This window comes from Arthrobacter sp. 4R501 (assembly GCF_002929755.1).
Lineage (GTDB): Bacteria > Actinomycetota > Actinomycetes > Actinomycetales > Micrococcaceae > Arthrobacter.
The window spans coordinates 1-57,197 of record NZ_PJIW01000012.1 but is presented as its reverse complement, the minus strand read 5'-3'; the positions used below and the strand labels follow the sequence as shown (position 1 = coordinate 57,197).

53 protein-coding genes and 1 pseudogene (1 of these 54 running past the window's edge) are annotated in these 57,197 nt (G+C 66.1%); 19 read left to right on the top strand and 35 right to left on the bottom strand.

Annotation, left to right across the window (positions count from 1 at the left end; translation table 11 throughout):
* The 5 genes from CXR02_RS13300 to CXR02_RS13280 all read right to left on the bottom strand — a co-directional run.
* Positions 1-420 carry the 5' end (the start) of a LacI family DNA-binding transcriptional regulator gene (locus tag CXR02_RS13300; RefSeq protein WP_104062443.1) on the bottom strand. It extends 666 nt beyond the left edge of the window, so only the first 420 of its 1,086 coding nucleotides appear in the window; it begins with the start codon at positions 418-420; the stop codon falls past the left edge of the window.
* A gap of 43 nt (positions 421-463) precedes the next feature.
* Positions 464-3,115: an ABC transporter permease subunit gene (locus CXR02_RS23215; RefSeq protein ID WP_104062442.1), complete on the bottom strand. Its 2,652-nt coding sequence runs from the start codon at positions 3,113-3,115 to the stop codon at positions 464-466.
* Positions 3,112-4,242: an ABC transporter ATP-binding protein gene (locus CXR02_RS13290; RefSeq protein WP_104062441.1), complete on the bottom strand. Its 1,131-nt coding sequence runs from the start codon at positions 4,240-4,242 to the stop codon at positions 3,112-3,114. Before CXR02_RS13290 ends, CXR02_RS23215 begins: the two co-directional genes overlap by 4 nt.
* Before the next feature lie 59 nt (positions 4,243-4,301).
* On the bottom strand, positions 4,302-5,387 hold the full coding sequence (locus tag CXR02_RS13285; protein WP_104062440.1) for an extracellular solute-binding protein: 1,086 nt from the start codon (positions 5,385-5,387) through the stop codon (positions 4,302-4,304).
* 207 nt (positions 5,388-5,594) lie between these two features.
* Complete coding sequence (locus tag CXR02_RS13280; RefSeq protein ID WP_219816429.1) at positions 5,595-6,113, bottom strand: GNAT family N-acetyltransferase; 519 nt, start codon at positions 6,111-6,113, stop codon at positions 5,595-5,597.
* 43 nt (positions 6,114-6,156) lie between these two features.
* Here CXR02_RS13280 and CXR02_RS13275 point away from each other — a divergent pair, with 43 nt between their 5' ends.
* A complete protein-coding gene (locus CXR02_RS13275) occupies positions 6,157-6,951 on the top strand; it encodes an alpha/beta fold hydrolase (RefSeq protein WP_104062438.1) in 795 nt (264 codons plus the stop codon).
* A 64-nt stretch (positions 6,952-7,015) separates the two neighbouring features.
* Here the strand turns inward: CXR02_RS13275 and fdhA are convergent, their stop codons facing one another.
* The 5 genes from fdhA to CXR02_RS13255 all read right to left on the bottom strand — a co-directional run bounded on the left by fdhA (position 7,016) and on the right by CXR02_RS13255 (position 10,677).
* On the bottom strand, positions 7,016-8,227 hold the full coding sequence (gene fdhA / locus CXR02_RS13270) for a formaldehyde dehydrogenase, glutathione-independent (RefSeq protein ID WP_104062437.1): 1,212 nt from the start codon (positions 8,225-8,227) through the stop codon (positions 7,016-7,018).
* A gap of 283 nt (positions 8,228-8,510) precedes the next feature.
* Positions 8,511-9,107 carry a YncE family protein gene (locus tag CXR02_RS22965; RefSeq protein WP_258060955.1) on the bottom strand — a complete coding sequence of 199 codons (597 nt, stop codon included), beginning with the start codon at positions 9,105-9,107 and terminating at the stop codon, positions 8,511-8,513.
* Positions 9,108-9,356: 249 nt separating this feature from the next.
* Positions 9,357-9,623 (bottom strand): hypothetical protein, encoded by a 267-nt coding sequence (locus CXR02_RS22960; protein WP_258060954.1) that lies wholly within the window; start codon positions 9,621-9,623, stop codon positions 9,357-9,359.
* A 142-nt stretch (positions 9,624-9,765) separates the two neighbouring features.
* Positions 9,766-9,948 (bottom strand): hypothetical protein, encoded by a 183-nt coding sequence (locus CXR02_RS13260; protein ID WP_104062436.1) that lies wholly within the window; start codon positions 9,946-9,948, stop codon positions 9,766-9,768.
* A 51-nt stretch (positions 9,949-9,999) separates the two neighbouring features.
* Complete coding sequence (locus CXR02_RS13255) at positions 10,000-10,677, bottom strand: TetR/AcrR family transcriptional regulator (protein WP_104062435.1); 678 nt, start codon at positions 10,675-10,677, stop codon at positions 10,000-10,002.
* Positions 10,678-10,906: 229 nt separating this feature from the next.
* Here CXR02_RS13255 and CXR02_RS13250 point away from each other — a divergent pair, with 229 nt between their 5' ends.
* From CXR02_RS13250 to atzF, 5 genes are all read left to right on the top strand, one after another.
* Positions 10,907-12,424, top strand: a complete 1,518-nt coding sequence (locus CXR02_RS13250) for an amino acid permease (protein WP_104062434.1) — start codon at positions 10,907-10,909, stop codon at positions 12,422-12,424.
* An 82-nt stretch (positions 12,425-12,506) separates the two neighbouring features.
* Positions 12,507-13,382 carry an urea amidolyase associated protein UAAP1 gene (locus CXR02_RS13245; protein WP_104062433.1) on the top strand — a complete coding sequence of 292 codons (876 nt, stop codon included), beginning with the start codon at positions 12,507-12,509 and terminating at the stop codon, positions 13,380-13,382.
* The gene (locus CXR02_RS13240) at positions 13,379-14,062 is read left to right on the top strand and encodes an urea amidolyase associated protein UAAP2 (RefSeq protein ID WP_104062432.1); all 684 of its coding nucleotides are present in this window, start codon (positions 13,379-13,381) and stop codon (positions 14,060-14,062) included. The genes CXR02_RS13245 and CXR02_RS13240 overlap by 4 nt, the downstream gene beginning before the upstream one ends.
* The gene (gene uca, locus CXR02_RS13235) at positions 14,059-17,802 is read left to right on the top strand and encodes an urea carboxylase (RefSeq protein WP_104062431.1); all 3,744 of its coding nucleotides are present in this window, start codon (positions 14,059-14,061) and stop codon (positions 17,800-17,802) included. Before CXR02_RS13240 ends, uca begins: the two co-directional genes overlap by 4 nt.
* The gene (gene atzF, locus CXR02_RS13230; RefSeq protein WP_104062430.1) at positions 17,799-19,664 is read left to right on the top strand and encodes an allophanate hydrolase; all 1,866 of its coding nucleotides are present in this window, start codon (positions 17,799-17,801) and stop codon (positions 19,662-19,664) included. The genes uca and atzF overlap by 4 nt, the downstream gene beginning before the upstream one ends.
* 432 nt (positions 19,665-20,096) lie before the next feature.
* Here the strand turns inward: atzF and CXR02_RS13225 are convergent, their stop codons facing one another.
* The 12 genes from CXR02_RS13225 to CXR02_RS13170 all read right to left on the bottom strand — a co-directional run bounded on the left by CXR02_RS13225 (position 20,097) and on the right by CXR02_RS13170 (position 29,121).
* The gene (locus tag CXR02_RS13225) at positions 20,097-20,321 is read right to left on the bottom strand and encodes a hypothetical protein (RefSeq protein ID WP_104062429.1); all 225 of its coding nucleotides are present in this window, start codon (positions 20,319-20,321) and stop codon (positions 20,097-20,099) included.
* A gap of 144 nt (positions 20,322-20,465) precedes the next feature.
* Positions 20,466-21,233, bottom strand: coding sequence for an amino acid ABC transporter ATP-binding protein (locus tag CXR02_RS13220; RefSeq protein ID WP_104062428.1), 768 nt, complete (start codon positions 21,231-21,233; stop codon positions 20,466-20,468).
* Positions 21,230-22,213, bottom strand: a complete 984-nt coding sequence (locus CXR02_RS13215) for an amino acid ABC transporter permease (RefSeq protein ID WP_104062427.1) — start codon at positions 22,211-22,213, stop codon at positions 21,230-21,232. The genes CXR02_RS13220 and CXR02_RS13215 overlap by 4 nt, the downstream gene beginning before the upstream one ends.
* Before the next feature lie 6 nt (positions 22,214-22,219).
* Entirely contained in the window at positions 22,220-23,059 is an 840-nt protein-coding gene (locus tag CXR02_RS13210) for an ABC transporter substrate-binding protein (RefSeq protein WP_258060953.1), read from the bottom strand.
* A 321-nt stretch (positions 23,060-23,380) separates the two neighbouring features.
* Positions 23,381-24,328, bottom strand: a complete 948-nt coding sequence (locus CXR02_RS13205; RefSeq protein ID WP_104062426.1) for a 2-hydroxyacid dehydrogenase — start codon at positions 24,326-24,328, stop codon at positions 23,381-23,383.
* A gap of 46 nt (positions 24,329-24,374) precedes the next feature.
* Positions 24,375-24,710 carry a cupin domain-containing protein gene (locus CXR02_RS13200; RefSeq protein WP_056346835.1) on the bottom strand — a complete coding sequence of 112 codons (336 nt, stop codon included), beginning with the start codon at positions 24,708-24,710 and terminating at the stop codon, positions 24,375-24,377.
* 86 nt (positions 24,711-24,796) lie between these two features.
* Entirely contained in the window at positions 24,797-25,984 is a 1,188-nt protein-coding gene (locus tag CXR02_RS13195; protein WP_104062425.1) for a serine hydrolase, read from the bottom strand.
* Between the two features lie 127 nt (positions 25,985-26,111).
* The gene (locus tag CXR02_RS13190) at positions 26,112-26,828 is read right to left on the bottom strand and encodes a hypothetical protein (protein ID WP_146072542.1); all 717 of its coding nucleotides are present in this window, start codon (positions 26,826-26,828) and stop codon (positions 26,112-26,114) included.
* Positions 26,825-27,331, bottom strand: coding sequence for a GNAT family N-acetyltransferase (locus CXR02_RS13185; protein WP_104062423.1), 507 nt, complete (start codon positions 27,329-27,331; stop codon positions 26,825-26,827). Before CXR02_RS13185 ends, CXR02_RS13190 begins: the two co-directional genes overlap by 4 nt.
* A 13-nt stretch (positions 27,332-27,344) precedes the next feature.
* Positions 27,345-28,226 (bottom strand): alpha/beta fold hydrolase, encoded by an 882-nt coding sequence (locus tag CXR02_RS13180; protein ID WP_104062422.1) that lies wholly within the window; start codon positions 28,224-28,226, stop codon positions 27,345-27,347.
* Between the two features lie 54 nt (positions 28,227-28,280).
* Complete coding sequence (locus CXR02_RS13175) at positions 28,281-28,625, bottom strand: iron chaperone (RefSeq protein WP_104062534.1); 345 nt, start codon at positions 28,623-28,625, stop codon at positions 28,281-28,283.
* 115 nt (positions 28,626-28,740) lie between these two features.
* On the bottom strand, positions 28,741-29,121 hold the full coding sequence (locus tag CXR02_RS13170; RefSeq protein ID WP_104062421.1) for a VOC family protein: 381 nt from the start codon (positions 29,119-29,121) through the stop codon (positions 28,741-28,743).
* Between the two features lie 315 nt (positions 29,122-29,436).
* Between CXR02_RS13170 and CXR02_RS13165 the strand changes: the two genes are divergently transcribed.
* Positions 29,437-30,594, top strand: coding sequence for a glutamate--cysteine ligase (locus CXR02_RS13165; RefSeq protein WP_104062420.1), 1,158 nt, complete (start codon positions 29,437-29,439; stop codon positions 30,592-30,594).
* A 257-nt stretch (positions 30,595-30,851) separates the two neighbouring features.
* Here the strand turns inward: CXR02_RS13165 and CXR02_RS13155 are convergent, their stop codons facing one another.
* Positions 30,852-31,820, bottom strand: coding sequence for a TIGR03086 family metal-binding protein (locus CXR02_RS13155; RefSeq protein ID WP_104062418.1), 969 nt, complete (start codon positions 31,818-31,820; stop codon positions 30,852-30,854).
* Positions 31,817-32,128, bottom strand: coding sequence for a helix-turn-helix transcriptional regulator (locus tag CXR02_RS13150; protein WP_104062417.1), 312 nt, complete (start codon positions 32,126-32,128; stop codon positions 31,817-31,819). The genes CXR02_RS13155 and CXR02_RS13150 overlap by 4 nt, the downstream gene beginning before the upstream one ends.
* Before the next feature lie 75 nt (positions 32,129-32,203).
* Between CXR02_RS13150 and CXR02_RS13145 the strand changes: the two genes are divergently transcribed.
* The gene (locus CXR02_RS13145) at positions 32,204-32,521 is read left to right on the top strand and encodes a hypothetical protein (RefSeq protein WP_104062416.1); all 318 of its coding nucleotides are present in this window, start codon (positions 32,204-32,206) and stop codon (positions 32,519-32,521) included.
* A 65-nt stretch (positions 32,522-32,586) separates the two neighbouring features.
* On the opposite strand, the gene CXR02_RS13140 is transcribed toward CXR02_RS13145, so the two are convergent.
* Entirely contained in the window at positions 32,587-32,910 is a 324-nt protein-coding gene (locus tag CXR02_RS13140) for a hypothetical protein (RefSeq protein WP_104062533.1), read from the bottom strand.
* A gap of 112 nt (positions 32,911-33,022) precedes the next feature.
* On the opposite strand from CXR02_RS13140, the gene CXR02_RS13135 reads away from it, so the two are divergent.
* Positions 33,023-33,520, top strand: coding sequence for a DinB family protein (locus CXR02_RS13135; protein ID WP_104062415.1), 498 nt, complete (start codon positions 33,023-33,025; stop codon positions 33,518-33,520).
* A 33-nt stretch (positions 33,521-33,553) separates the two neighbouring features.
* Here CXR02_RS13135 and CXR02_RS13130 read toward each other — a convergent pair whose 3' ends face one another.
* Positions 33,554-34,021, bottom strand: coding sequence for an SRPBCC family protein (locus CXR02_RS13130; RefSeq protein ID WP_104062414.1), 468 nt, complete (start codon positions 34,019-34,021; stop codon positions 33,554-33,556).
* Between the two features lie 144 nt (positions 34,022-34,165).
* Between CXR02_RS13130 and CXR02_RS13125 the strand changes: the two genes are divergently transcribed.
* Complete coding sequence (locus CXR02_RS13125) at positions 34,166-35,350, top strand: metallophosphoesterase family protein (RefSeq protein ID WP_104062413.1); 1,185 nt, start codon at positions 34,166-34,168, stop codon at positions 35,348-35,350.
* A gap of 89 nt (positions 35,351-35,439) precedes the next feature.
* On the opposite strand, the gene CXR02_RS13120 is transcribed toward CXR02_RS13125, so the two are convergent.
* The 3 genes from CXR02_RS13120 to CXR02_RS13110 all read right to left on the bottom strand — a co-directional run bounded on the left by CXR02_RS13120 (position 35,440) and on the right by CXR02_RS13110 (position 37,404).
* On the bottom strand, positions 35,440-35,655 hold the full coding sequence (locus CXR02_RS13120) for a hypothetical protein (RefSeq protein WP_104062412.1): 216 nt from the start codon (positions 35,653-35,655) through the stop codon (positions 35,440-35,442).
* 138 nt (positions 35,656-35,793) lie between these two features.
* Entirely contained in the window at positions 35,794-36,147 is a 354-nt protein-coding gene (locus tag CXR02_RS13115) for a GNAT family N-acetyltransferase (RefSeq protein WP_056346808.1), read from the bottom strand.
* Positions 36,148-36,213: 66 nt separating this feature from the next.
* The gene (locus tag CXR02_RS13110; protein ID WP_104062411.1) at positions 36,214-37,404 is read right to left on the bottom strand and encodes a serine hydrolase; all 1,191 of its coding nucleotides are present in this window, start codon (positions 37,402-37,404) and stop codon (positions 36,214-36,216) included.
* Positions 37,405-37,616: 212 nt separating this feature from the next.
* Between CXR02_RS13110 and CXR02_RS13105 the strand changes: the two genes are divergently transcribed.
* Positions 37,617-37,946 (top strand): DUF6457 domain-containing protein, encoded by a 330-nt coding sequence (locus CXR02_RS13105; RefSeq protein WP_104062410.1) that lies wholly within the window; start codon positions 37,617-37,619, stop codon positions 37,944-37,946.
* A gap of 105 nt (positions 37,947-38,051) precedes the next feature.
* Here CXR02_RS13105 and CXR02_RS13100 read toward each other — a convergent pair whose 3' ends face one another.
* A complete protein-coding gene (locus CXR02_RS13100) occupies positions 38,052-40,379 on the bottom strand; it encodes an FdhF/YdeP family oxidoreductase (protein WP_104062409.1) in 2,328 nt (775 codons plus the stop codon).
* A gap of 136 nt (positions 40,380-40,515) precedes the next feature.
* On the opposite strand from CXR02_RS13100, the gene CXR02_RS13095 reads away from it, so the two are divergent.
* The 3 genes from CXR02_RS13095 (at position 40,516) to CXR02_RS13085 (ending at position 46,813) form a co-directional block, all read left to right on the top strand.
* Positions 40,516-41,712 (top strand): TerC family protein, encoded by a 1,197-nt coding sequence (locus CXR02_RS13095; RefSeq protein ID WP_104062408.1) that lies wholly within the window; start codon positions 40,516-40,518, stop codon positions 41,710-41,712.
* 191 nt (positions 41,713-41,903) lie between these two features.
* Complete coding sequence (locus CXR02_RS13090) at positions 41,904-45,548, top strand: TM0106 family RecB-like putative nuclease (RefSeq protein ID WP_258060962.1); 3,645 nt, start codon at positions 41,904-41,906, stop codon at positions 45,546-45,548.
* 32 nt (positions 45,549-45,580) lie between these two features.
* Positions 45,581-46,813 carry an MFS transporter gene (locus CXR02_RS13085; protein ID WP_104062407.1) on the top strand — a complete coding sequence of 411 codons (1,233 nt, stop codon included), beginning with the start codon at positions 45,581-45,583 and terminating at the stop codon, positions 46,811-46,813.
* Between the two features lie 89 nt (positions 46,814-46,902).
* On the opposite strand, the gene CXR02_RS13080 is transcribed toward CXR02_RS13085, so the two are convergent.
* From CXR02_RS13080 to CXR02_RS13065, 4 genes are all read right to left on the bottom strand, one after another.
* A complete protein-coding gene (locus tag CXR02_RS13080; RefSeq protein ID WP_258060961.1) occupies positions 46,903-47,190 on the bottom strand; it encodes an acylphosphatase in 288 nt (95 codons plus the stop codon).
* Between the two features lie 107 nt (positions 47,191-47,297).
* On the bottom strand, positions 47,298-47,843 hold the full coding sequence (locus tag CXR02_RS13075; RefSeq protein ID WP_104062405.1) for a YceI family protein: 546 nt from the start codon (positions 47,841-47,843) through the stop codon (positions 47,298-47,300).
* 157 nt (positions 47,844-48,000) lie between these two features.
* Complete coding sequence (locus CXR02_RS13070) at positions 48,001-48,894, bottom strand: glycosidase (RefSeq protein ID WP_104062404.1); 894 nt, start codon at positions 48,892-48,894, stop codon at positions 48,001-48,003.
* Positions 48,895-49,133: 239 nt separating this feature from the next.
* A complete protein-coding gene (locus CXR02_RS13065; protein ID WP_258060952.1) occupies positions 49,134-50,288 on the bottom strand; it encodes an adenosine deaminase in 1,155 nt (384 codons plus the stop codon).
* Positions 50,289-50,336: 48 nt separating this feature from the next.
* On the opposite strand from CXR02_RS13065, the gene CXR02_RS13060 reads away from it, so the two are divergent.
* Both CXR02_RS13060 and CXR02_RS13055 read left to right on the top strand, forming a co-directional pair.
* Positions 50,337-52,946, top strand: coding sequence for an excinuclease ABC subunit UvrA (locus CXR02_RS13060; RefSeq protein WP_104062403.1), 2,610 nt, complete (start codon positions 50,337-50,339; stop codon positions 52,944-52,946).
* Positions 52,947-53,162: 216 nt separating this feature from the next.
* A complete protein-coding gene (locus CXR02_RS13055; RefSeq protein WP_104062402.1) occupies positions 53,163-53,852 on the top strand; it encodes a transglycosylase family protein in 690 nt (229 codons plus the stop codon).
* A gap of 197 nt (positions 53,853-54,049) precedes the next feature.
* Here CXR02_RS13055 and CXR02_RS13050 read toward each other — a convergent pair whose 3' ends face one another.
* Positions 54,050-54,652, bottom strand: a complete 603-nt coding sequence (locus CXR02_RS13050; protein ID WP_104062401.1) for a hypothetical protein — start codon at positions 54,650-54,652, stop codon at positions 54,050-54,052.
* A gap of 189 nt (positions 54,653-54,841) precedes the next feature.
* On the opposite strand from CXR02_RS13050, the gene CXR02_RS13045 reads away from it, so the two are divergent.
* From CXR02_RS13045 to CXR02_RS13035, 3 genes and pseudogenes are all read left to right on the top strand, one after another.
* Positions 54,842-55,756: an MSMEG_6728 family protein gene (locus CXR02_RS13045; protein ID WP_104062400.1), complete on the top strand. Its 915-nt coding sequence runs from the start codon at positions 54,842-54,844 to the stop codon at positions 55,754-55,756.
* Positions 55,757-55,760: 4 nt separating this feature from the next.
* Positions 55,761-56,621, top strand: coding sequence for an NAD-dependent epimerase/dehydratase family protein (locus CXR02_RS13040; RefSeq protein WP_104062399.1), 861 nt, complete (start codon positions 55,761-55,763; stop codon positions 56,619-56,621).
* Positions 56,622-56,888: 267 nt separating this feature from the next.
* Positions 56,889-57,197: pseudogene (locus CXR02_RS13035) on the top strand (endonuclease); the annotation flags it as partial.

Sequence of the window (57,197 nt, the reverse complement as noted above, 5' to 3'; positions counted from 1 at the left end):
GCGGCGCAGGGCGGCGAGTTCGTCCTCGGCCCCCTCCTTCCAGTGCGGCACGGCCGTGATGAGCTCCAGCCCGTGGCCGCTCACCGCTTCCTGCACCAGGGAGTGCAGCCGGCCGTACGCCGGATTCCGCGGGTCGCGCAGGAGCAGGCCCACCAGGTCGGAGCTGCGCTTGGAGAGCCCCTGCGCCATGGCATTGGGAACGTAACCGAGTTCGCGCACGGCCCTGAAAACTTTCTCCCGAGTCGCGGCGGCGACCGGCGGGTTGCCCACCAGGACACGGGAGACTGTCGCCCGGGACACGTTGGCGGCCCGCGCCACGTCTTCCATCCGGATCTTCAGTCCCTCGCGCGGTACCTCCGCGTCCCCCCGGGGCGCGTCCCCCCGCGACCGGTCCCCCGCCGTCGTCCGTGTCCTCGGCATTTTCGGCTCCCCTTACCCTTGCTCGTTCAATCCGGTCCTCACTCTATTGCTTCCCCGCCCCGGCCAGTGCCAGCGCCGCCTGCTGCCGGTTGCGGTAGGGAACCAGCAGGCCCGGCCAGTCCGTCTGGATGATTCCGGCCCCCAGCGTCATCAGCTTGCCCCAGCCGTCGTCGGGCGATCCCAGCACGGAAGCCTCGTCATCCCAGCCAGCGAAGAGCGGCACCCTGTTGCTGAGGTTGATCGCGTTCAGCAGCGCAAAGAGACCCTGCCCGTGCAGCCAGTCGAGGTAGCCGGCGTCAGCGAACTCGTGGTCCGGCGACGGGGCCAGCAGCTCCATGCCCACGGTGTTGATTCCATCAGCGGCCAGCACCTGCAGCACCTCCTCGTGCGACCTGACGATCGGCGCGTACGGATACTTCACCGGATGCGCGGCGAGCACGTCCAGCAGCTCCGCATCGACCGGCGACTTGAACAGCAGCCGGCCCGGCTCCGGGAACCGGTCCAGGAACGGCAGCAGCCGCGGCCACGAGCCCCAGGAACGGTCCACATTGAACAGCGTCTCCGGGTGGGACCGGAGCACATCCTCCAGCCGCGCCACCCCGTAAGGGGCGCCCCGGTGCGTGCACCACTGGTAGCTCAGGTCCAGGATCTGCGCCGTGGACAGCGTCCCGATGTTCTGGGCGATGCCGAAATGCATCGGCTCGTAGCCGTCGTGGAACAGGAAGAAGTCACCGTCCGTGGATTCGACGACGTCGATCTCCACCATGTCCGCGCCCTGCGCCAACGCGGCGGTAATGGCCGGCTCCGTGTTCTCCGCGATGGTGCCCAGCCCGGTACCGCGGTGCACCGCAATCAGTGGCCGCCGCCTGGCGAAGGCCGCGCTAAGGGGCTCGTTGATCGAGGCGTAAGTGCTCTGTCCAAACATTGTTGTTCCTTTAGATTCGTGTCGTGACGGGTTCGACGGCGGCGCTCGCCGGATGTGCGGACGCCGCCCGATTCCGGCGGCTGGTCGGCCGTAGACCAGCCACATGGTGGTCGCGGTGATCAGCATGAGCAGCACCGTGTAGACGAACGTCAGCGCCGTGCCGTCATTGAGCGTGTCCTCCGCGGTGGCGTTCTTGATGACGATGCCCAGCGGCTGGTAGAGCGGGTGCGAGACGAACACGGCGGTGTCGTAGTCGTCCAACAGGCTGTTGAAGTTCAGCGCCGCGATGGCTGCCGCGGTGGGTAACACTACGGGCAGCAGCACCAGGCGGAAGGTTGTCAGCGGCCCGGCGCCCAGGATGGCCGCGGCCTCTTCGAGCTGGTCCGGCACGCCAGTGAAGGCCGCTTTGAGCATCCGAAGCGTGAACGGGATCTTGAGGATCACATAGGTGATGCCCAACAACGCCACAGTTCCGGTCAGGACGACATTGCCCATGATCCAGCTGGCGTGGTCGTAGGCGATGATCAGCCCCAGGGCGATCAGCGTCGAAGGCAGGATCCACGGGATGTGGAGCACAAATTCGATGCACGCGGTCACGTTGTTCCGGTGCTTCTGCAGCAGGCGCGCCACAAACAGCATGCCTGCCACCACCGTGACCGACGCGAAAGCGCCGTAGCCGAGGGACACCAGGAACGGCCAGAACGCCTTGTAGTCGCTGAACACGAGCGCGTAATTCTTCAGGGTAAAGCTCTCCCACGTCAGGGTTCCGGAGCTGATCGACGAGGCGCTGGTGAAGGAGAAGACGACAATCAGCAGCGGCGGCACCACGTAAACGGCCAGCAGGGCGTAGGCAGCGGCGTGGACGGCCGCGTTGGCCCAGCGGTTTCCGATCTTCTGCTTTTTCATCGCAGTGGGGACCTTGGAGACCGCGAAGTATGTGCCGCCCTTCTCCATCCGGTTCAGGACGGCCAGCAGCACCATGGTGGATACGCCGAGCACGATGGCCAGCGTGGCGGCCAAGTCACGGGACGACGGTGAGTTGGCGAAGGTCAGGATCATGGGTGTGATGGTCTGGAAACCCGTGCCGCCGAGCACCTGCGGCGCTGCCAGCGCACCCAGCCCGCCCAGAAACGTCAGGATGGTGATGGCGTAGAGCATGGGCCGGATGGTGGGCAGCACAATGGTCAGCAGTACCCGCCAGGTGGAGGCGCCCATCATTTTGGCCGCCTCGACGGTCTGGAAGTCCACCCGGGCCAGGGCGTTGGTCATAAACAGCAGGTGGTTGCCGGTGCCGGCAACGGTCATCACGAACACGACGGCGGCCATGCCGGTGAACCAGGCCTGGTCCATGTCCGGGAACGCGCCAGCCAGCAGATTGGTCACGAAGCCGTGCTCGCCATAGATGATCTTGTAGCCGGCCACCTGGACGATCCCGCCGTAGATCAGCGTCGTGGCGTAGCCCAGGTAGAGAATGCGAGCGCCCCTGATGTCGAAGTACCGGGTCGCGAGCACAATGAAGACGCCCACCAGGTTGACCGTCACGGAGAGCACCACCGCCAGAAGGAAGCTGTTGCGCAGCGAGTCCATGGCCCGCCGCGAGGATCCCAGCCGCTCGAAGGCGCGGAAGGACGGCTCGCCGTCGGGCATAAAGACTTCGCCGAACAGCCGCACGTTCGGCCAGACGAGGAAGGCCGCGGAGAACCACAGCAGCACGGCACCGACCACGAGGAACAGCGGTGAGCGCAGCATCTTGCGTACGGACGTGTTCACCGGGACGCCCCTGCGGGTATGGGAGCCTGTAGCGTCTGTTCCTGCAGCGTCTGAACCGGCTCCTGCGCGTTGGCGGCCGGATATTGCAGCACGTCTGCCGGATCGATGCTGACGTCAACCCTGTCGCCGGGGGCGAAGCCGGGGTGCCCGGACTCCTGGATGATCCCCTTGGCCACTCCCCCGTCGCGCACGTCCAGCTCCACCCGGTAGCTGCTGTAGACGCCGTGGTACTGCCGCGAGCGCACGGTGCCGGGCAGCGTGAGCCGGGCGCCGCCGTCGTACGCGTTTCCTGCCGGGGCGTGCAGCCCCACCTTCTCCACCCGGACGTACGACGGCGATGCCGGGTTGAGCGGGGCGGTCCCCCGCGTGCCGTAAGGGTATGCGGAGAGCGCGGCGACCGTTCCCGCGGCGAGCCGGTTAACATCGCCGATGAAGTTGCAGACGAATTCCGTGGCGGAGCGCATGTAGACCTCCTGCGGGGTTCCCACCTGCTCGATCCGGCCCTTGTTCATCACCGCGATCCGGGTGCTCATGGTCAGCGCCTCGTCCTGGTCATGGGTGACGTAAACGGTGGTGATGCCGAACTGCTCCTGCAGTTCTTTGAGCTGGCCGCGCAACTGGTGGCGGAGCTTGGCGTCGAGGTTGGAGAGCGGCTCGTCGAGCAGCAGGATTTTCGGGCGCAGCACCAGGGCGCGGGCGATCGCGACGCGCTGCTGCTGGCCGCCGGAAAGTTCGGTCACGCCCTTTCCCAGCTGGACGCTGTCGAGTTCCACGGCGTTGGCGATCTCGTCCACGCGGCGGGTGGTCTCGGCCTTCGACACGCCTGAGACCTTGAGGCCGAAGGCGATGTTCTCCCGGACCGTCATGGTGGGGAAAAGGGCGTAGTTCTGGAAGACCATGCCGATCTGGCGGCGCTGGCTGGGCAGGTGGGTGACCCGGGCGCCGTCGACGTAAACATCGCCGGCGGTGGGATCGATAAAGCCTGCCAGGGTGCGCAGGGCCGTGGACTTGCCGCAGCCCGAGGGGCCGAGCAGGGTGAAAAACTCACCCGCCTCGATGGTCAGGTTGAACCCGGGGAGCGCGTGGAAGTCGTCAAAAACAACGTCAATGTTCTTATAGGTGATCATGGCGATGGTCCTTGGCCCGGGTGCCCGGATTCCTCCGGGCACCCGAGGGCGGGAACTTCCTACTTCCGGTACTCGAGTTCGATCTTTTCGACCCAGGCGTCGATGTTTTCGGCTACCAGGGCCCAGTCGATGTCCTGCGGCGTGAAGGCTTCGGTCTGCTCGATGGCCTGCTTGTTGGCATCAGCGAGGGCCTGGGTGTTGGTCGGTGCGGTGAAGAACTCGTTGGACCAGGCGGCCTGCACCTTGGCGCTGCCGAACCAGTCGATGAAGTCCTGCGCGGCCTCGGCTTGGTCGGTGCCCTTGACCATGGCCACGTGCTGGACGGCGAACGGCACGCCGACCTCCGGCTGGACGGCCTTGGTGGCGACACCGTACTCGGCTTCGCGGCTGTTCTTGCCGGCGAGCCACATCTGGCCGGCGTCGACAGTACCGGCCTTCATCCGCGCGTACAGGTCTTCACCCTTGACCGCGGTGCTGCCATGCTCGAAGTAGGCGGCCATCTGGTCCCAACCCTCCTGGCTGATGCCCAGCTCGCCGCTCGGATCGGCGTAGCGGGCCAGGATGCCGGAGTAGACCATCTGGGTGGTGGCACCGGTGGAGGCCCCGGGCACCTCGTAGCGACCCTTGAACTCGTCCTTGGTCCAGAGATCGGTCCAGTCCCGCGGGGCCGCATCGGCGGACGGGTACGCACCCTCGTTGTAGACCAGCATGATGGGCTCGCGGACAATCGGCCAGAACGTCTTGTCCTCTTCGTCGCCCATCGCGCTGCCCACCTCGGCGGACCAGGCAGGCGTGTACGGCTCCAGCACGTCCTGGGCCTTGAGCTTCTCGAAGTACACGTTGTTCATGCCGAACGTCACGTCCGCAATCGGGTTGTTCTTCTCGGCCGTCAGGCGGTTCATGACGTCGCCGCCACCGAGGTCCACCAGCTCCAGATCGAAGCCTGCTTGGGCGGCCTGGGCCGTCAGCCATGCGCCGCGCCCGTCGGAGACGGAGTTGCTGTAGACCACCAGGGTGGCGTTGCCGTCCGCGTTGGCGGCGGACTCCCCGGCGCCCGGCGCGCAGGCGGTCAGCAGGAACGATCCTGCGATAAGTGCGGATGCCGCCGTGAGGATGCGGTGTTTGGCGAAGGGTGGGACTTTCATTGCTTGCTCCGGTTTCTGCGCTTGTCGGGTGTATCCAAAGTCTGAATGTACGCGCGATCATCATTGGGCAGGCTCTTCTCCGCACCGTTTTATTTGTGGGATGCACTCGAATGATCGCGCGTTCATATCGAGTGTGTAGGCAGTATTCAACCGCGTGGCCAATCTCCGGTGAACCGCAAGTGAACACCGGCCCCACGTTGCAGCGAGTCAGGACCGGTGTGGCTTCCCGGAGGAGATCCGCACCATGCGGATCTCGCGCACGCCGTCCTCCACATTCACGGTCCCGTCCGCCACGAAACCATGCTTGCGGTAGAACGCCTGCGCCCGAGGATTCGGATCGGCCACCCAGAGCGCTGCCGAATCGTCAGGTCCAACGACGGTATCCAGGAGGTCAGCCCCGGCACCGGTCCCGTGCTCAGCCGCCACGACGTACAGCACGTAGAGGTGTGTGCCCCACTGCGACCCGGGGCTCTGCGAGGGCCCCGCCATCGCGATCCCGATCACTTCGCCGTCGCGCTCGGCCACCGCCACACGGTTCGCACGGTAGCGCTCATCGCTGAGCATGGCGGTCCAGAACCGTTCCCGGGCGGCGGGCAACCCGGGGTCGTCGAGGACGTGGTCGGCCATGACTCCGCGGTACGTCTCAAGCCACGCGCGCACATTCACGCGCGCCATCTCGGCAGCGTCCTCGACACGCGCGTAACGAACCCTCACCGGGGTATCCATAGCGAAACTCTACCGAGAGCCGCCGGCGGCGTAGCCTGAATCTATGGACTCCGAAGTCCGGGATCTCACGCTCCGCACGGGCATCTCGGTGCCGTGCCTCATCCACGGCGACGCCGGCGCAGAACCGGTGCTGCTGCTGCACGCATGGGGCGAATCCCGCGGGAGCTTTGACCGCCTAATACCCCTGCTGACCGGCCTCAGGGTCTACGCCCCGGACCTGCGCGGGCAAGGCGAAGCGGACAAACCGGAGGGCGGCTACTCCCTGGCGGAACAGGCGGAGGACGCAGCAGCGATCCTGGACGCCCTCGACGTGCCGGGTGCGGTCGTCGTCGGCTCCTCGAGCGGCGGTTACGTGGCCCAGCGGCTCGCCGTTGACCATCCCGAAAGGGTCGCGGCACTGGTGCTGGTGGGCGCTCCCCTGAGCCTCCACGGGCGGGCACCCTTCGCCGACGAAGTGGACCGCCTGACGGACCCCCTCGACGAGGACTGGGTCCGGGATTCCCTGTCCTGGTTTCCCCTGCTGCACGAGGTTCCCGCCTGGTTCGTCGAGGACCGAGTGCGCGACGGTCTCAGGATGCCAGCCCACGTGTGGAAAGCCATCCTGAACGGCCTGGGCGAGGCCACCCCGCCCACCGAATCGGGAACCATCCACGCCCCCACGCTGATCCTGTGGGGAGAACAGGACGGCTTGCTGACACGCGGCGGCCAGGAAACCCTGGCAGCCCGGATTCCCGGCTCCGTGCTAAAGGTCTATCCCCGTGTGGCACATCTCGTGCTGTGGGAGTGCCCGGAGCGGGTGGCAGAGGATACGACGGCGTTCCTCGCCTCCCTCGGTTAGACGGGCACCAAGCCAGCGGCCGCCGTCGTAATTCCCGACGGCGCCGCTGGCTAAGGTGAGGGACTTAGCTGAGGTATCCGTTCGGGTTGAGGACGTATTTGGTGGCCGCTCCGGCGTCGAACTCGGCATAGCCCTTGGGCGCGTCGTCCAGGGTGATCGCCTTCGCGTTCACGTTCTTGGCGATACTCACCTTGTCATGCAAAATGGCCATCATCAGCTGCCGGTTGTACTTCATGACCGGGCATTGTCCGGTGGTGAAACTGAGCGACTTCGCCCAGCCGGTGCCCAGGCTCAGGCTCAGCGCACCCTTTTTGGCAGCCTCGTCCACGCCGCCGGGATCCCCGGTGACGTAGAGCCCGGGAATGCCCAGTGCGCCGCCGGCCGCGGTGATTTCCATCAGCGAATTCAGCACTGTGGCCGGTGCTTCCTTGGCGTCATGGCCGTGGCCGCGGGCTTCGAAGCCGACCGCGTCCACGCCGCAGTCCACCTCCGGGACGCCGAGGATCTGCTCGATCTGCTCCGCCGGGCCGCCCTCGCTCAGGTCAATCGTTTCGCACCCGAAACTGTGCGCCTGCGCGAGCCGGTCCTTGTTGAGGTCGCCCACAATCACGACGGCGGCACCCAGCAGGTGCGCGCTGGTGGCCGCTGCGAGGCCAACAGGCCCGGCGCCGGCAACATACACCGTGGAGCCGACGCCCACCCCAGCCGTCACGGCGCCGTGGAAGCCCGTGGGGAATATGTCAGAGAGCATGGTCAGGTCCATGATCTTTTCCAGGGCCTGGTCCTTGTCCGGGAACTTCAGCAGGTTCCAGTCCGCGTACGGGACCAGCACGTAGTTGGCCTGCCCGCCCACCCAGCCGCCCATGTCCACGTAGCCGTAGGCGCTGCCGGGGCGGTCAGGATTAACGTTCAGGCAGATGCCGGTCTTGCGTTCCTTGCAGTTCCGGCAGCGGCCGCAGGCGATATTGAAGGGCACCGAACAGATGTCGCCCACTTTGATGAACTCGACGCCGGGACCCACCTCCACCACTTCGCCGGTAATCTCGTGCCCCAGCACCAGGTTGGGCGGTGCCGTGGTCCGTCCGCGGACCATGTGCTGGTCCGAACCGCAGATGTTGGTGGCCACGGTTTTCAGGATGACCCCGTGGGGTACCGTGCGCCCCACGTTCGCCGGATTGACTCCCGGGCCGTCCTTGAGTTCGAAGCTTGGATAGTCGATGTCGATCAGTTCGACCTTGCCCGGTTCCTTGTAAGCAACGGCTTTGTTTCCAGTCATCAGTGCTCTCCTCTCTCGGCACGGCACGCCTTCGTGGGGTAGCCGTGAGTTGTGAAGTGTTGCGATGGACCCCCAGGTGCAGGGCCTGCCCGTGGCTTGAGCAGCTGGATGTTTTCCTGGCGTTGGGGGTCCGGCCAGTCTAGGCATGCCGGTCCGAAGCGTCCATAGCCCGAACCCCCTATCTACTCCCCTGCGCGCGTCGGGTCGGCGGGGACCTGACGCTAGTTGAAGGTCCAGGCGGGCAGCTCGGTCCTGCCCCGTCGTCGCCTCCGCAGCACCGCGATCACGGCACCGGCGCCGCAAAGCAGCAGGGCCGCCGCCCCGGCGGCAATCGCCGGAAGTCCGGGCCCGGAAGCTCCGTCAGTAGTACCGCCGGCTGAAGAACCTCCGACTGACCCCGCGGACTCAGCCCTGGGCGTGCCGCTGCCGGTGCGCCCGCACCAGGCGCGGGCGCACCGGCAGCACCAGCTGGGGCAATCACCGTCAGGGACCTGCCGCCCCTGTTGACCACCACCACGGTTCCGTCGGCCCGGACAGCCATGCGGCCGGGGTCCTCACCGGTGGGAATCGTCTCCGCCGCGGCCGTGGCCCCCGGCGGGATGACCGAGACCGTGTTGTCCACGCTGTTGGTCACATAGACCGTGCCGTCCGGAGCGGCCACCACCTCCTGCGGTGCCTCTCCTACCGGGATCCGACGCGCCACTGTGGTGCCGCCCGGCTCGATGACCGCCACATCATTCCTCATGATGCTTGCCACATAGACGGTTCCGTCCTTCGCCACGGCCACCTCCACCGGGTAGGGGCCCGCCAGGATGGAGCGCTCCGTCCAGACGCGGCCGGGCGGCACCACCGACACGCTTCCTTCAGCCGGGTTGGTCACGTACAGCGATCCGTCGACTCCCGCCGTCAGCCAGTGCGCGCCCGGGCTCACTCCGATCGCAAAGCCCGCTTCAGCCGCGCCGGGGGTAGCACGCCGATTTGTGCCTGTCCGGAGTCTGTCGTCTGGCGCACGTACAGGGTCCCGTCCGTCGTCACCGCCAGCGACGAGGGAAAACGTCCCACCTTGTTGGTGCGGGAGGCGCGCGTTTCGCCGGGCTGGAAGACGCTGATGCCGCCCGCACAGTGGTAGTCACTCACATACAGGGTGCCCGTCCGGCGCTGCCGCCACGCCCAAAGGCTGGATGCCGGCGTCGATCACCGTTGAGTCAGTGGCCGCCGGGCCAGTCGCGGTAAGGTCCTCAGCGGACGCCGGAACGGCCACGACGCCGGGGCCGAGCAGGAGCCCGGCCGCCGCCAGCAGCGCCACCCCTGCGCGCAGAAAAGTCTTCGCGTTCCCGCTCGTCCCGACCGGTTCGCCCGGATCGCCGGTGGCGCGGCGCATCAGAAAGTTCTTCACAAGTTCCCCCAAAACCTTGACCGCCCTTCGGCGGTGTTCCGATCCTACCCGCCGCCGTCAGCCCTGCGGCCGGTGGGGTGAAACTTGGCTGAGGATGGCGGTTCACGTGTCGCTCAAGCCGAGGGCTGGGATTGCTAGTGCCCTAAGTTCCAGGAACTACGAGCAGGTGCCGGTCAATCGCCCCGTCCTCAAGCCGCTCGGCAATAATCGGCACGTCCTGGGTGGGCGCCACGTTCCAGCTCGGCGCCGGCGGATTCCCCTCCACCTCGTTGGCATAAGTGCGATTGCTAAGTTGTTTGGCGGTGAACGAAAGCGCAGTTCGCATTGGCGGTTTTGCGTTGAAGATCCTGGGTTGCGGTGTTGTTTGCGGCCTTTTCTAGGTTTTGAAATCCGCGATGAGTGTCGCACTCCGTACCCGGATTGGGGCGAGGTGTTCGCCAATGCCGCTGAGGACAATGCCGGCGTCGGCCGCCTGGAGCGCGGATTCCGGGATGGACAGCCCGTCTGCGCGGAGGCTGATTAGGGTCTCCACGAGTCGAAAGGCCAGATCTCCGTTCTGGCCGGTTGCGGTCCAGTCGTTTTCGGGGAGTGCTGCCCCCAGGCGTTGGTACAGTCCCCGGAGTTCCCGTCTGTCTTTAGTGAAGCTGTGGAACCGTTCGCTGCGTGATTCCGGGAGGTTGTATAGCACGCCGACGTTCCAGCGGGCGTTGCACAGTTGGGTTCCGTCAAACAACGCGACGGCGTGGAGCCGGGCACCAGCCGATACGGTATCGCGATCGCCGTTGGCCCCCGCGCAGATGCCGCGGGCAAAACCGAGGCCGCTGGATACTGTGCCCGCGAGCAGCACCTCAAGAATGTCGTCCTTGGTCTTGAAGTGGTGGTAGAGCGAGGACTGGCGGATCCCCACGGCCTCCGCGATGGACCGCGTCGACGTGGTGGCATAGCCCTGGGTGGTAAAGAGTTCGGCGGCGGCGTCGAGGATTTCTTCACGTGCGGTGGCTCCCGGGCGGGAGGGTTGCTGCTTACGGGGGCGTCCGGGGCCGGTTGTTGTCACTGCATTATTCTTGCACTCCGGGCGCACCATCTGCTGCCGCCTCGGTGGCGGTGAGGAGCCCGAAATGCAGTGGAAATGAACCGTCAATCAACTCTTTACAACGGGGAAACGAGTTCGGGATCTCGGCCTGTAAAACTATCAATTGACCGGTATTCCGCAGCGCCGGCACCACAGCGCTGCTTGTGCCGGAAGGCTTTGTCCAAACGCCGTTCCAGCCCCGGAGATCCCGATGACATCCACTGTTCTTCCCAGGTCCGCGCAGGCCGATGATGCAGACCTTACGTCTCTTGGCTATGAGCCGTCCCTGCACCGCAAGCTCGGCCGCTATGCTTCATTCGCGGCAGGCTTCTCCTTCGTGTCCATCCTGACCACCATCTTCCAGCTCTTCGCGTTCGGCTACTCCTTTGCTGGACCGGCCTTTTTCTGGACCTGGCCCGTGGTCCTGCTCGGCCAGCTTCTTGTGGCCCTGAATTTTGCAGAGCTTGCCGCCCGCTACCCGCTCTCCGGCGCCGTGTATCAGTGGGCGCGGCGTGTGGGCGGCGAAACGGTTGGCTGGTTTGCCGGCTGGTTCATGGCGCTGGCTCAGGTTGTCACTGCTGCCGCTGCGGCCATTGCCCTGCAGGTGGTCCTTCCCCAGCTCTGGGGCGGCTTTCAGCTGGTTGGTGGCGACGCCGCACTGAACACTGTCTCGGGTGCCGCGAACGCCGTGGTCCTGGGCGCCATTCTGCTGGTGGTCACCACGGTGATCAACTCCATGGGAGTCAGGCTGATGGCCCGCGTGAACTCCGTCGGCGTGACGTGCGAGATCGTCGGCGTCATAGCGGTGGTCCTCGCCCTCATCACGGCCGCCCAGCGCGGACCGGACGTCGTGCTGGACACCGTCGTCATGCAGGGCTCCGATCTTGGCGCCGTAGGCGCGTTCATGGTTTCGGGCCTGATGGCCGCTTATGTCATGGTGGGCTTCAACTCGGCCGGGGAACTCTCCGAAGAGACAAAGGACCCTCGCCGGACCGCGCCCCGCACCATCCTCTCGGCATTGATCATCTCCGGCATCGGCGGGGCGCTGATGATCATCACCGCGCTGATGGCAGCTCCCAGCCTCGATGACGGCCGGCTCGCCACCGAAGGCCTTCCCTATGTGTTAACTGCCGTCCTCGGGACCTTCTGGGGCAAGGTACTCCTGGTCGACGTGGCCGTGGCTATCTTCGTCTGCACGTTGGCCATTCAGACGGCCGGCTCGCGGCTGGTGTTCTCCATGGCCCGAGACGGCAAGCTTCCCGGCTCGGCACTCCTTTCGGCCGTCCATCCTATGCGCGGCACGCCGATGTGGCCCTCCATTGCCATCGGCGCACTGGCTGTCGGCGTTCTGGCGATCAATGTAGGCAATGCGGCGCTGTTCACCACGCTCAGCAGCGTTTGCATCGTGATGGTCTATCTGGCCTACCTCCTGGTCACCGTGCCGCAGCTCCTCAACCGCCTCCGCGGCGACTGGGACCGGGTCGGCGAGACCATGCCGGAGGGGTTGTTTTCGCTGGGGCGGTGGGGTCTGCCCATCAATATTCTCGCCGTGCTGTACGGGGCAGTGATGGTGGTCAACCTCGCCTGGCCACGACCTGAGGTCTACGACCCCTCCGGAGAAAACGGCATCCTCCTCTACTCGGCTCCGCTGATGGTGGGCGTCGTGCTGCTCCTCGGTGTGTGGGTCCGACGCTCCAGTGCCCGGTCGGCCGCACGCTCGGAAGCCTGACCACACAGCAGGACTGCAACGCGCGCTTGCAACATCGGATTGTTACACCTCCCCCTGCCACGCCAACACCCCCAGGATTGACATGACATTGACCACTGAAGCACCAGCCACCGCCACCACCGCCGGAGCCCGCGCCCACGCGCGGGAGCAGCATGGAAGCGCCGCGGACACCATGCGGCACATCCCGGCCACTTCCGCCCCGGAGCGGCTCACCGCCGACCTGCCGGATAGTGCCAAGGAGCATCTGAGCTGGGCAGAGTCCGTGGCCTTTGGTCGCTACACCGCACTGACGCTGGCCCGGGGGTCCCGGATCCGGCTCACAGACACCGAGGGCGATGCGTGCGTCCATGTCCTGCTCTACCGGACCGGGGCCCTGCACGAGCGGCTTAACGTCGCAGACACCGTCAAGGTTCCGTGGCAGGCCTACCCCACCGCAGGACACCCTCTGCTCTCCGATGCAGGCCGGCTGATGGCCACCATCGTGGCTGACACCTCCGCCAGCCACGATGCCCTGACAGGTGCCACCACCCTCGTCGGAAACACCACCCGCTACGGAGCCGGAACCGCCCACAGCAGCTCGCCGGCCGGGCGCGAACTGCTCACCCTTGGTGCGCTGAAGCAGGGGCTGGGCGTACGCGACGTGGCGCCGTCAATGTCGCTGTTCAAGGGGATCCGGGTGGATCCGGACGGCGGCATCCGGTTCACAGGAGGTGCCGGTCCCGGGGCGGCCGTCGACATCCTGCTGCAGATGGACGCGGTACTCGTCCTGGCTAACACGGCCCATCCACTTGACCCGAGGCCCGCTTTTACCGGAACCGCCGTGGACGTCCTCGCTTGGCACGCCCCCGAAGACCTGGACCTGCTCGCCGCGGGCCATCTTGTTGGGCCGCTCACGCCCGAACACCGCCAGGCCCTGAACAACACCAACCACGACCTCACGGCAAGGAACGCACGATGAACACCGCCACCGAAACACGGGCCCCCGTCAACGCAACCGGTAGCCAGACAGCGCTCGTGGCCGGCTCCGTCGTCCTGGACGAATACGTGGAAGCGCGGGGGCCCTGGTCCGCCGTCATTGCCGCCGGCGACGTCCTGACCATTGTGGACCTGGAAGGCAACCAGGCAGTGGACTGCCTGCTGTACGCCGCCGAGGACACGTCGGTGAGGTATTCAGCCGCCGTCACCATCGCCGCGCAGCGCTCCATCGTGCTCACCACCGGCTCCGTGCTTCGCTCCGAAACCGGCGCCCCGCTGATGACAGTTATGGCTGACGAAGTCGGCGTCCACGACACCATCGGCGGCGCCTGCTCCCAGGAATCCAACACCCTCCGTTACGGCCAGCACACCCGCGAGCAGCACGCCTGCGTCGAGAACTTCCTGATCGAAGGTTCCCGCTGGGGGCTGGACAAGCGCGACCTCGTCTCGAACATTAACTGGTTCATGAATGTTCCGGTTGACCCGGACGGTGCCCTCGGCATCGTGGACGGCCTCTCCGCCCCGGGCAAACGCGTGGCCCTTCGGGCGGACATCGACACTCTGGTTCTGGTCTCTAACTGCCCGCAGATCAACAACCCGTGCAACGGCTTCAACCCCACCCCCGTCCGTATGATAGTCACCCGGCCGGAGGCTGCCCTGTGAACCGCTTCGACACCCTGCTCATTGCCAACCGCGGGGAAATCGCGTGCCGCATCATCGAATCCGCGCGGAAGATCGGTCTGCGCACGGTGGCCGTGTACTCCGAAGCGGACCGCGGCGCCCGCCACGTCCGGCTCGCCGATGAGGCCGTACTCTTGGGCCCGGCACCGGCCAAGGAATCGTACCTGCGCGTCGAGGCGCTGCTGTCGGCCGCTGCGGCAACCGGGGCCGGAGCCATCCACCCCGGCTACGGCTTCCTCTCCGAGGATGCAGGCTTCGCCGAGGCAGTCGAGGCAGCCGGGCTGGTCTTCGTCGGTCCCACCCCGGAGCAGCTCAGAATCTTCGGCACCAAGCACACGGCACGGGTTGCCGCCCGCGCTGCCGGCGTCCCGATGATCGCCGGCTCCGGCCTCCTCGCCGGCGTGGACGAGGCCGTACTGGCAGCCCGGGAGATCGGCTTCCCGCTGATGCTCAAAGCCACCGGCGGCGGCGGCGGAATCGGGATGACCGTCTGCCGCACCGAGGACGAGCTCACCGAGGGCTACCCCCGCGTTGCGCGGCTGGCGGATGCAAGCTTCAGCACGGCCGGCGTCTTCGCCGAGAGGTACGTCGAGCAGGCACGGCACGTGGAAGTGCAGATCTTCGGCGACGGCGAAGGCAGGGTTGTGAGCCTCGGGGACAGGGACTGCTCGCTCCAGCGCCGGCACCAGAAAGTCGTGGAAGAGGCACCCGCCCCGGACCTTCCCGAATCCCTCCGCGACGAACTGCACCGCAGTTCGAGGGCGCTTTGTGCGTCTCTGGACTATCGCTCGGCCGGGACCGTGGAATTCGTCTATGACCCGGTCCGAGAGCAGGCCTCGTTCCTCGAAGTCAACGCCCGGCTTCAGGTGGAGCATCCCGTCACCGAAGCCATTACGGGTGTGGACCTGGTCGAGTGGATGCTCCGCCTTGCCCAGGGCGGCACCGAAGCAAACTCGGTGCTGGCCGGCCGGACGGACAGCATTCCCGTGACCGGCTACGCCGTGGAAGCCCGCCTTTATGCCGAAGATCCGGCCCGCAACTTCCAGCCCAGTTCAGGGACCGTGACAAACGCCGTCTACCCCGCAGCCGACGGCGTGCGCGTGGACGCATGGGTGGAAACCGGCAGTGAGGTATCCACCAACTACGACCCCCTCCTCGCCAAGATCATCACCACAGGCGCCGACCGGCACCAAGCCTTCGACAGGCTCGGTGATGCGCTGAAGAACACCCGGATCGACGGCATCGAAACCAACCTCGGAATGCTCCGCGCAGTAACCGGACTGGACGCGGTCCGGAGCGCGGAACATTTCACTGGAACCCTGGATGAGCTGGGTGATGCGGAACCCCGGATCACCGTGGAACGGCCCGGGCTGCAGACTTCGGTCCAGGACTGGCCCGGACGGGTGGGCCTGTGGCAGGTCGGTGTCCCGCCCAGCGGTCCTATGGACGATCTCTCTTTCCGGCTCGGCAACCAGGCGCTGGGCAACGCGGAGGGCGCGCCCGGGCTTGAGTTCACTATGACCGGCCCCAGCCTGCGCTTCAGCCACAGCACCACCGTGTGCGTCACCGGCGCGGACGTGGTGGTTACCGTGGACGGTACCGAGATTTCCGCTTGGGAACCTGTGACGGTGCCTGCTGGAGGCACGCTCGACATCGGCACCGCCGAAGGATCTGGCCTCCGCGGATACATCCTGTTCCAGGGAGGGCTTGACGTGCCCCAGTATCTCGGCAGCGCCTCAACGTTCACCCTGGGCCAGTTCGGCGGCCACGGCGGGCGTGTACTTCGCGCCGGAGATGTCCTGAGGGCAGCGACAGTCGACGCCGACGACGCCCCGGCAGTTGCTCTTGGGGGGTCGGGACTGGCCGGCAGAGTCCCCTTGGACAGCCGGCCTGCGCTGACGTCCGAGTGGGAATTGACGGTAGTCGAAGGACCGCATGGCGCGCCGGAGTTCTTCCAGCGCGAGGACATCGAGGACCTGTATTCGGTCAGCTATGAGGTGCACTTCAACTCTGCCCGGACCGGTGTGCGCCTGATCGGCCCTAAGCCCCGATGGGCGCGGGAAGACGGCGGCGAAGCCGGGCTGCACCCCTCAAACATCCACGACACCGCCTATTCCGTGGGAGCCCTGGATTTCACCGGCGACACCCCCATTCTGCTGGGTCCGGACGGTCCCAGCCTGGGCGGCTTCGTCTGTCCGGTCACCGTGGTGAGCGCCGACCGTTGGAAGCTGGGCCAGCTACGTCCCGGTGATACTGTGCGCTTCGTGCCAGTGGAAGCCAGCCGGGCGCCGTCGCCCAAGGATCTGGGTCCCGCCCGGCAGTTGGTGCTGCCCGGCGATCACGACTGGGCATCCGGGGCGGTGTCAGCCCCCGGGCTCCGTCGAGGAGACGGCGACGACGGCGTGCTGGGACGGGTGCCCCATGCCCCGGGCCGGCCTGCTGTCACGTATCGCCGCTCGGGGGACGACAACCTGCTGGTCGAATATGGCGACATGGTCCTTGATCTCAGCCTGAGGGCCCGTGTGCATGCCCTGCACCAGCACATTGAAGGGCTCCGCTTGCCCGGGATCGTTGACCTCACCCCCGGCATCCGTTCCCTGCAGATCAAGGTCGACCCTTCGGTGCTTCCGACCCCGAAGCTGTTGGGCCTGGTGCAGGAAGTCGAGGCTGCACTGCCGGCAAGTTCAGAGCTGGTGGTGCCCAGCCGCACCGTCCGTCTTCCGCTGTCCTGGGATGACCCGGCCACGCGCGAAGCCATCCAGCGCTACATGGCCGGTGTCCGGGATGACGCTCCCTGGTGCCCGTGGAATATCGAATTCATCAGGCGCATCAACGGCCTGGACTCTGTGAACGAGGTCTTTGACACGGTCTTCAACGCCGAATACCTGGTCCTCGGCCTTGGCGATGTCTACCTTGGCGCCCCGGTAGCTACACCGCTGGACCCCCGCCACCGTCTGGTGACCACCAAGTACAACCCCGCTCGGACCTGGACACCGGAAAATGCCGTGGGAATCGGCGGTGCGTACATGTGCATTTACGGGATGGAAGGCCCTGGTGGATACCAGTTCGTGGGCCGTACCACCCAAGTGTGGTCCCGTTACGCCGATTCCGCGCCGTTCGAGGCCGGTTCGCCCTGGCTGCTGCGGTTCTTTGACCGCATCTCCTGGTACCCGGTCAGCCCCGAAGAACTGTTGGACCTGCGGGCCGACATGGCTGCGGGCCGGGGCCGCGGAGTGGAGATCGAGGAGGGCATCTTCTCCTTGGCGGACCATGAGGACTTCCTTGCCCGGAACAGCGACTCGATCGAGGTGTTCCGCGCGAAGCAGGCGGCAGCGTTCGCCGTCGAACGCCAAGCGTGGGCCGACGCCGGTGAGTTTGACCGCGCCGACGCAGCAGCCGCCGTTGTTCCGATCGCCGAAGGGCTGGTGGTTCCCGAGGGAGGAACGCTGGTTGCCGCGCCTTTCGCCGCGAGCGTGTGGAAGGTGGACGTGGCTCCCGGTGACCGGGTCGCCAAAGACCAGCCGCTGGTTTCGCTGGAGGCCATGAAAATGGAAACGGTGCTGGTTGCCCCGTGCGACGGCGTGGTCCAGCAGGTCCTGCCTGTGGCAGGTTCCCAGGTAGTGCAAGGCGAGGCCCTCGTGGTCATTGCACCGCCGGCGGACCAGAACGCAACCGGGCACTCCGATGTGGACAGCGACGAACTGGAAGAGGCTGCAGCATGAGCACCGTACCCGCAAGCCGATGCGCCACCGAGCGTGTGAGAGCAGCACTGGCCGCCATCGACGCCGTCGACAGGCCGGAAATCTGGATTGCCCTGCGCCCGGCGGATCAACTCCTGGCCGAGGCAGGCCGGATCGACACTGCAGTGGCCGCCGGCGCGGACCTCCCCCTGGCCGGAATGCTCCTTGCCGTGAAGAACAACGTTGACGTGGCGGGGATCAGCACCACGGCGGCATGTCCCGGGTTCGCCTACATGCCGGAGCAGGACGCCGAGGCCGTAGCCCGGCTGCGGGCGGCCGGGGCCGTGGTTCTCGGCGCCACCAATCTGGACCAGTTCGCCACCGGTCTGGTAGGGACGCGAAGCCCGCACGGAGCCGTCCGCGATTCCCGCCGACCCGACCTTATTTCCGGTGGTTCCAGTTCAGGCTCCGCCGTCGCAGTGGCCCTGGGGCTCGCCGATGTTGCGATCGGCACGGACACTGCCGGCTCGGGCCGGGTACCCGCCGGGCTCCAGGGGATTGTGGGCATCAAGGCCACACTCAACGTGGTTTCCACCGCCGGAGTAGTTCCGGCGTGCCGCTCGTGGGACGCCGTCACCGTGTTCGCCCGGGACCTGGCGACAGCCGAACTGGCCATGGGAATCATGGCAGGGAACGCACGAACCTGGCCGTCGGACGCCAGGCTTGCCGCACCGGCCCGGCCACGAGTTGCCTATCCATCGGCCTTGCCGGAACTTCCGCAAGATTGGGCTGATGAATTCGGCCGCCAGATTGCCAGGCTTCAGGCTTCGGGAGTTGACGCGGAGCCCATCGAGTTCGACGACTTCCTTGAGGCCGCGCGTCTGCTGTATGACGGCGGTCTGGTGGCTGAGCGCTATGCCGCCGTCGGAGCATTTGTTGCCTCCGCTACCGCGGACTCCGGCAATTCTGACGGGTTGGATCCCACCGTGGCCGGAATTATCCTCCGGGCTGGCGAGGTACCTGCCCACCGGTACGTTTCGGACACCGGAAGGCTCAGCGACCTCAAGAGCCAGGCAATGGCGCATTTGCGGGGCTTCGACGCACTGATCGTCCCCACAGCACCTTTCCACCCGAGCCTCTCGGCCGTCGCCCGCGACCCTGTCGGAGTGAACTCGAAGATGGGGACGTACACCAACTTCTGCAATCTCTTCGACCTGTGCGCTGTCGCCATACCGGCCGGGGAATTGGACGGCTTCCAGTTCGGGCTCACCGTTATCGGGCGAACGTTCGAGGATGCGGTTGCCGCTGACATCGCCTGCAGAATCGAAACAACGCCTGCCCCACCGGCCCTGTTCGCGGCCGGAGCCGTCCAGGCGCCCCCGACCGGCCCCCGGAAACCATGGCCGGTGCGGGCGGGCGCCTCCGCTGAGCCGCTCATCGTGGTTGGGGCACATCGACGAGGGCAGCCCCTGTCCCACGAACTCGAAACCTTAGGTGCCGCCTGGGACGGGGATGTGCGCACGGCCGCCTGCTACCGCATGGTTGCCCTGGACACCCAGCCACCGAAACCCGGGGTGTACCGGTCAGAGAACGGGGCGGAGCTCGTGGCAGAGCGCTGGCTGCTGCCGGAAGCGGCGCTGGGACGGTTCCTGGCCGCACTGCCCGAGCCAATGCTCCTTGGTTCCGTTCGTCTGGCAGACGGTACTCGCGCTGTCGGCTTCGCCTGCGACGCGGTGGCGGCCGCCACAGGCCGGGACATTACAAGCTACGGCGACTGGATCGCTGCAATGGCGGCCGATGCGACCGGATTGCAGGTCCCAGGGCAAGACGCCCGCGGTAGCCTCCGGGACTCGCTCCTGACCGGGTTCACCCGGGGTCGCCAGTCAAACACCACACGCGGCTAGCAGTGGCCGCAATCCTTGGATTACAGGAACCTTTGAGGCCAGCTCACAGACAAACCCATATTCAGATTCCCCAGCCCTGACAGGAGCGGAATGAACGATCAGAAGAAGACAACCAGTTGGTGGCCTAAAATTTGTTTCAGATCTTCCCTTAGCCGTCCGGTGAATCGTCCAACGAACGCGACGGGCGATGCGGAGCGCCAATATTGGTGGCTGCTCCCCGGTGACGCCGCATACGCGATACCGGACAATGCCCAATTAGAGGGCGGAGTGATTCGGTCTCCGGCCGTCGGTTCGTCCAACTCCGTCTGATTTCCGATGTGGAGATTTTCCCAGACCTAAACGACAGGACGCTTCGACGTCTCGCGCGCCACTGTCTACCGCGAGCTCCAACGCGCGCAAACAGGCCAAGCCTGACATTTAGCGCTGCGAAAATTAGCCCTGCGAAAATGTGGGATCAGAGGTGCCAGCGATGGTGCTTTGCCCGGGACCGCGAAAGCTCTCGGGCACCGTGTCGTTCAGTGAGAAGGGGCCCCACGCGTCGCTCTTGGGCAGGGTCTCGTCGATTTCATGCCACCGCTCCCATGCCGCTTGGCGCGTGACCCCGAGAGCGGTGGCGATCCCTGCCCAGGACAGGCCCGCCTTCCGTGCGTATTTCACGCGACAATCCTTCGTGCCAATTGGACCCAGCTCTGGCTCACCGGCCGGCGCTGTTAGCCCCGCCGGATTAGACCAGCGTTGGTCTTCGCGCCATTCAAAGCTGATCGTCACGCGAACAGCATTCCAGGCTCTCAGTCTTCGCCCCTACAGCACCTTTGAGAGGAACGCCTTGGTCCGGTCCTGCCGGGGGTTGCCCAGCAGCTCGCGGGGTGGGCCCGATTCGACCACCACGCCGCCGTCCATAAAGGCGATGGAGTCCGCCACCTCGCGGGCAAAGCCCATCTCGTGGGTCACCACGATCATGGTCATGCCGCTCGTGGCCAGTTCCTTCATCACGTCCAGGACCTCACCCACCAGCTCCGGGTCCAGGGCACTCGTCGGTTCGTCGAAGAGCATCAGCTTGGGATCCATGGCCAGCGCCCGGGCGATGGCCACGCGCTGCTGCTGCCCGCCGGACAGATGCGCCGGGTAGTGGTCCGCTTTGTCCGCCAGCCCCACGCGCTCCATCAGCTCCCTGGCGCGCAGGGTGGCTTTGGCCTTCGGAATGCGTTTGACCCGCATCGGTGCCTGGATGATGTTTTCCAGCGCCGTCATGTGCGGAAAGAGGTTAAACCGCTGGAACACCATGCCGATGTCGCGGCGCTGCAGCGCTGCTTCCTTGGGCTTAAGCTCATGAAGTTTGTCGCCCTTTTGCCGGTAACCCACCAGCTGCCCCTCCACGAAGAGGCGGCCGGCGTCGATCCTTTCCAGGTGGTTGATACAGCGCAGGAACGTGGACTTGCCGGAGCCGCTGGGCCCCACGATGCACAACACCTCGCCGGCCTGGACTTCCAGGCTGATGCTGCGCAGCACGTTGTTGGAACCGAAGCTCTTGGAGATCCGGTCCGCGGTCACCATCGGAGTAGCGCTCATCCCTTGCCTCCCAAATCATTGCCCAGCGGCGCAGCAGTCACTGCCGCCACCGCAGGATCAGTTTCCGACGCCGGCCCCGCCTGCCGCCGCCCCGTACCGCGGGAGAACCGCTTCTCGATGAAGTGCTGCCCCACCATCAGGACAGACGTGAACAGGAGGTACCAGATCGATGCCACGATGAGCAGCGGAACCGGGGTGAAGGTCACCGCGGAGATGCCGCGGGACACCCCGTAGAGGTCGATGCTGAGGGGAATGGCCGCCACGAGCGAGGTGGTTTTGAGCATCGAGATCACCTCATTGCCGGTGGGCGGAATGATGATCTTCATGGCCTGCGGAACCACCACATAACGCATGGTCTGGCCCCACGACATGGCGAGCGCCGTCGACGCCTCCTCCTGGCCTTCATCCACGGACAGCAGTCCCGCGCGGACAATCTCGGACATGTAGGCGGCCTCATTCAGCGCCAGTCCGATCACGGCGGTGATGTAGAGGTTGGTGAACACGTCGTTGGGAATGGTGATCCACGGCGTCATGAACGGGATCCCGATGGTGAACACGGGGTAGATGAGCGCCACGATGCCCCAGAACACCAGCTGGACGTAGACCGGGGTCCCGCGGAAGATCCACAGGTACAGCCAGGCGATGCTCTTGACCACCGGATTCGGCGAGAGCCGCATGATGGCCAGGAGCAGCCCCAGGACGATGGCGCCGATCATGGCGTAGACGGTGAGCGTCAGGGTCACCCAGGCCGCCTGGCTGATCCGGCGGTCGAAGAGGTACTTGCCCACCTCCGCCCAGCCGTAGTCCGGCCGCTGCGAAGCATCCACGATGAACAGCGCCAGCAGGAACACCAGCACCACGGCGATCGAGATCCGCCAGGGGTGGCGCAGGGGAACCGCCACGATGGCGTCCCCCTGCGCGTCGGTTCCGCCGGTTGCGGGGTTTGGCCGCGCCACGGCGGCGTGTTTGGGAAGAGTCACGGCTGGTTACTTGGCCGACGACGCCACGTTGAGCGCCGCCGTCTTCACGCCGCCGCTTTCCACGCCCCATTTGGACAGGATCCGGTTGTAGGTGCCGTCGTCGATCAGGGCCTGTAGCGCCTTCTGCAGCACCGGGGTGAACGCGCTCCCCTTGTCCACCGGAATCCCGTAGGGCGCCACTTCAAAGGCATCCCCCGCGGTCTGGAGCTTCTCCTTCGTCTGCGAGATTGCGTAGAGGGTCACCGGCGAGTCCGCACTCATGGCGTCCACTTGGCCCACCACCAGGGCATTCGTTGCCTGGTCCTGAGCGTCGTACTTGAAGATCTCAATGGCGGGTTTGCCCGCATCCGTGCACGCCTTGGACTTGGCCGGCACCTCGTGGGTGTCCTCATAAGTGGTGGCCTGGACGGCAACCTTGAGGCCGCAGGCGTTGTCCGGGTCCACGGTCTTACCCTTCGGCGCCGCCCACTGGATGCCCGCCGAGTAGTAGTTCACAAAATCCACCTGCTTTTCGCGTTCCAGCGTGTCGGTGAACGACGACATGCCCATGTCGTCCTTTCCCGCCTTGACGGACGGGAGAATGTTGTCGAACGTGCCGATATCAAAATTGACCTTCAGCCCGAGCGAGGCGCCCAACGCATTGGTGAGGTCCACCGACCAGCCGGCCGGAGCGCCGTTGCCATCCTTGAATTCGTTGGGCGGGTAATTGTTGGCCATGCCCACATTCAGGACGCCCGCGGATTTCATTTTCTCCGGCAGCAAAGCCGCAAGTTCCTCATTCTTCTGGACTGCGGTGTCCGCGGAGGAAGACGCTTTATCCGCCGCCGCCGGGGCGCTGTTGTCCACGCAACCAGAAAGCATAAGTGCTGTTGCAGCGGTCAGGGCAGGGATTAGATAGCGGTTGCGCATTGGATCCTTAAGTGGTTGAAGATGAAGGTCCGGCACCGCGAAAATTGTGCGATTCCTCGGGATTGCATAATCAGTGAGGAATTCAGTGGGCGGCATGGCACCCGTCAATCGGACCGCATTCCGTAAGTCACGGATAGCTTCCGGGCCTCTGGCCTTCAACTCGGAGATAGTGGATGCGCCTACCAGCGTCATGCTAGGCGCAATTCGTTGGAGAAAAGGCCAAAGACACGGCTCGCCCCCGGAATGCCCCGGCCTCAGCTACCGCGCGGCAGTCCCACCCAGCACCACGTTCACCGGTTCCTGCCCGGCCTGCAGCAACCCGATCTGCTTCCGGATCAGCCGCGCCACCCGCGGCAGCATGGCCGAGCTGGCCCCGCCCACGTGCGGTGTGATGAGGACACCGGGTACGGTCCACAGCGGATGATCGCGCGGCAGCGGTTCCGGGTCCGTCACGTCCAGGGCGGCCCGGAGCCTGCCGGACGACGTCTCGCGCAGCAGGGCCTCGGTGTCAGCCACCGGCCCGCGGGCCACATTCACCAGCAGTGCGCCGTCCGGCATCGCCGCCAGGAACCGGGCGTCAACCAGGTGCCGGGTCTGCTCGCTCAGCGGAACGCTGACCACCACAATGTCGTGCAGCGGCAGCTGCTCGTACAGGGAATCAATCCCATGGATCCTGCCGCGCTCATCGTCGCGGCCGCGGCTGGCCAGCCGCGTCACCTCGGTCTCGAACGGCAGCAGCCGGGCCTCAATCGCCTTCCCCACTCCCCCATATCCCACCAGCAAAACGCGCCTGTCGGCCAGGCTGGGGCGCTCGCGGTGGTCCCAGGTCCCGGTCGCCGAATTCCGCACAAAGTCCGGGATCCCCCGCTGGCTGGCGATGATCATGCCCAACGCAAGTTCCGCCGTCGACGTCTCGTGCACTCCGGCCGCGTTGGCGAACAGGCACCCCGCGGGCAGAACCGCCTCGACGCCGTCGTACCCGATCAGCTGGCTCTGCACCAGGCCGACGCCCACGGAGTCCAGCGCAGCCAGCGCCCCTACCCCGCCCATGTAGGGCGGCACCACAATGTCGAAGTGGTCGGCCGGCGCCGGGCCGGTCAGGTCCCACAGGAAGAGTTCGACGCCGGCGGACGGCGCGAGTGCGTCCACCAGGTTCTGGCTGGGCAGACTTACCCGTAGTTTCGGTGATGCGGGCAAACCGGACATGGGTGCTCCTTCTCTCGACTCACCTGCCAGTTAACCAGCCCGGCGCTCAGCGGTCGGTCTTGACCACGGTGAACAGCACCGCCGAGTCTTCTTCCGCTTCCAGGCTGTGCAGCCCGTCCGGCACGATCAGGAGATCCCCTGCCTTGCCCTGCCACGACTCCCCGCCAGCCCTCAACCAGACCGATCCCTTCAGCACGTAGACCGTTGCCTCGCCGGGGTTCTGGTGCTCGCTGAGCTGCGTGCCGGCACGGAAGGCCATGACGGTCTGGCGCAGTTTTTTCTCATGCCCGCCGAACGCTGTATCGGCGGCCCGCCCGCTGGGCGCCGCAACAGCGGCAGCGATCTGCTGACGGGCCAACGCCTCAATCGATATCTTTTGCATGACGCAACCGTACCTACGATTGCCTGCGTTGCCGAGGGCCGTTCAGCCGCCGTTTTAGCCCACGGCTTATGCCTGCGGCCACCGCACTAGCAGTTGAGATCGAGTGCCGTCCGCGCGGCCCTGTACAGCGCGTCCGGTCCCACTGGATTGTCGGGATTGTATGCCGCGGGGTCCCACGATTCCGGCGGGTACGTAATGGCAATTGCCACCTGCCGCTTGGCGTCCGCGCTGGTAACCACCATGGTCCGGTACCCGGCCCAGTCGCCGTCGTGCCCGTAGTAGAAGCCACCGCAGAGGTCCTTCCATCGCAGCAGGCCCATTCCGAAGAAGCCGAAAGGAGCCAGCTGCATCTGCTGGAGGGTGGCCGGCTTCAGGAGCCGCCCCTCCATGAGCGAGGCGTAGAACGTGTTCAGGTCGCCGACAGTCGAGACTACGCCGCCCGCGGGGTTGCCGACGATTGCACCCAAATAGGCCGAGTCCAGTCGCTCGCCGTCAACTTCAAGTTGGCCGTGGATCATGGTGGACGGATGCGTGCCGGTGCCTGTCAAATGCGTGTCCTTCATTCCCAGTGGTTCAAACACGTCGTTTCGCAGGATCTCGGCCACTGGCCGGCCGCGAAGGCGCTCCAGCAGGAGGCCGAGCACGAGGTAGTTCGAGTTTGAGTAGTCCGCGCCGCTGCCGGGCGTCCGCACCCATGGCATTGCTCTTGACAAGGCCAGGCTCTCACCCAGCGACAACTTCTGCGTCAACGCCTGGCGGATGGGCCGGGAGCTGAAAAGTTCCTCTTCGTAGCTGGGGATTCCACTTTCGTGCCGCAGGAGATGTGCCACCGTGACGGCGCCCCGGGGATTCACCAGACTGTCGAATTCGGGGAGGTGGTTCGCCACCGGATCGTCCAGTTGTACGAGGCCTGCCTCCACGAGCTTGAGCACCGAAACTGCCACCATGGATTTCGTGACGCTGCCGATGTGCGTGGAATCCGAGGCTTCAGCCGGTGCAGCGCTGCCCAGGCTGCGGACCCCACCGGCGTGTGACCAGACTTCGCCGTTGATCCGCGCCTCGATCAGGACGGCCGGAGCTCCGAGGTCCAGCATCCGCCTGCTGAAATCCTCCAGACCGGTCCTGTACTTCGCGGCGGCCTGGGTGGTCTGCACCGGCGCCGTTTGAGATCCGGTGCAGCCGGTCAGCATCACAGCGAGGATGGCGGCCAGGACCAGCAAGCGCCGGAGCGGCGGCAGGAGTTTCACTGAACCGGGTTTGGCGGGCTCCGACATGTCAGCACGTCCCTTGTGGGTCGGGAGGCGCCGGGACCTCGGACGGGCAGGCTGCGCCGATACCGCCCATGTTCCTCAACCCCTCGCGGAGCGTCAAGGCAATCCCGCGCCCCCGTGAACGCAGTCCTCAGCCGTGCGTGACTGCAGCGCCCACAAGCCCGAACAGCGTTCCGGCCGCCAAGGCTATCAGGGCCCGCTTCCCTGTGGGATACAGCCAGCGCACTGCAAAAACAGCCACCGCGAGAATCAGCCCGTTCACCGCGCTCATTGTGACCGCAAGCCATTCGGTCCCGGTGGACACGCCGAAGCCTCCTCCGCTGCAACCGCTGATCCCGCACCAGGCAAGACCGGCCACGAGCCACTGCGGAAGGCTCAGCAAAACTGCCAGAGGTACCGTCCACCGAAGATGCCGGACATACCGAGTGACCCCGTGAAATGTCACCACCGGAACCTGAGGCACAGCGGCGGACGTGGCGGCGGCCGGCACCGGCTTCCGGGTGTTTAGAACCATCCACCGGAAGAGCGCTGCGTTGACCACCGCAAGGGCGAGGAAACCCAGATAGAAGAGAACCGCCGTCGGGCTTAACACACCCGGCGATGGCGGACCCGAGGAATCAAGGAGGAATCCCACGGCGAAATACGCTGCCGAAACGGGCAGCGTCAGGACCACCAAGGACCGCACCAGCCACTCCCGGAACACGGCATCCAGACCCGTTTCGAAGGAACCGGTGACGAGCGAAGCCCCGACAGCGGCAACCGTCACCGCCAGATAAACGACGACGGCGATCCTGGCCCAGCGCGGTGGCGGCCCCTTATCCGGCAAGGATGCTGTCCGCATAGTCATGACCGGGCCCGCCCCGGACGGACCATCCGGATTTCGGGCAGTTCTTCCCACTCAAGTGGCAGCTGGCCGCGCGTGCCGTCAGGGCGAAAGCCGTGTTTGACGTAGAACGCCTGCGCACGGGGATTGTTCTCCAGCACCCAGAGATACGCCGGGCTCTCACCGATGGCCGCGCTCAGCAACGCGGCCCCCAGCCCGCTGCCGTGCGTCCGCCGGAGTGTGTACAGCGAATACAGTTCCAGCGCCTCCGGGCCGTCCTCATCCCGCGCGGGACCCGCGTCGGCGAGTCCCACCGCTTCATGGTTGGCGTCCACGGCAATGATCCGCGGATCGCTGCCGGCCAGTAATGGTCGACGGCGTTCCACCCGTTCGGGAATGCTGGCCCTCCGGGCGCGGAAGAACTCCGCTGACAGCCGGTCACCATAGGTTTCCTCATGGGACAGGGTGTGCATATGCACCACGGCTTCAGCGTCCTCGGGAGTGGCCTGCCTGATGAGAAAGTCCATGCCCCCAGCCTAGCTACTTCACCCAGCCGGTCTTCTGCAGCCAGCCGGCCAGGATGGGCAGCGCCACCGAGCTGTGCATCGCACCCAGATGATCCAGGCCCGGCAAGACACGGACGTCCCACCCGGCCTTGGTCAGGGCCGCTTGATGCCTCGCCAGGGGCTCCCCGATGGACACGCGCACACCGCCCCAGACCGGTTTGTAGTCGATCTGGTCCTCGGCGCCGGCGAACGCGAGTTTGGGCAGGTCGGCCGGGAGTATGGCGGCGGAATCGTCAAAATCCTGCAGCGCTTCGTAAAGAGTGACGAACTGCTGCGTCTGCGCCTCGGTGGTCTGGACCGACACCGAATCCCAGTCGCCCGGTTCGGGTTCCGGGACCGGGACCGGGCCTGCCGGTTCGCCGGCCTTCTGCACGGACATGGCATGCGCGGCGCGGGCGACCGCCAGCATGCTTCGGTACGGACCCTCGAGCGGCGGGAACCCGCCCATGGCGAGCGCCCGCAGACGGTCGGTGCGGAGTGCCAGTTGCAGGCCGCACAGCGCCAGCCAGGAGTAGCCGTAATAGGCAAAACGGTCAGCGCCGGCGGCATCGGCAATTGCCAGCAGATCCTTCGCGATGTTCCCCGGGCTGAGCGTCTGCGGCGCCGGGTGGGCCATGCGGTGCGCTTCGTAGTCCGCGGCTATGACCCGGTTGGTTGGTGCCAGTCCGTTGATGAGGTTTGGTCCCAGGTCCGGGTCCCCGCCCCACTGGCGCAGCGTCTCCGCTTCGGCCGTCGTGTGCAGGGCCAGGCTGACCGGCAGGAGGACGCCGGGTCCGTCTCCCTGAACCGTGACGGGGATGGTTGAGCCGTCATGGAGAACTGCCTCAACTGTTTCTGCGTCTGTTTTTGTGCCCATGGATTCCTCTTCCTCCGCGGTATTCACAGACGGTATCCCCGTTCGACGCCGGCCCTACTTGAGGATCTCGGCACGGCGCAGCCGGACGATGTCCTCCAGCACGTCGTCGGGGAGGGGATGCGCCGCCGTGAACCGGATGGTCCCTTTGGACAGGGAGTACCCTCCAAGCCGGCCGGCGACGGCGTCAATCACCGCCGGGGAAAACGGGAAGACGGAGAGGTGCTTGGCTGCCCGGACGACGCCCATGAGTGGCTTTCCCTCAAGTTTCAGGGCGGGCATCCCGTAGCTCATCCCCTGCTCGGCCGCCGAAACGACGGCCCTTGCAATGTCGATCACATGTTGCAGGCAGCCGCGGTCCGGCTCAGGAAAATCGGCCAAGGAATCGTCAACGGTGCCCATGGCGCCCATTCTATTCCTGGGCGTGGCGCGCTATTCCTGAGCGTGGCGCGCGCGGGCCGCACCTGCCCTTGCGGCAAGCGCGGCCCGTTCGTGCGCCAATGAGCCCTGCGGCTGGCTACTTGCGCTGGGAGATGTTGAGAATGTTCCCTTCGCTGTCAAGGAACCAGGCGGACTTCCCCCAGTCGTTATCAGCAACGCCGTTCTCCGTCTTCAGGCCGGGGAAGTCGTAGTCTTCAAAGACGACGCCGCGGCCCCGCAGTTCCTCCATTTCAGCTTCGAGGTTGTCCGTTTCCCAGCCCATCTGGGTGTTCTTGGCCGTCCCGGCATTCTCCGTCTGGTAAATCAGGAAACCCGTTCCGTTGCCGCCGGTGTAAAACAGGCTGTCGTCCTCCATGGACTCGGACGGTTCCAGGCCCAGCTTGTCCCGGTAGAAATCCTTCGCCCTGTTGATGTCCTTCGCAGCGAGAACAGCCATGATGGTTCGATCCTTGAGCATGATGATTTCCTTTGTGCCTTGCTTTCGCGTTGGTGGCGATGCTCTCCCCCGGTGGCGGACCCGGAACTCCGTTGTCCGGTGCCGCGTGGCCGCCCGTTGCGCCATGTGCCGGAGCGGCCACCTGGGACTCTCCTGCGCCGCGCCAGCCGTCATCGGCGCGAGGGTCCCCGAAGCCTATGTGGCCATTATGGAACTGAAAGGGCATCCGCGGATATAGGGGATTTCAACCGCTTCGGGCGGCCCTCCCGGAAGCCTCCACGGTTGCCGGGGACAGCTGTGGATCTGGGGCTGCTTTTGGTGGCGCACACTTAGCTAGTGCGTACTTTTGGTGTTGAAGAAGAATTCCTGATCGTTGATCCCTCCAACGGCAGTCCCCTGCCTCTGGCAGCAGACCTGCTGCGCCTCCAGGACCCGGGCGAACCGGCGGACCTTTCCACGCACCCGATGCTCGCCGTCGAGCTTCACCAGGAACAGCTCGAAGTGATCACCCACCCGCACAGCACCCTGAGCGGACTCTCCGCCGAGATCCTGTCAGGCCGTGCCTACGCGGACTCACTCGCCCGAAAAGTCGGCGCCAGGATCGCCGCGCTTGCCACGTCCCCGCTGGCAGTGACACCCCATTCCACCAGCAACCCCCGCTATGACGCGCTGCTGGAAAAGTTCGCCGTGGTGGCCCGTGAGCAGCTGACCTGCGGATGCCATATCCATGTCTCCGTCGATTCCGATGAGGAAGGCGTCGCAATCCTGGACCGCATCAGGTCCTGGCTGCCGCCGCTGATGGCGTTGAGCTCCAATTCCCCGTTCTGGGACGGCGCTGACAGCGGCTACGCGAGCTTCCGCACCCAGGCCTGGAATCGCTGGTCCTCGGCCGGGCCGACGGAAATCTTCGGCTCGGCGCAGGACTACCACCAGCGCGTGGCGGACCTGGCTGCCACGGGCGTAGTCAACAACCCTGATTTTGACGCCCGCCTCTCCGCCCGCCACCCCACCGTGGAGATCCGGGTATCCGATGTTTGCCTCGATCCCCGCGACACCGTCCTGATCGCCGCCCTGGTGCGGGGCCTGGTGGAGACAGCTGCCCGGGAATGGAAATCCGGCCAGGATCCGGACATGGTTCCGGCCATCATCCTGCGCCAGGGGGCCTGGCTGGCCAGCCGGTGGGGAATCCAGGGCGAACTGCTGCACCCGCTGACCCATAAGCCGGAATCCGCGCGCACTGTCATCGCCGCGCTCCACAACCATGTCCGCGACGCCTTGGTCGAAGCGGGCGATGCAGCCTACGTCGAGGAATCCCTGCACCGGATCTTCGCCAACGGAACCGGCGCCAGGCTGCAGCGGCAGGCCTACGCCCGCCACGGCCGGCTGGCAGACGTGGTGAGCGACGCCGTCGTGGTTACCCACCAGGAACCGGCTATCTACGAGCCGATCACCCAGGCTGACCTATCACTTCTGGTCCCCAACCCGGTGGTTTAGCCACCAAACCTGATAGAGCAACCCCGCGCGCCTGGGGCCTCGCGGCAACGCGCTCCGGCCCGCCTACGCGGCTTCGAGGCGTCTGGCTGTAGACGGCGCCCAGAGCTCCGGCCGCACCGGTTTTCAGGGCAATGGCCTGAATCCCCGACCGCCATGCCTTGTTGTTCAGGCCGTCGGCCAGGTAGGCGTGGACGTCCTCCGGCGAGCGGCTGATGGTGGTTTCGTTTTCTGCGTGCGCCACGGCTCTCCCCCGGCGATCAGTTGGCCAGGACCTGGCGGCCCGTGAATGCCACCAGCCGGTCCATGCTTGCCGCGGATTCTTCGACCAGGGTTTCGTCGGCGAAGCTCTTTCCGCGCATCTGCGGGCTGATGGTGTTGTATGCCAGGCCCAGGACGTAGTCGGACAGCACCGGCGAAACGTCCAGGTCCTGGCCGGTGGCCGTTGCGAAGTCACAGGCGTGGACCAGGAATTCCAGGTTCAGGATGTTGGCCACCATGGAGGCCGGCAGTTCCGCGAAGCCCATGTCGACGGTCCCCTCCAGGCCGCGGGCCTGGAACGCTTCCAGCGTGGGCTGGGCGGCGTCCGCGATGCGGACCTCCGGTGCAGCCTCCGGCTGATCGACGACGGCGACGCCCAAGGACTTCGCGATTCCCGTAATGGATCCCACCAGGTGTTCCACAAGCTCCCTCACGGTGAAGTCCTCGCACGGCGTCGGCTTGTCCGCGTCACCATGTGTCAGAGTCCGCAGGACACGCTGGACGATCGCGAGAGTGGCCTCGGCGCTGACGAGTTCCGTGAGCGGATCCGGAGCCGCCGCCCAATCGTCCGCGCCGGCGTCGTCCGTTGTGGCCAGCGTGACCAGGCGCTCGAAGTAGTGGTTCCACCCCTCGGTGTGGCCGGCCTCAGCCTCCGGGCCGAGGCCCTCGTGGACAAGGCGGACGTTAGTCCCGCCGTCGACGCTGTCCAGGGTGATGGTGACGGTGGAGGCATCGGCGGCAGGGGCCGTGGAAGCTTCCCAGTCCCAGGTGAAGACGACGCGCTTGCCGGGTTCGATTTCCGTGAATGTGCCCGCCGCGGAGTGCCCCGGCGTGATGGTCCAGCGGTAGTCTCCACCCACCCGGAGGTCCACACGCGCGGCGACGGCCTGCCAGCGCCGCAGCCGTTCGGGCCGGGCGATCAGGGCGAAGGCAGTGTCCGCGTCGACCGGAATGAAGACGGATGTCAATGGTCATCAGGGTTCTCCTTGTGATGTGGGTGCTGCAGGGCGGTGGCATCGGCCACCAGTGAATCCAGTTCGTCGGTCCAGAAAATGTCCAGGGATTCCCTGAGACTCCTCATTCCTCCGGAGTCGGGACTGTAGTACCGGTTGCGTCCGTCCTTCCTGGCACGTACAAGTCCGACGTCGGCCAGCAACAGCAGGTGCTGGGAGATCGCCGACCGGCTGACAGCAAAGTTGGCCGCCAGTTCACTGACGGAGACGGACTGCTCGCCCCGGGCCAGCAGTTGGTTTGCTCTACCACTTATGGTCGCCAAAACCGCGGTTTAGCAGCCGTACGTGACAGAGCAACAACAGGGCGGGCGGGGCGGGAACCGCGGGATAATGGAAGCATGAGCAATCAGGACCCGGATCCCTGGGCGGAATTCGACAGGCTCAAGCCGGCAGTCCCGGACCGTGTGGCCGGCTATCCCGGCGGCGAACCGGTGGGCTTTGGCTTACGGACGGGTGTGCGCAGCGCCAAAGTGGCCCTCGGCTTCGCCGTCTACGCACTGGCGCTGGGAACCATGCTGGTCCTCACCGGCGCGGTGGTCTTCATCGCGCAGGGGCAGTTGCTGCTGCTCGGGCTGATGGTGCTGATCGAGGCCGTCTTTGTCTATGGATTCATCCGGCTGGCACGCCAGGCGCGCGACCGCCGAGTCTCCGGCTAGTCGCCCCTCCGGCCAGGCGGGCTTCTGGGCAGGCTGCGGGGCGGGCTTCTGACCGGGCAGTACGGCTAGGACCGCGCGGCGCGGATAGCCCGGGCCCCAGCGGCGCCGGCGGCCAGGATTACCGGGACCAGGCACATCAGGGTGACCACGGTGTTGGGGCGAAACGCCGCGCGGCCGCCGACGGTCCGGTACACACCCAGCGGCAGCACCATTCCGCCGCCACCCCCGCCGGAGGCACCGTCACCGGCTTCGCCGCCTCCGCCGAACCCGAAGGACACCAGTGCAACCGGGATGATTTCTTCCCCGCCCACCTGGACGGCCGGGCCATAGGCCTTGGTGACGCCAATGTTTTTGAAGGTGTCCACGAAGGACGAAAAGGAATCAGACATGACTTCACCATAGGCGCGCGGCGCGGCGATCACCATGGGTGAGCGGCCGACGTCGGGCCTTCCCCAGCGAGCCGCGCATTGCCCCGCGACCCCTGCCTGCAATACTTCGGGGATGTCTGCTCCTTCAGCCGCGTTCACCGAGAACGCCATCCGCCAGCCCGTGCGCGCCCAGTTCGAGGCCTTCATCGATGACCACCGGAACATGCTCAACGCCTGCCTGGACGGCCTCACCGAAGAGCAGGCGCGCCGGCCGCTGGTGGCATCCCGCACCACTCTTCTGGGCCTGGTAAAGCACGCGGCCTTTGTGGAGAAGGTCTGGTTCGACGAGGCCATCACGTGCCGGCCGCGCACCGAGATCGGCATCCCGGCAACACCTGACGAGTCGTTCATCCTCAAGGACCAGGACTCCATCGCCAGCGTCCGTCGGGCGCACCGGGAGGCTTGCGAGGCATCGCGCGAGGCGACGTCGTTGTTAAGTCTCGACGACGTGCTGCGCGGCAACCGCCGCGGCCCGCTCCCGCTGCACTGGGTGTACCTGCACGTGCTGCGGGAGTTCGCCCAGCATTGCGGGCACGCCGATATTCTGCGCGAGCAGATCCTCAACGGCTGACGCCGGGCAGGCGCCGGCGTCAGCAGCGCCGGGTCAGGCCTTGTCGGCCGTCGCGGCGGCCGAGAGGGCGGCCAGCCCGCGCTCGAAGTCGCCGCCAACCATCTTGTCCATGTTCACGATCATGGCGAAAATCTTCGCGAGCCCCTTATTCTCGCCGGTCATCCGCCACGTGACCTGGGTCCCGCCGTCGGCCGGCGTGAACGTAAACGTGGTGGGATTCACCGCCTTGAACGGCTTTGTGAACTCAAGGCGGACCTTGATGCTCCGGGGAGCATCCGACTCGACGATCTCCATGTTTCCGCTTCCTGCTTTGCGGTTGCCGCTCCAGGCATACTTGGCCCCCACACCGGCGTCATTGCCCGAATACGAGCGGTTGAGTTCCGGGTCCACGTTTTCCCAGGGCGACCATTTGGTCCACTCCAGGAAGCTGTTGACCAGCGGAAACACGTCTTCTGCGGGGGCAGGAACAAGGGCGCTGCGAGTGACTTCGTAAGTTGACATGCCGCAATCATAGGTCGAGGGAGCAGATATTCAGCGGGTCCCGCATGTGGCGTTCACCAAGTGTTCCGGAACCCGATACCTGTCTTGCGTACTGTCGCAGGATCGACGGCCGGGGGTACGGCCGCATCAGTGAAAGAGGCATCAATGACCACCGGAATCCACCAGCCCACCCTCAGCCGGCGGGCCGCGCTGGCCGCCGCCGGAACCCTTGGCGCGCTGGGACTGACAGTGGCCGCGGCAGCCGGAAGCTACGCGGCACCGGGGGCGAAGGCACCCAAGCCCGCACTCGCCTTCCGCCCAGACGGCGGCTTCAAAGTGATCCAGTTCAACGACACCCAGGACGACGAGCAAACCGACCGCCGCACGATCGAGCTCATGGACAAGACCCTGGACGCGGAGAAGCCGGACTTCGTGGTGATCAACGGCGATGTGATCAATGGCGGCTGCGACTCTGAGCTGGAGGTCAAGCAGGCACTCAACCACGTGGTCCAGCCCATGGAGCACCGGCAGATCCCCTGGGCCGTCACGTTCGGCAACCACGACGAGGATTCCGTGGCACGGACGGGCATGACCGAGGCCAAAATGCTGCAGTTCCTGCAGACCTACGAATTCAACATGAACGGCGACTCCACGCCGGGGCTCACCGGGACGTCGAACTCACTGCTGCTCGTGCAGTCGGCCAAGTCCAAGGAGCCGGCCTTCGGCCTGTGGCTCATCGACACCGGCCGATATGCACCGGACGCCATCAATGGACAGGACTTCGAAGGCTACCCCGACTGGGACTGGGTACGCATGGACCAGGTCACCTGGTACCGCAACCTGTCCATCGCCACCGAGCAGAAGTACGGCAAGAAGGTCCCCTCCCTCATGTGGGGCCACATTGCGCTCCACGAGCACCGCAACATGTGGTTCGCCAGCCTCGACTCGCGGACGGACGCCGATCACACCCGGGCCCTCACGAAGCACAACATCGTCGGCGAACGGAACGAGGACGAGTGCCCCGGCCCCATCAACTCCGGCCTGTTCAGCGCCTTCCTGGAACGCGGGGATGTGCTCGGCTACTTTGTGGGCCACGATCACGTCAATACCTACGTGGGCAACTACTACGGGGTGCAGCTCGGCTACGCCCCCGGAACCGGATTCGGCGCCTATGGGCTCCCCGGCGCTGAACGGAACCGCCTGCGCGGCGCCCGGGTCTTTGAGCTGGATGAGAACCACCCCGGAATCTACAAGGACACCCGGCTGGTCTTCGCCAAGGACATGGGCATCGACCTGACGGCCAACGACCAGCCGATCGTTCCGCTGCCACTGGATGCGGGGCAGCTGTAGGGGACGTTAGCGTCGGCCAGGACTAGGCTGCAGCTCCGCGTGGCTCCGTGTGGCTCCGGCGGGACTGGCGGGCGAGTGGGTGGGGCGGGCTATCCGGCGGTTGGCCGGTTCCTGCCGTCCCATCCCCTGTGCCGCAGGTTGCGGGTGGCCATCAGCGAGGCGCCGATGAACAGCACGCCCAGGACCACGGTGGCGACACCCACATAGAACCATCCACCCTGGCCGAAGATCATCAGCGCAACGCCCAGCAGGCACAGGCCTTTAGCGGTGATATCCAAGTACAGCTGCACCTTTGGCGAGTCCATACCTCCACGATAAGCCCGGCGGCGGCATCGCACCCCGTGCACTTTTCCTAGTCCGCCCGCTCGGAGCCACTGGTCAGGCGGACAGCGGCCAGGCCCGGTCAACGCCCGGCTCGGCTGAGCGCGGCCGGCAACTGACCGCTACGCCCGGGCCCGCGGGGCCAAGGCGGTGTTCAGGAACTCCAGGTGCGCCGGCGTGATGGCCACCGCGGCCGCCGCATAATCCGGGTGCTTGCGGACGTACTTCTTGATGAAGGGGCAGACCGGGACGATGGCGCGGCCCTCGTCAACCGTTTCATTGAGCGCCACCTTGGCGAGCTTGCCCGCAAGTCCCTGGCCGCCGTATTCCTCATTGATCACCGTGTGGTAGAAAATCCGCTGCGGCGAGCCGCCGCCGTCGTACTCCTTGTACACGGCTTTACCAATGACGTTCCCGCCGGTCAGCACTTCGAAGCGCTGGCGCTCCGGGTTGTGGCGGATGGTGACATCGTGCACGGGATCTCCTCGGTTCGGCTTCTCGTACAGCCTAACCTCGATACCCCGCCGTTATTTCGTCGCCCGCTAACAGGCCAGGTTGAGCGCGTTCACGGCTGCTTCGGCCATCTCGAGCGACCGCCAGTCTTCGAAACCAACCGGGTCCGGGACGGGTTCACGGGCCACCGCCATGGCCACCTGCCGGGACCCGTCTGCGCTGATCAGCGCGAGTGCCGCGTATCCCCGCGCCACACCGACATGGCCGAAATAGTCATTGTTGGAACACGAGTCGTACTGCCTCACAAGGCCAAGCCCGAACGTTTCGTACTTCGGATGATGCATCTCCTGCACGCTTTGGAGCGTCAGCAGGGCCCCTTTCTGCAGGGCGGCGAAATAGGTGTTGAGTTCCGGGACGGTGGAAATCATCCCGGTGTCGGGGGAACCGTTGTGGAACGAAACTAGAGCCTTGTCCTCCAGCTCGCCGGTTTCCGTCCGCGTGTAGCCGTGGAGCATCCGCTGCGGGCCCGGCTCATCCCCCGTCATCAGCGTGTCCTGCAGCGCCAAGGGAGCCACGTTGTCGTCATGAATGACCGCTCCGATGTCCTTGCCCCGCAGCTTCTCGACGAGGAGGGCTAACGCCGAATAATTCGTGGCGGAGTAGCTGTAACGGCTGCCCGATCCTCCGGTCCACCGCATGGCAGCAGCGAACGACAGACGTTCCTCATGGGTAAAGCGCCTGTTGCCTATGTCGATCGGGGTTTCCCAGTAGTGCGGCATGCCGGACCGGTGACTGAGCAGGCTGCGTATGGTGATGGGTCCAGGCGGCTTGATGATGTCCTCGAAGTCCGGCAGGTACTGCTGGATAGGGTCATCGAGCTGGACTTTTCCCTCCTCAACCAGCTTCATGACCGACACCGCCACCATGGTGGTGGTGATGTCGCCGATATGGGTCTGGTCACTCAACTGCACGGGTTCCTGGGTCTCGAGGCTGCGGACGCCTTCGGCCGAGGACCATTCGCCCAGCCTTGACTTCAGCTGGATGATGACGGCCGTCGCTCCCCCTGCGCGCATTTCCGCGCTGTACTTTTCCAGCACTCCCACAAAAGCCCGCGGCGCCCGGGCAGTGGCGGACGCCGCCGTCGTGGATTGAACAGTCGGGGACTGCTGATCTGGCGGATCCGGGGCGCTGGTGCAGCCTGCGAGCGAGGCCAGCAGCGCGGCCGTTGCCACGGCGACCGCAAGGCCGGAGGAACTGAAACCATGAACGGCTGCCTGCATCCCACGTCCCTTCACGGGGCCGGTCAGCAACTGAACTCCCAAGAGACCGCCAGCTGCCCTGGCACCTTCGATATTCCTCAGGGCAAAACGGAGTGTCAAGGACGCTGCCGCAGCCCGGTGACGCAGCCGCCCAGGCCTTGTAGTGTCGTGGGCAATGGGCAAGGACTCCCCCTGCCGCCCACCAGCAGCGAACCGGCAACCTAGGAGCGAACATGACTGTTGACGAGAACGAAGCCCAGGTCCTGGACCAGTGGACCCAGCGACTGGCGCAGGCACTGCAGATCCTGGACCTGGAGGTGGATCAGGAACTCCTCCTTGACCTGGCCAGGAAGTCTGCCGGCTCGGTGATCCATGCGGCTGCACCGGTCACCACGTTCCTGGTGGGTTACGCCGCAGGGCTCGCCGCCGGCAACGGCAGCGCCGGTTCCAAGGAAAAGTCGACGGCGGCAGTCACCCGGGCGGCCGACGTCGCCTTCCGGCTGTGCGAGGACGGGCACGACGGCGGCCCGGCTGCTGGGGGGTGGGCGGACACCGGTCAGTAGGGAGCCCCGGGTCTCCATCAGCGGTTCTGGCCCGCATAAGCGGTGCTGGCCAGCACCGCTTATGCGGGCCACGGCCGCTTTTGCCGACTCAACCACGGGTAGCCCCTATCCCGCGGCGGTCGGTTCCTCAACCAGCACGGCTACGGGCTCCAGCCGGACGATTACTTCCTTCGACGCCGGCGTCTGGCTGCCCTCGGCCACGCTGTCCAGCGGCACCAGCACGTTGGCCTCAGGGTAGTAGGCTGCCGCGCAGCCGGCCGCCGTCGGGTACGAGACCACCCGGAAGTTGCGCAGCACGCGCTCCACGTTGTCCTGGTACACGCCGTGGATATCCACGTGCTGCCCGTCGCTGAGTCCCAGTTCGGCGAGGTCCCCGGGGCTGACAAACACCACTTCGCGGCCTTTCTTGATGCCCCTGTAGCGGTCGTTGTTGCCGTAGATGGTGGTGTTGAACTGGTCGTGCGAGCGCATGCTCTGCAGGATCAGTGTTCCGGCCGCCCGCTCCATATGTTCGAGCTCGTTGACGGTGAGCATGGCCTTGCCCGTCGGGGTGGTGAACGTCCGCGAATCCCGTGGCCCGTTCGGGAGCACAAAACCGCCGTCCTGCCGGATCTTCCGGTTGTAGTCCTCGCAGCCGCTGACCACGTGCGAGATGTGGTCCCGGATGAGGTCGTAGTTCTTCTCGAACCCGGCCCAGTCCGCCTGCACGGAGTCACCCACCACTTCTTGGGCCAGCCTGCTGACGATTGCCACTTCGGACAGCAGGCCCGGCGCCACCGGCTCCACCGTCCCGTGTGAGGCATGCACGGCGCAGACCGTGTCCTCCACGGACACAAACTGCGGACCCGATTCCTGCATGTCAATCTCCGTGCGGCCCATCGTGGGCAGGATCAGCGCCTCGGCGCCGGTGACCGTGTGCGAGCGGTTGAGTTTGGTGGAAATCTGGACCGAGAGCTCGGTGTTCTCCATCGCCGCAAACGCCGCGTGGGTGTCCGAAATGGCTCCCACGAAGTTACCGCCCATGGCCACGAAAACCTTGATGCCGCCGTCGCGCATTTGCCTGATGGTCTCCACGGCGTCGACGCCGTGTTCGCGCGGCGGTTCGAAGCTGAATTCCTTGCCGAGGGCATCCAGGAATGCCGGCGGCATCTGCTCCCAGATGCCCATGGTGCGGTCGCCCTGGACGTTGCTGTGACCGCGGATGGGAGAGGCTCCGGCGCCGGGCTTGCCGATGTTGCCCCGGAGCAGCAGGAGGTTGATGATCTCCTTGATGGTGGCCACGCCCTTCTTGTGCTGGGTGATGCCCATGGCCCAGGTGATGATCACCTTCTCCGCCCTGAGATATCGGTCCGCGAGCTCGTCGATATCCCCGGTCCGCAGGCCGGTGGCCGCCAGCACGGCAGCCTCGTCCAGCTGGGAAATGTGCTCGCGAAGCTCCTCCAGACCTTCGCAGTGTTCGGCGAGGAACGGGTGGTCCAGCACCGTGCCCGGATTCGCAGCTTCGGCGTCCAGGACCCGCTTGGAGACGGCCTGGAGCAGGGCCATATCCCCGCCGATGCGGACCTGCAGGAACTGGTCGGCGATCTCCGTGCCGCGGCCAATGATCCCCTTGACCTTCTGCGGGTTCTTGTAGCGCATCAGACCCGCTTCCGGCAGCGGATTCACGGCCACAATGCTGGCTCCCGCCTCCTTGGCTTCCTCCAGCGCGGTCAGCATCCGCGGGTGGTTGGTGCCCGGGTTCTGGCCCATCACGATGATCAGGTCCGCCTTGGCGAAGTCATCGTAGGAGATGGTGGCCTTGCCGATGCCGATGGTCTGGCCCATGGCCCAGCCAGAGGACTCGTGGCACATGTTGGAGCAGTCCGGCAGGTTGTTGGTCCCGTAGGCCCGGACAAACAGCTGGTAGAGGAACGCGGCCTCGTTGGAGGTCCGGCCGCTGGTGTAGAAGGCGGCCTGGTCCGGGCTCGGCAGCCCCTTGAGCTTGTCGGCGACGATGGTGAACGCCTGCTCCCAGCTGACCGGCCGGTAGTGGTCCTCCCCCGCCGGCTTGTGGACAGGCTCGGTGAGGCGCCCCTGCATCCCCAGCCAGTACTCGGACCGCTGCCGCAGGTCACTGACCGGGTTCTCGGCCCAGAATTCGGAGCCGATCACCACCGGAGTGGCCTCCCAGGTGACAGCCTTGGCGCCGTTTTCGCAGAACTCGAACGTCTTGCGGTGCCCCGGGTCCGGCCACGCGCAGCTCATGCAGTCGAAACCGTCCTTCTGGTTCAGGGCGAGCAGGGTTTTCCCGGCCCTGACCAGGCCCATGTGCTGCACGGCCGGCTCCAACGAGTGGTAGACGCCCGGGACGCCGGCGGCCCACGTCTTGGGGTGGCCGCTGACCTCGATGTCAGCCTCGTTGGCCTCTTCCACGTGCGGGTTCTTGCGTGCCACGTTGCACTCTCCTTGGTTCAAGCCCTCACCGTCAACGCACCGGTTTTCAGCGGTTTGACGGTCCCAGTCCACCCTTGTTCAGGGGGTTATCCAAGTCAAGCAGGACTAACGGCAAACGCCTAGGTAGGGTGGACAGATGGACGTCCCTCCCTTTGTCTGGACCCTGACCATCGCAGGAATCGTGGGCCTGCTGGCCTTCGATTTCTTCTTCCATGTCCGGAAAGCCCACACGCCCTCATTGAAGGAATCGGCCATCTGGTCCTCCATCTACGTGGGGATCGCCCTCCTCTTTGGCTTGGGCGTACTGTGGTTCGGCGGCACCACCATGGGCACCGAGTACTTCGCCGGGTACGTCACGGAGAAGGCCCTGTCCGTGGACAACCTCTTTGTGTTCCTGATCATCATGGCCAGCTTCAAGGTCCCCCGCGCGGACCAGCAGAAGGTGCTGCTCTTCGGCATCGTGTTTTCGCTGATCGCCCGGACGGCGTTCATTTTCCTTGGCGCCGCCCTCATCAACAGCTTCGCCTGGGTGTTCTACCTCTTTGGACTCATCCTGCTGATCACCGCGGGGAACCTGCTCAAACCCGACGGCCACGACGAAGACGCCGAAGGCCTGGTGGTCAGGCTCGCCAAAAAGTACCTCCCGGGGTCGGCCCATTACGATGGCGACAAACTCTTCACCCAGGAGAACGGCAAACGCGTCCTCACCCCGATGCTCCTGGTGATGGTGGCCATTGGCGGCACCGACATCCTGTTTGCACTGGACTCCATCCCCGCCATCTTCGGCCTCACGCAGAACGTCTTCATCGTCTTCACGGCCACCGCGTTCTCGCTCATGGGCCTGCGCCAGCTCTTCTTCCTGATCGACGGACTGCTGGACCGCCTGATCTTCCTTGCCTACGGTCTCGCCGCCATCCTCGGCTTCATCGGCGTCAAGCTCATCCTGCATGCCCTGCACGAGAACACCTTGCCGTTCATCAACGACGGTGAGCACGTCAACGTGGTGGAGGTCAGCACGGGGGTATCCCTGACCGTGATCCTGGGCGTCCTGACGGTCACCGTCCTGGCTTCGATCTTCAGCCCCAAGGGCAAGGCCAAGAACGCGGTGTCCGGCGCCAAACGGCACGCCACCGAATACCTGGACCTCAACTACGAAACGGACATGGCCGAGCGGGACAAGCTGTTCGCCCGGATGGTCCGCGAGGAAGACCAGATCCGCAGACTGCCGGAGAAATACAAGCGGCTCATCCGCAACGAAACCGAATTCATGGACCTCCTCCGCAACGCCCACACCGAGCACGACGAAGCCCAAGTGCGGGCAGCGCAGGAGTAGCCGGGGCTTGATTGTCAGCCCCCCTTGCTAGATTCAAAGCAGCGTCAGGGGAACTGTCCTCCGGCCAGGCACGTCAATGGGGAGGCCCCGTGTTTCTGCTCGATCCAGCCAGCGCTGATCCCGGCCACGTTGATCCGCGTAGCGCTGTTCCCGGCCGGGCGGATTCCGGTTCCGGCGCGCCGCAGGACCTGGTGTTTTCCGCCAGCGACCTGGTGGCCGCCAGCGAATGTGAGTACCGCACGCTCCGCGTCCTGGACGAGAAGCTGGGCCGGACCCCCAAGGCGCAGTTTCCCGACGACGAAATGCAGCGCCGTGCCGGGGCGCTCGGTGACAAGCACGAGGCCAAGGTCCTGGCCGGCCTGATCGCGCAGTATGGCGAGTGGGAGGCCAGCCGCGGCGCTGGCGTGTACTCGATCGAGCGTGGGGAAAACACGCGCGGCGAGCTGCTGGCCAAACACGCCGAAACGGAACTCGCGCTCCGCGTCGGAGCCGACGTCGTCTTCCAGGCAACTTTTTTCGACGGAGAATTCCTGGGCTACGCCGACTTCATCGTCAACGAGGCTGCCGGCACCGGCAATCCTGGACGCTACGAGGTGTGGGACACCAAGCTGGCACGGCACGCCAAGGTGGGCGCACTCCTCCAGCTCGCCGCCTACGGCGATCAGCTCATCGGCATGGGCCTGGACCCATCGTCCCGGGTCACGCTGGTGCTGGGCGCCGTGGTGGACGGCGATTACGTCCGCAGCCACCACTCCCTGCCGGACCTGCTGCCGGTCTTCCGCGAGCGCCGCGACCGCTTCCGCACCCTGACCGCAGCCCACCGCGAGGCCGGTTCGGCGGTGCAGTGGCAACAGCCCGGCGTCGCATACTGCGGGCGGTGCAACTACTGCGCCGAACAGGTCCAGTCCCACCGCGACCTCCTGATGGTGGGCGGCATGACCACCCTCCGGCGGAAGAAACTCATCGCCGATCACATCACCACCATCGACGCACTGGCGGATCTCCCACTCAGCAAGGCCACCGGCTCGGTGGCCCGGCTCCGCGACCAGGCAAGGATGCAGCTGGGCCGGGACGTTCCGGACGGTTCCCGCACCTTCGCCAAGGACGGCGAGGAGCACACCGTCACGTTCAAGGTGCTGCCGGAGAACGCGCTGGCGGAGATCCCGCGACCCAGCCCCGGCGACATCTTCTTCGACTTCGAGGGCGATCCCCTCTGGCAGGACCCCGCCACCGGCAAGTGGGGGCTGGAATACCTGTTCGGCGTCATCGAGGCGCCTGTGCTTGACGGTGACGCTGCTGACGCCCACGCCGCCGACAAGCCCGTGTTCCGGCCCTTCTGGGCACATTCACGCAACGAGGAGCGGCAGGCCTTCCTTGACTTCCTCGGCTATGTCGAAGAGCGCCGCGCCAGGTATCCGGACATGCACGTCTACCACTACGCCGCCTACGAGAAATCGGCGCTGCGGAACCTGTCCGTCACGCACCTCGCCGGCGAGGATATCGTGGACAACTGGCTCCGCGAAGGGGTCCTCGTGGACCTTTACGCCACCGCCCGGCATTCGCTGCGGATCTCCGAGCCGTCCTACTCCATCAAGAAGCTTGAGCCCCTGTACATGGGCAGCAACCTCCGCTCCGGGGACGTCAAGGACGCCGGAGCCTCAGTGGTGGCGTATGCCGGTTACTGCGCCGCCCGGGACGACGGCGACGCCGCCACGGCCGCCCACATCCTGGCCTCCATCTCCGACTACAACGAGTACGACTGCCTCTCCACCCTCCGCCTGCGCGACTGGCTGCTGGGTCTGCGAGGGACGGCTGCCTCACGCGCGGCGGCAACCGGAACTTCCGACGACGGCGGGCGGCCGGCGCCGTCGTCGTCCGTTGCTGCGGCCCCGCCTCCGCTTCCGGAACCCGAGCCAACGCCGGAGGAGCGCCGCCTGCAGGATTACCTGGCCGGGCTCCCGGACAACCGCCCCTGGACCAACGACGAACGGGCCATCGCCATGGTGGCCGCAGCGACGGGGTACCACCGCCGCGAGCGCAAGCAGTTTTGGTGGGAGCACTTCGACCGCACCGAGTCCGAGATCGACCACTGGTCCGAGCGCCGCAACGTGTTTGTGGTGGATACCGCGGAAATACTGACCGACTGGGAGCTCGCAAAGCCCACGGCCCGGATGCGCACCCGCACGCTGAGGCTGACCGGCGTCATGAGCGAAGGGTCGGAGTTCAAGCCCGGGAGCACGTGGTGCCGGCTCTACGATTCCCCGGTCCCTGATGGCCTTCATGATCCGCTGGGAACCCCCACGGGCCGCGGCTTCACCTTTGGCACGCTGGTGACCGCCGTGGAGGACCACCCGCGGGTGGCCGGCCAGACCATGATCACCATCGAAGAGCGGGAAACAGGAAAGGTCCCCGCCTACCCGCATATTCCGGTGGCGCTCACCGAGGACCAGCCCATCCGCACCGCCAGCATCGAAGCCGCCCTGGCCGAGCTGGCCCAGAGTGTCGGCGCCTCGGTCCCGGTCCTTCCGGAACACCCCGGCGTCGACATCCTGCGCAAGGTGCCGCCGCGCTTCCATTCGATGCCGGGTCCCGCCGCCGTCGGCAAGGACGCGGCCGGTGCAGCGGACTACGTCACGGCGATCACCGCCACGCTGCTGGACCTCGATCATTCGTACCTTGCCGTGCAGGGCCCTCCCGGGACGGGCAAGACCTACGTCGGCTCGCATGTCATTGCCCGGCTGGTGGAGCAGGGCTGGAAGATCGGGGTGGTGGGGCAGTCCCACGCAGTGGTGGAGAACATGCTGTGCACCGCGATCGAAACCGCCGGTGTGGATCCGGCGCGTGTGGCGAAGAAGCTGGCCGCCCCGCATCCCGTGCTGTGGCACCGCACCTCAGACGACGACGTCGCCGCGCTGCTCGCCTCCCCCGGCGGCTGCCTGGTAGGCGGCACCGCCTGGACCATGACGGGCAGGTCCGTCCCCGCCGGATCCTTGGACCTGTTGGTCATTGACGAGGCGGGCCAGTTCTCGCTGGCCAACACGCTGGCCGTGGCCCGCGCGGCCAAGCGGCTCCTGCTCCTCGGTGACCCGCAGCAGCTGCCGCAGGTCACGCAGGGCTCGCACCCCGAGCCCGTGGACGAGTCTGCCCTGGGCTGGCTCGCTGCCGGGCACGCCACCCTCCCCGGCGAACTGGGCTACTTCCTGGCGGACAGTTGGCGCATGCACCCGGACCTGTGCCGGGCCGTGTCCGTCCTCAGCTACGACGGAAAACTCGAGGCTGCGCCTGCGGCATCCCTCCGCAGCCTCGCGGAACTGCCGGCCGGGGTGGAAACAGTCTTTGTGGACCACAGCGGGAACACGAAGTCCTCCGCAGAGGAAGCTGCCGAGGTGGTCCGTCAGGCCCAGCGGCACATCGGGCTGAAATGGCTTCCCGGCGACGACAAGCCGGCCAGGCCGCTGAACCCGGAAGACATCCTGGTGGTGGCCGCCTACAACGCCCAGGTCCAGCTGATCCGGCAGGCCCTGCACGACGCCGGGCTGCCGGGTGTCCGGGTGGGCACGGTGGACAAGTTCCAGGGCCAGGAGGCGCCGGTGGTCCTGGTGTCCATGGCCTGCTCCGCGGTTGCCGAGGCTCCGCGCGGGGCCGAATTCCTGCTGAACCGGAACCGGATCAACGTGGCCGTGTCGCGGGGCCAGTGGCGGGCCGTGATCATCCGCTCCCCCGAGCTCACCAATTACATGCCGGCCAAACCGGCCGGCCTCGAGGAACTTGGCGCTTTCATCGGCCTCAGCGCGGGTATCCACAGTGTGCTTACTCACAGCCGCGCAACACTCTGAGAAACCGTGTTCTCACCGCTGAATCAAGGTAAATTCGTGGCGTGACCTCCCAGAGCAACAGACTGCCTGTCGGCGCCCTGATCGTCCTTGCGGCCATCGGCTTCACCGCCATCACCACCGAACTCCTGCCCTCCGGCCTGCTGCCCCAGATCAGCGCCGACTTCCGGGTCTCCGAGGCGACCGCCGGCTACCTGACCGCCGGCTATGCAGCCATCATCGTGGTCACCGTGATCCCTTTATCGCTGCTGCTGTCGCGGGTCCCGCGCCACTACCTGCTCATCGCGCTGATCCTGTTCTTCGCGGCCAGCAACGCCTTGGTGGCCATCGTCTCCGATTTCGGCGCGGCCATGGGTTCACGCGTGGTGGGCGGCATCGCGCACGGCCTGCTGTGGTCTGCCATGGCCCCGTTTGTGGCGCGGATCGTCCCAGCTCACAAAGTGGGCAAGGCACTGGCCATCGTGTTCAGCGGCAACAGCCTGGGACTGGCCATCGGCGCCCCGGTGGGCACCGCCCTGGGTAACATCGTCGGCTGGCGCGCGGCGTTCCTGGTCCTGGCCGCCTCCGGGGTGGTGCTGGCGCTCCTTGCCGTGTGGCTGCTTCCCCCGGTGCGGCGCATCCCCGATGCTCCGCACCCATCCATCCGCAAGGCGATCGGCCAGCCGGGAGTGAAGACTGTCGCCGTTGGCTGGCCGCTGATGCTTATGGCCCATTTCGCCTTGTTCACCTACATTGCGCCGTTCCTGCGCGAGGTCCGGCTGCCCGACTTCAGCATCCCGCTGTCCATCAGTATTCTCGGTGTTGCCGGGCTGGTGGGCATCTGGATCGCTGGCATCACCGTGGATTCCCGTCCGCGGCGCTGGCTCCTGATCACCGTCGCCGGCGTTGTGGTGTCCGTGGCCTTGCTCCCGCTGGTGGGAAGCGTCCTGCCGGTCTTGGCGCTGCCGGTCACGCTGGTCCTGATGCTGGTCTGGGGCACAGGCATCGGCGCGATGGGGATTTACAACCAGTCCGCCATCCTCCGGGCTGGCGGCGAGTATAGGGACGCCGCCAACGGGCTGACTGTACTGACCATCCAGATAGGGATCATGATCGGCGCGATGTTCGGCGCCGCCGCCCTCACCATCGCGGGGCCGCTCCTGATCCCGATCGCCGCCGCAATCCCCGCCGTCGTCGCGTTTGTGCTGATCCTTGCCGGACGGCGGCACGCCTATCCGCCGGGGCCGAAGGAACGCCAGTCCACTTTGGCCAAAGCACCGTCCCCATAGCCTTCAGCACGGCGCCGAAAAAACGTCCCCAAAGTCCACATAGCCCCCATCCCGCGCGGGGCTGGCGGGGAGCCTGTCAGCGGGCCCTCTCAGCGGGCCCGGAAGTCCCGGAACGATCCGTCGGCCGCGGAGATTGACTCCTCCACGCGTTCCACCCGGCCGGGGGCGTTCTCCGACCTCAGCCAGTCCAGGAGCTTTTGGATCTGCTGCCCAGGCCCCTCGGCCACGATGGACACCGAGCCGTCGTCGAGATTCCTCACCACGCCCTTGAGGGCCAGTTCGTCGGCCTTGCCCATCGTCCAGAAACGGAATCCGACCCCCTGCACCACGCCAAAGACGCGGGCAGAGAGCCGGATATCGCCGTTATCCCGGCGCAGATTATCCCGGCCAGGATTATCCCGGCCAGGGTTGTCCCGGCCTGAGTTGTCCCGGTCTGGGATGTCCCGGCCGGAGTCATCGCGGCGCCAGGAAAAACTCATGGCAGTCAGGACTGCTTGACCAGCGCCGCTTCGACGTTGATCTTGACCTTGTCGCTGACCAGCAGGCCGCCGGCTTCCAGGGCGGCATTCCAGGTCAGGCCGAACTCCTTGCGGCTGATGTCGCACTCCGCGGAGAATCCTGCGCGGGTGGCACCAAAGGGGTCCACTGCTACCCCGGTGAACTCGACCTCCAGCTCCACCGGCTTGGTGATTCCGCGGATGGTGAGATCGCCGGTGAGCGTGTAATCCTCGCCGTCGCCCTCCGCCGAGGTGGCCCGGAACGTCATCTCGGGGTACTCCTCCACATCGAAGAAGTCCGCCCCCTTCACGTGCCCGTCGCGGTTGGCGTCGCCGGAATCGAAGCTGGCCGTTTTGACCGTGGCGTGAAGCGAAGCATCGGCGAGGGATGAGCCAACGCGGGCTTCGGCCGAGGCGTCCGTGAATCGTCCGCGGACCTTGCTGATGCCCGCGTGCCGGACAGTGAAGCCAATCTCGCTGTGCGACATGTCCAGGGTCCAGACGCCCGAGGTAAGGCCTGAAGGTAGGGTCACTTTTGCATCTCCTTTGTGGAAACAGTGCTGTGGAAACCGGCCAGGACGACCGGTTTCCACACTGCTTCACTCCGGAGTTTTTGTCCAGATACTGACCCAAAATCCGCCCCCAGATGCCGTTATCTGGACGAAAACTCGGCGGACTGGGCGGGCCCGGTCAGTTGATGGCGATGTCCCGCGTGCGGTGGTCGTAGCGGATGGTGACCGTGCCGCCGTCGTGGTGCAGTTCGTGGTTGGGGCCATCGAATGTGCCGAACGCGCCGTAGTTCTCGTCCCACGAGCGGTTCAGGGCGATCTTGAAGGTGTAAGAGCCGGCGGGCAGGTCGGCACTGATCTTCCACAACTGGTCCAGGGCATCGAGCGTCAGTTGGGCCTCGTCGTACTGTGGGGCCCAGTTTTCCGGCGCACCCAGGATGGTGTTGAAGTCGCCGGCAACCGCCACGGCTTCAGGCTGCGGGAAAGACTCCACAGCAGGCGCCTCTGCCTTTGCCTTGGTCGCAGCCTTAGCTGCAGTTTTGGGCGCTGCCTTGCGCGAGCGGACGGCCTTGACCACGGGCTCCACGGCGTCCTCGATTGCCTTCGCGGCCTTCCCGACGGCGTCGGCGGCCTTCTTCGCGGGAGTCCGCTTTGCCGGGGCCTTCTTGGCGGGAGCCGCCTTGGCTGCGGGTGCCGCTGCGGGTGACGGCGCCGGCGGAATGGCGACGTCGGCAGGAACCGGAGTGCCGGCGTCGAGCGCTGTGGCGAAGGAATCCGCATCGGGGAACGCGACCGTGGCGCGCATGCCGTCATCGGTGATGGTCCAGCCGGAACGGCCCTTGACCAGCCAGCCGGCCTTGACCAACTTGGCCGTGGCGGACGTGAGCGTCTTGTGTCCACGCGGAATGCCACCGCTGAGCAGCGTGGCCTCGTGATCACTGAACGGCACGCGCGCGGTGGCTTCCGCCAGAACCTCGCCGGCATTGAGTGAACCGCCGGACCAGACGCCTTCCGTCAGGACGTGCAGCACGGTCTTGAGTCGGAGGTCGGTGTTATCTGCGATGGACTTGGCCATGATTCCCCTTGCGTAATGCGATCTGTCACTAGGCATCCTGCCAACAGCGTGTTAATCGCGCGACTTGAAATGGTTAACTCTGCGTGTCATGTCCGACTATGACGCGGATTACAGCAGAAGTGAGGCAGGAGTCTCGGCTACGGGGCTGTTTACTCAACCCTGGAGCGCTGATTCCGGGTATCGCCGGACTCTTCCCGGGCGCGCCCGGGCACCAGTGTAGCGAGCAGCAACGTGCAGAGCTACCCGCGGTTCAGTTCGTCCAGAAGCTCTGCTTTTCGCTCCTCGGGGGCGAACGACGAATGGATGGAATTGGCCGCGAGCCGTGACCTGTCGAAGTCTGAAAGGTCAAAAACGGCCTTCAGCTGGGAAAAGTTGTCGTCCACGTACCCACCGAAGTAGGCCGGATCATCCGAGTTCACGGAGACGTTGAGCCCGGCGGCGAGCATGGCCGGCAACGGATGGTCCGCCAAGGTGTCCACGGCCCGCAGCCGGACGTTCGAGAGTGGGCAGACCGTCAGCGGAATCCGGTCCGCCACGAGGCGCTCCACCAGGTCCGGGTCCTCCATGCAGCGGATGCCGTGGTCAATCCGTTCCACTCCCAGGATGTCCAGCGCTTCGATAATGTACGACGGCGGTCCCTCCTCGCCTGCGTGCGCGGTCAGCCGCAGGCCCGCTTCGCGGGCTTTGGCGAACAGCCGCTCGAACTTGGCCGGCGGGTTGCCCACCTCGGCCGAATCCAGGCCGATGGCCGCGATGGGGGCATTCATGGCCAGCAGGCCGTCCAGGACCTCCAGCGCCGATTCCTCGGACTGGTCCCGCAGGAATGCGGCAATCAGCAGGGTGGACATGCCGAAGTCCTCCTGGGAGGTGGCCAGGGCGGAGGCCACGCCGTTGACGCAGGTTTCCAGGCTGACGCCGCGGGACAGGTGGGCCTGCGGGTCCATCATGATCTCCGCGTGCCGGACCCCCGCTGCGGCGGCGCGGGCGAGGTAGGCGCGGGTCATATCGGCGAAGTCCCGCTCGGTCTGCAGCACCGCCATGTTGGCGTAGTACAGGTCCAGGAAAGACTGCAGGTCCGTGAACTCGTACAGTCCCCGGAGCTCCTCCAGGCCGGAGTACGGGAGGGTGATGCCGTTGCGTTCGGCCAGTTCGAGGATCAGTTCCGGCTGCAGAGTGCCCTCAATGTGCAGATGCAGCTCCGCGACGGGGAGGATCCTGACAGCCGCTTCGGTTTCGGGCAGGTCCGACTCCGAAGGTTCCGTCCCGGGGAGTTCCGTGGCTGGCAGTTCCGTGGCTGGAAGTCCCGTCCCTGGAAGTCCCGTCACGGGCACTTCCGTGGCTGGCAGTCCCGTCTGTGGCAGCGGATCGGCGGCGGTGTCCCGGTTGTTGTCCATCGGGTCAGGATATCGCCCGCCGGCCGGTTCGCGGCTAGAGTCGGATCGATGCGGAACCCTAAACAGGCTGACGATCTTTCCCTTCCCGCTCCCGGCCATCTGGCGGACGGCTTCGTCCGGGTCCGGGGCGCGCGGGAGAACAACTTGCGGAACGTGGACGTGGATGTGCCCCGCGACGCCATTGTGGCTTTTACAGGGGTGTCCGGCTCGGGGAAGTCCTCCCTCGCTTTCGGCACTATCTACGCCGAAGCCCAGCGCCGGTACTTCGAATCCGTGGCCCCGTACGCGCGGCGCCTCATCCAGCAGGGCCACAATCCCAAGGTGGAGATGATCTCCGGGCTGCCACCCGCCGTCGCGCTTCAACAGCGCCGCGGCGCGCCCAGCAGCCGCTCCACCGTGGGCACGGTGACCACGCTCTCCAATTCGCTCCGCATGCTGTTTTCGAGGGCCGGCACTTACCCGCCAGGCGCCGAGCAGTTGGACTCCGACGCGTTTTCGCCGAATACGGCGGCCGGTGCCTGCCCTGAATGCCACGGGCTGGGGGTCGCGCACACCGTCAGCGAGGAATCCCTTGTCCCGGACGCGGCGTTGACCATCCGGGAAGGTGCCATCGCGGCGTGGCCCGGTGCCTGGCAGGGCAAGAACCTCCGCGACATCCTCAGCCACCTCGGCTACGACGTGGACGTGCCCTGGCGGAAGCTGCCCAGGAAGCAGCGCGACTGGATCCTGTTCACGGACGAACAGCCCGTTGTGGAAGTCACGCCCGAGCGGGACCGCGTGGCCAAGCCGTACAAAGGTCGTTTCTGGAGCGCCAAAAGCTACGTCCTGCACACCCTGGCGGACTCCCAAAGCGCCGCCATGCGCGAGCGCGTCCTGGCGTTTATGGAGTCCGGCCCGTGTCCGCGCTGCGGCGGCACCGGACTCCGGCCCGAAGCACTCGCGGTCTCCTTCGGCGGCCGCAACATCGCCGACCTCAACGCCACACCGATGGCGGAGCTCGCCGAAATCATCCGGCCCACCGCCGGGCTCAAGGAAGCCGGAACCGCGTCGCGCCGGCAGTCCTCCGGCGAGGAAAACGAGGTGGCAGTGGCCATCACCGCCGACCTCCTGCAGCGCATCACCGTGCTCCTGGATCTGGGCCTCGGATACCTGGCGCTGGGCCGCGTCACCCCCACCCTCTCCCCCGGCGAGATGCAGCGGCTCCGGATCGCCACCCAGCTCAGGTCGGGACTGTTCGGCGTGATCTATGTGCTCGACGAACCGTCCGCCGGCCTCCATCCGGCCGACGCCGAACCGCTCCTGGCGGTCCTGGACCAGCTCAAGGCCTCCGGCAACTCGGTGTTTGTGGTGGAACACAACATGGACGTGGTCCGCCGGGCCGACTGGCTGGTGGACGTGGGTCCGCGCGCCGGAGAAGGCGGCGGCGAGGTCCTCTACAGCGGGCCGGTTGCCGGGCTCGCGGCCATCGAGGCGTCGGTCACCCGGCCCTTCCTGTTCGACGACGGCGGGACTTCCGACGGCGGGTCCAGCGGGCCCGACGGCGGGACGTCCGACGGCGGCGAGGCACCTCGTGCAGGCACCGCGCCTCGCACCGGTCAGGTCCGGGAGCCCGACGGCTGGCTGGAGCTCGTTGGGATCAGCCGGCACAACCTCAAGGACCTGGATGCGCGGTTCCCGCTGGGCGTCCTCACCGCAGTCACGGGGGTTTCCGGCTCCGGCAAGTCCACCCTGGTGACGCATGTCCTCGGCGAAGTTGTGGGATCCGGGCTGAAGAACCACCAGGCTCCGCAGCTATCCGAACCTGATGATGCGGCCCCGGCCACGGCGTTGTCTGTGGGACCGGTCAGCGGCGCGGAACGGATCGACAGGCTGGTCACGGTGGACCAGAAACCCATCGGGCGAACCCCCCGCTCCAACCTCGCTACCTACACTGGCCTGTTCGACGCGGTGCGCAAGGAATTCGCGGCCACGGAGCAGGCCAGGGCACGCGCGTTCGGTGCCGGGCGGTTCTCCTTCAACGTGGCAGGGGGCCGTTGCGAAACCTGCCAGGGCGAAGGCTTTGTGGCGGTTGAACTGCTCTTCCTCCCGGGCAGCTACGGGCCGTGCCCTGAGTGCGACGGGTCCCGCTACAACCCCGAGACCTTGGAGGTGACGTACCGGGGCAAGAATGTGGCGGAAGTGTTGCGCATGACGGTGGATGCGGCCACTACGTTCCTGGTCGACATCCCGGCCGCGGCCCGCAGCCTGAAGAGCCTCGGGGATGTGGGCCTGGGCTACCTCCGGCTGGGCCAGCCAGCCACGGAGCTTTCCGGCGGCGAGGCCCAGCGCATCAAGCTGGCCACCGAACTGCAGCGTGCCCAGCGGGGACATACCCTCTACCTCCTGGACGAGCCCACCACCGGGCTCCACCCCGCCGACGTCGAACTCCTGATGGCCCAACTCCACGGCCTGGTGGACAGCGGCAACACCGTGGTGGTGGTGGAACACGAAATGGCTGTTGTGGCGGCGGCCGACTGGGTCATTGATCTGGGCCCCTCTGGTGGGGACGCAGGCGGCCGGATCGTCGCCGCCGGAACCGCCGCCAGCGTCGCCCGTTCCCGGCACAGCCGCACCGCGCCCTACCTGGCGGCTGCGATGCCCCAGCTCGTCACCAGCTGACCACAGGAATCATCTCGGTTTGATAACGGACCGGCGATGTCCTAGCGTGAAACGTAAGCCCGCCAAGCGGGCGACATGAATGCCCGGTGCTGCCTCCACCAGAACTGCCCGGCCGGCAGACACCGAAAATTGACCTCTATATCGTCAGGGGCGGGCAGTGGCGCAATAACCTCCGGGGACGGACCGAGCGCTGGTGGCCTTCAGGAGCATCACACCATGAACAACACCACCATTCGTACTGCCGCACGCCGTGGAGTAGCCGTCGCCGCCATTTCCGCGGCCGGCCTTGCACTCTCCGTCACTGCAGCAAACGCGGCCACCGACGGCGCAACCTGGGATTCACTGGCGCAGTGTGAAAGCGGCGGAAACTGGGCCACAAATACCGGCAACGGGTACTCGGGCGGCCTGCAGTTCAGCGCCAGCACGTGGGCTGCCTACGGCGGCACCGGTTCCGCGGCCGACGCCAGCCGCGAGCAGCAGATCGCCGTGGCCGAACAGATCCAGGCATCGCAGGGCTGGGGAGCGTGGCCGTCCTGCGCCGCGGAGCTTGGCCTGAGCGGCGGAGGGGGCACGACGGCGGTGACTCCCCAGAGCGCGCCGGTCCAGAGTGCGCCGGTCCAGGCGCCTGTGGAGAGCGTGCCGGTCGAGGCACCTGTGGTGCAGGCACCAGCTCTGCAGACACCAGCCGTGCCGGCCGCAACGGATGCCGTGACGGCTCCGCAGCATGCCGCGCCCGTGGAACTGAGTGGCGAGACCTACACGCTGGAGCCCGGCGACACCCTGAGCACCGTCGCCGACAAGCTGGGCGTTGAGGGCGGCTGGCAGAGCCTGGCGGACGCCAACCTGGACACCATTGCCAACCCGGACCTCGTATTCTCCGGGCAGGTCCTCCAGCTTCCCGCCTAAGCTTCAACACTTTCCGCGGGAACCGCCCCTTTCCCCAGGAACGACGGCCCGCGGAAACAACAAAAGCCCGGCAGCAACAACCCCGGGAAACAACGACGCCGGAGGGCCCCTCGCTGGGGAGCTCCGGCGTCGTCCGTTGTTGCGTTCTTAATGGCTGGCGGGGACCTGATCTTCCTGCCGTCCGCGATCCTTCGCGCTTAGGCTGCTGCCTTGGTCGCGGACGGAATCTCGCGGATGATGCGGACCTTCCACGCGGCGTCATCGCTGGTGTCCAGCAGGGCCACCGTGCCGTGGGCGAGGTTCAGTGCCACACGCTTGGCCGCCAGCAGTTCAAGGTAGAGGTGCTCGTTCATGCGGCTGGGGGTGTCGATCATGTACTTCACGGCGTCGCGGACCTTGCGGTAGTTGGCGCTCTTCTCGCGGTGCAGGTGGAGTTCCAGCATCTGGCGCTGGCGCACTTTGGGCTCGTGCTTGTTGAGCCAGGAGACGGCGAGGTGCACACCGATCACCAACGCGAGGGAGACGGCGTAGATCCACCAGCCGCTGGACATCAGGAAAAGGGGCAGGTTGCCGATGGCCACGAGCGCGATCACGATCCGCAGCGCGACGATCCGGCGAAGGGTCAGGGCCACTGAGGCCATGGCCGCACGAAAGCCGTGCTGCTCGTGTCGTGCCGCGGCGGGGTCAAGAGTAAATTCATCAAGGACCAGGATGCCCTTGGCCTCCGGATCAAGCATCTGCCCAAATTTGGGCACAAACAGCTGCGTTGAACCGGCGGTCACTTCAGGTGAAATTGTCATGAGGGGGCTTCCGGGACGGTGGGGCGTTTCGGTGATCTTAGTGGTTAGCGGCACCCACTGTATGTATCGGTCCACTATGTGAACTATTCCGTTGCCCTGTCGCAGTTGAGGGGCGCTGCCAGGGATCCCGCGCGTGTGGCGCCGGGCACTGCAATTGGCACATCCGCCGCATGCCGTCAGACTGAAGGGATGCAAACCTTCCTTCCGTATCCCGATTTCCGGCAGAGCGCCGCAGCACTGGACACCGCCAGGCTTGGCAAGCAGCGTGTCGAGGCGCTGCAAACCCTCCGGGCTCTGGTGATTCCCGAGTACGGCTGGCTGGACCATCCCGCCGTCCGCATGTGGATGGGCCACGTTCCGGCGCTGACCATGTACGGCCTGGCGATGGTGGACGAATGGACCAACCGCGGCCATGAAGACAACACGCGCGCCAACATCACCGAGTTCGCGCCCCAGGCAGCACACCCGGACTACGCGGCCAAGATCCCGCTGCCGGAGTGGCTCGGAAACCCTGATTTCCACCTGAGCCACCGCGCCAAGCTGCTCCGCAAGGAACCGAAGTTCTACAAGACGGTGTTCCCGGACGCCGACCTGGACCTGGATTTCATCTGGCCTGAGCCCAAGCACGAGTTCTATCCGGCAGAACCCGAGGGCGATATCCTCTGGATCCTCCGCGACCCGCACACCGAAATCGATCCGCAGACGCTGGATACCGTGGCGCTGCCGCCGATACGCCGCGGCGGCGCTGTTGCGCCCTCCACCCCTGAGGACGGCTACTCCCCCGTTTACGTCGACGACGGCTCCCGCCGTCCGTCCAAGCAGCCCCGCAAGCTGCCGCCCAAGCAGCTCGTGAAGAAGCCAACCCGGAAGCGCCAGGCGCAGGAGGAAGCGTTCGCCACCCTCCCCGGCAAGACCGCCGTCGCGGTTTCGTTTGAGGACGGCAAAAAGTTCGCCGTCGGGCATGTGCTGGGCCGTCCCATCACGCTCGCCGACGGCCGGTTCGGCCGCACGTTCACCGTCACCGAGGTGATCGACCGGTCCGCCTTCGATTACCCCGCACTCCTGCAGGACCCCCGGGTGTTCTTCCCGGTTCCCGCTCCCTGAGCCTGTGACCATCCTCCTGGCCGGCTGCGGCGATCTGGGCGCTGAAGCGGGCCTGCGCTTCGCCGCGGCAGGGCACCGCGTGGTGGGCTGGCGACGTTCGCCCGAAAAACTGCCCTCTGCGATCGAAGGTGTGGCGGCGGACCTGGGCTCTCCGGACCTGCCTGCGGTCCCGACGGACACCACCGCCGTTGTCGTGGCCGTTGCCGCCGACTCAGCCACGGAAGCGGCCTACCGTGCCGCCTACGTGGACGGGCTGGCGCACGTCCTGGACGCCCTGGAGCGCGACGGCGTGACGCCGCGGCGGGTGCTTTTTGTGTCCTCCACCGCTGTCTACGGGGACGCCGGCGGTGGCTGGGTTGATGAGAGTACGACGGCGGCTCCTGGCGGTTTCTCGGGACGTATCCTCCTCGAAGCGGAGGAACTCCTGGTTTCGCGGCTGCGCGGCACTGGTAGCTCGCCTGTTGTGCTGCGACTTGGCGGGATCTACGGTCCGGGCCGGACGCGGCTGATTGACCAGGTCCGCAGCGGGAATGCCGTGGTTCCCGATGAACCACGCTTTACCAACCGGATCCACCGGGACGACGCCGCTGCGGCGATCGTCCAGTTGGCCACCATGGAAACTATGCCTGCGCCGGTATATGTCGGTGTGGACAACTCTCCCGCTGAACTTGGGGATGTACTGCGGTTCCTGGCCTTGGAAATGGGCTATCCGGAACCGCCCATCGGACCAGCAGGCGAGGCCCGCGGCGGCAATAAACGCTGCAGCAACGCTTTGCTCCGCGGGACCGGGCTCGAGTTCACCTACCCGACGTTCCGGGAAGGGTACCGGGCAGTTCTGGCGCGCACCGCAGTCCGCCACCCATAGCTTCAGGGCGCGAACAGACATTTGAGGCCCACAACGTCAGCGACGACCCGCGCGAACGGACACTTCGGACCCCACCATTCACGCGAACGGACGCTTCGGACCCCACCATTCACGCGAACGGACACTTAGGCTCCACTCCGCGCGAGGGGACAGCTGTGGCCCTGAACTGCCGCGGCGGCTGGAGGCACGGATCGTTTCTTCGCGGAGTTATGCACATAGCCGTTTAGCCTCGCCGTTATTGTCAGACCCTCGCGGGATGATTTGAGTATGGATAGCAGAGCAGCTGTGGCGGCGGCGGAGGCCCTTTCGGTGTCTTTCGCTGAGCTTGCTTCTGCGCTCCGGGACGGGACCGATTCCGGCTGTTCCGGGGAGGCTGATCCTATGCGCCGGGTGGCGGATGGTTTCCTGGACGGGCTGGCCGAGATCTCACGGCTGGACGCCAAAAGTGCCGCCCTGAAGGCCTGGCTGGCCGCCGGTTACAACAGCGCTGCAGAGGCTCTGGCGGGCCCTGCAACGTCGCCCGAGGACCATACCGGGCAGGAGATGGCCATGGTCGCGGAGGTCGCGTGTGCCCTG

Excerpts from the sequence above, each read along its gene's own strand:
- CXR02_RS13110 (WP_104062411.1), bottom strand. The coding sequence starts at position 37,404 with ATGCAGGCAGCCGTTCATGGTTTCAGTTCCTCCGGCCTTGCGGTCGCC.
- CXR02_RS13135 (WP_104062415.1), top strand. The coding sequence starts at position 33,023 with ATGTCTGCTCCTTCAGCCGCGTTCACCGAGAACGCCATCCGCCAGCCC.
- CXR02_RS13050 (WP_104062401.1), bottom strand. The coding sequence starts at position 54,652 with ATGACAATTTCACCTGAAGTGACCGCCGGTTCAACGCAGCTGTTTGTG.
- CXR02_RS13065 (WP_258060952.1), bottom strand. The coding sequence starts at position 50,288 with ATGGACAACAACCGGGACACCGCCGCCGATCCGCTGCCACAGACGGGA.
- CXR02_RS13070 (WP_104062404.1), bottom strand. The coding sequence starts at position 48,894 with ATGGCCAAGTCCATCGCAGATAACACCGACCTCCGACTCAAGACCGTG.
- CXR02_RS13140 (WP_104062533.1), bottom strand. The coding sequence starts at position 32,910 with ATGTCTGATTCCTTTTCGTCCTTCGTGGACACCTTCAAAAACATTGGC.
- CXR02_RS13275 (WP_104062438.1), top strand. The coding sequence starts at position 6,157 with ATGGACTCCGAAGTCCGGGATCTCACGCTCCGCACGGGCATCTCGGTG.
- atzF (WP_104062430.1), top strand. The coding sequence starts at position 17,799 with ATGAGCACCGTACCCGCAAGCCGATGCGCCACCGAGCGTGTGAGAGCA.
- CXR02_RS13260 (WP_104062436.1), bottom strand. The coding sequence starts at position 9,948 with ATGCGAACTGCGCTTTCGTTCACCGCCAAACAACTTAGCAATCGCACT.
- CXR02_RS13240 (WP_104062432.1), top strand. The coding sequence starts at position 13,379 with ATGAACACCGCCACCGAAACACGGGCCCCCGTCAACGCAACCGGTAGC.
- CXR02_RS13120 (WP_104062412.1), bottom strand. The coding sequence starts at position 35,655 with ATGGACTCGCCAAAGGTGCAGCTGTACTTGGATATCACCGCTAAAGGC.
- CXR02_RS13220 (WP_104062428.1), bottom strand. The coding sequence starts at position 21,233 with ATGAGCGCTACTCCGATGGTGACCGCGGACCGGATCTCCAAGAGCTTC.
- CXR02_RS13280 (WP_219816429.1), bottom strand. The coding sequence starts at position 6,113 with ATGGATACCCCGGTGAGGGTTCGTTACGCGCGTGTCGAGGACGCTGCC.
- CXR02_RS13200 (WP_056346835.1), bottom strand. The coding sequence starts at position 24,710 with ATGCAAAAGATATCGATTGAGGCGTTGGCCCGTCAGCAGATCGCTGCC.
- CXR02_RS13250 (WP_104062434.1), top strand. The coding sequence starts at position 10,907 with ATGACATCCACTGTTCTTCCCAGGTCCGCGCAGGCCGATGATGCAGAC.
- CXR02_RS13095 (WP_104062408.1), top strand. The coding sequence starts at position 40,516 with ATGGACGTCCCTCCCTTTGTCTGGACCCTGACCATCGCAGGAATCGTG.
- CXR02_RS13105 (WP_104062410.1), top strand. The coding sequence starts at position 37,617 with ATGACTGTTGACGAGAACGAAGCCCAGGTCCTGGACCAGTGGACCCAG.
- CXR02_RS13245 (WP_104062433.1), top strand. The coding sequence starts at position 12,507 with ATGACATTGACCACTGAAGCACCAGCCACCGCCACCACCGCCGGAGCC.
- CXR02_RS13190 (WP_146072542.1), bottom strand. The coding sequence starts at position 26,828 with ATGACTATGCGGACAGCATCCTTGCCGGATAAGGGGCCGCCACCGCGC.
- CXR02_RS13180 (WP_104062422.1), bottom strand. The coding sequence starts at position 28,226 with ATGGGCACAAAAACAGACGCAGAAACAGTTGAGGCAGTTCTCCATGAC.
- CXR02_RS13045 (WP_104062400.1), top strand. The coding sequence starts at position 54,842 with ATGCAAACCTTCCTTCCGTATCCCGATTTCCGGCAGAGCGCCGCAGCA.
- CXR02_RS13060 (WP_104062403.1), top strand. The coding sequence starts at position 50,337 with ATGCGGAACCCTAAACAGGCTGACGATCTTTCCCTTCCCGCTCCCGGC.
- fdhA (WP_104062437.1), bottom strand. The coding sequence starts at position 8,227 with ATGACTGGAAACAAAGCCGTTGCTTACAAGGAACCGGGCAAGGTCGAA.
- CXR02_RS13055 (WP_104062402.1), top strand. The coding sequence starts at position 53,163 with ATGAACAACACCACCATTCGTACTGCCGCACGCCGTGGAGTAGCCGTC.
- CXR02_RS13205 (WP_104062426.1), bottom strand. The coding sequence starts at position 24,328 with ATGTCCGGTTTGCCCGCATCACCGAAACTACGGGTAAGTCTGCCCAGC.
- CXR02_RS13285 (WP_104062440.1), bottom strand. The coding sequence starts at position 5,387 with ATGAAAGTCCCACCCTTCGCCAAACACCGCATCCTCACGGCGGCATCC.
- CXR02_RS13195 (WP_104062425.1), bottom strand. The coding sequence starts at position 25,984 with ATGTCGGAGCCCGCCAAACCCGGTTCAGTGAAACTCCTGCCGCCGCTC.
- CXR02_RS13125 (WP_104062413.1), top strand. The coding sequence starts at position 34,166 with ATGACCACCGGAATCCACCAGCCCACCCTCAGCCGGCGGGCCGCGCTG.
- CXR02_RS13130 (WP_104062414.1), bottom strand. The coding sequence starts at position 34,021 with ATGTCAACTTACGAAGTCACTCGCAGCGCCCTTGTTCCTGCCCCCGCA.
- CXR02_RS13170 (WP_104062421.1), bottom strand. The coding sequence starts at position 29,121 with ATGCTCAAGGATCGAACCATCATGGCTGTTCTCGCTGCGAAGGACATC.
- CXR02_RS13145 (WP_104062416.1), top strand. The coding sequence starts at position 32,204 with ATGAGCAATCAGGACCCGGATCCCTGGGCGGAATTCGACAGGCTCAAG.
- CXR02_RS13290 (WP_104062441.1), bottom strand. The coding sequence starts at position 4,242 with ATGATCACCTATAAGAACATTGACGTTGTTTTTGACGACTTCCACGCG.
- CXR02_RS13185 (WP_104062423.1), bottom strand. The coding sequence starts at position 27,331 with ATGGACTTTCTCATCAGGCAGGCCACTCCCGAGGACGCTGAAGCCGTG.
- CXR02_RS13175 (WP_104062534.1), bottom strand. The coding sequence starts at position 28,625 with ATGGGCACCGTTGACGATTCCTTGGCCGATTTTCCTGAGCCGGACCGC.